This is a genomic window from Mesobacterium hydrothermale (genome assembly GCF_035818635.1).
GTDB lineage: Bacteria > Pseudomonadota > Alphaproteobacteria > Rhodobacterales > Rhodobacteraceae > Mesobacterium_A > Mesobacterium_A hydrothermale.
Genome location: NZ_JAYLLH010000020.1, coordinates 1 through 54,491, shown reverse-complemented (window position 1 = coordinate 54,491; position 54,491 = coordinate 1). Strand labels below are relative to the sequence as shown.

Below are 54,491 nucleotides of genomic sequence, written 5' to 3'. Positions count from 1 at the left end.
TCATGGCTTGAAGTCAAGTTGTCCGGGCGGCAGAGGTCAGAAATGCCGTATTCGTTTTGATCCCTTATTCGAGTGAAAGTGCCGTCGTCGTTTCTGATCCAACGGTATTGCTCAGACCCCGGATCGCCAACGTTTTTGGAAAGATGAACAGGGCGATACTTAAGCTTTTTCCTATCCTTACAAAACCAAAGAATGTGATCTGCAACACTTGGTATCGCCAAGTCTGTTTGCACCGACGTCTTCTTCACGGTGATCGATGAGACAAAGTTATCTGGAGAAAAAACTTCATCGAGTATTTCGCGAACCCGATGCACATTTTCATCGCCAATCTGCACAAACACCGACCCGCTCTCGGTCAGCAATTCCCGTGCCAGCATCAGCCGGTCGCGCAGATAGGTGAGGTAGGAATGGATGCCCAACTCCCAGGTGTCCCGGAACGCCTTGATCATCTCGGGCTCTTGCGTCAGGTCAGCGTCCGAGCGGTCCTTCACGTCGCGCTTGTTGGTGAAGGGCTGAAAGTTCGACCCGTATTTGATGCCATAGGGCGGGTCGATATAGATCATCTGAACCTTGCCGCTCATGCTCTCTTTGGTCAGGAGCGAGTTCATCACCAGCAGGCTGTCGCCTGCCACCAGCCGGTTCGACCAGCCCTTTTCGTGGTGATAGAAATCCAGCGCCTGGCGCAGCGGCAGGTTCTCGAACGGGGCGGCGAACAGGTCCGGCTGCCGCCACTGCGTCGCCGCATCCTGCCCCTTCAGCCGCTTGGCCGCATTGGCAAGGATTGTCGCCGGGTCCACCCGCTCATGGACATGGAGCGAGACGGTATCGACCTCAAAGCTCGTCTTCTCCGCCTTGCCGGTCCAGTTCAGGTAGGGGGCCTGCAGGCGTTTGAGTTCGCTCAGCGCATCCTTCATCCGCTCCGGATCATCACTGGCCAGCGCATCATCGATCAGCGTCTCAATCGCCCCGCGCGCGCTGTCAAAGTTCAGCGCCGGGTCCAGATGCGGATCATAGGCCCAGGTGGATTTCTCCCCATCCGGGTCGGTGTCCGCATGCACCATCCCCACTTCGGGGTTGTTCACCCGCGTCTCGCCATGACGATACGACAGCACCTCGGTCGGCTCAGCCGACTTGCGGCCCGAGCTTCTGGCCGTCTTCTTGCGCGTGCCGGTGGCGGCTTTGGGTTCCTTCGCCACAGGAGCCGTCAGTTCCAGATCGACCACATCCGCCCGATAGATCGACCCGCCACGCCCCTTGCCACGGCCCAACGTGCCATCGTCAATCAGCGCATCCCGCGCGGCCTCATAGGCCTCGTCCGTCAGCGTCGGGATATGGTCCCGCAGCCGCGCCAACATCGCGCCATTGCCGATGGAGGAGCCATCTTCGGGTGCCAGGGAAAGGATAAGATCGGAAATATCGGACATTGCGGCTCGGAAACTCACGAAAAGGTCTTGTTTTCGCAAACCTATCGCGCTGGCTTTCCTTTTGCACGCGGGAATCAGATCTCATCATGCCAGAGTCTGTGCTGTTCCTTCCAATCCACTGGAAACGGGTCCATCAAGTTGGCCAGCGTCATTTTCGGGGGCTGGCATCCGTCCATTGCAGCATCGACAAGTTCCGGAGACAGGAGCGACAACCGCATCAGACGTGCCATATAGGTGAAGGCGATGTTCTCCTTCTCAGCCAATTCGGAGATTGACGCGAACTCGCCCGACTCAAGCATACGCTTCCACCGGAACGCACGAGCGAGTGCCTTGACCAGCGTGCTGTCGGTACGGCGCGTCTGGCTCGCACCTTCTGGTAGCTGCATCTCCTTGCGGCCGCCGCGCTTCACGACGCGGAATGGCACTTGCAGCGTCACGGTGTCCGGGATCGGCGTCCTGCTGGTCATGCCGCCGCCTCGATGCTGCCTGCAAGCACCTCACGCGCAAGGCCGCTCAGGCCGTCGATGCGCAGCCGCACATTCAGCCCGCCCGTGCCAATGTCTACGCGCTCTACCAAAAGCCCCAAGATGCGCGCCTGCTCAGCGGGGAAGAGTTCGTCCCAAAGCGGATCGAGTTGCTGCAGGGCCGAGCGGGCAGCGGCTTCGGTGACGTCATCGGCGTGGGTGCGCGCGGCCTTCCATGTCCCGGCCACGATCTCGGGCTGGCGGAAAACGGCGCGAAGCTGATCGACTACAGCGCTTTCGATTTCGCCCGCAGGCACGCGGCCCACCGGACAGGTTCCTGCCCCGTGCTTTAAAACTGTCTGGCTGACATAGTAGCGGTAGAGCTTGCCGCCCTTCCGCGTGTGGGTTGGCGAAAAAGCCGCGCCGTCAGGGCCGTAGAGCAAGCCTTTCAGCGGAGCCGGGGTTTTGGCGCGGGTCCGGGCGGCGCGTTTGCGTGGGCTCTCCTGCAGGATGGCATGGACGCGGTCCCACCTATCTCGGTCGACGATGGCGTCGTGCTCGCCGGGATAGCTATCGCCCTTGTGCACCGCCTCTCCGATATAGGCACGGTTGTTGAGCATGCGGTAGATGAACTTCTTGTCCATCGGGTTGCCTTTTGGGGTCAGGAGGCCTTTGGCAGCGGTTTCACGGGCCAGCTCCGTGCCGGAGCCAATTTTGATGAACCGCTCGAATGCCCAGCGGACATGGGCCGCGCGTTCATCGTCCACCACCAGCTTCCGGTTCTCAACCCGGTAGCCGTAGGGTGGGACGCCGCCCATCCACATGCCCTTCCTCCGGCTGGCGGCGACCTTGTCGCGGATGCGTTCGGCGGTCACCTCGCGCTCGAACTGGGCGAAACTGAGCAGGATGTTCAGTGTCAGCCGCCCCATGGAGGTCGTCGTGTTGAACGACTGCGTCACCGAAACGAAGGTCACGTCATTGCGGTCGAAGACGTCGACCAGTTTGGCGAAGTCGGCCAGCGAGCGGCTCAGGCGATCGATCTTGTAGACCACGACCACGTCGACGAGCCCGTCCTCGATGTCGGTCATCAACTGCTGCAGCCCGGGGCGTTCGAGCGTGCCGCCGGAAACACCACCGTCGTCATATTGATCGCGCACGAGTACCCAACCCTCAGACCGCTGGCTGGCGATGTACGCTTCGCAGGCCTCGCGTTGCGCATGAAGGCTGTTGAACTCCTGCTCGAGCCCTTCTTCGGAGGATTTGCGCGTGTAGATCGCGCAGCGTAGTTTTCGGATGATTGGCTTGGTCATGCGCGCCTCCGGTGGTTCTTGAGCCCGAAGAACACCCAGCCGTTCCAGCGCGTGCCGGTGATGGCGCGGGCAATGGCCGACAGCGATTTGTAGGGGCGGCCTTGCCAGTCGAAGCCGTCGGCAGTGACGGTGACAACGTGCTCAACGCCCTGCCATTCACGGATCAGCCGCGTGCCGACGATGGGCATCATGTCAGCGCGGACGCGGCTTTTCTTTCGATCGCCGCCGTCGAGCTGTTCTCCAAGAGCTTCCAGCCTTTTCACAGTCTCTGGCTTCAGGCCGCCATAGGCCAGTTCCTGGATGCGGTATGCGAGGCGGCTCTCGAGGTAGCGGCGATTGAACGGCGGCGGTTCACTGTCGAACAGGTCGCGCCACTGAGCCTTCAGGTCAGGCGTCGATGTGGTCTTGAGCGCGGCCAGACGCGCGGGGATCGGATCATGGGTCGTCATGCATCTCTCCGTTGAGTTGGAGTTGCATGACGCCATTCGTTGGCGGGATAGTGTAGTCCACTTTCTACAGTATCGTCAGATACTTCCGCTCGATCACGCATCCGCAACCGAACCAAGCCGGTGGCCAGCAGATCACATAGCTCGGCCCGGCGTTCTGCGGGCGTCATCTGGTCAGGTGGCAGAGGGTTGGGTCTTTTCATGTTCGAGGCGGCCATGCTTGCTGGTGTCGTTACCAGCCAAAAGCCACCCTGAAACGCTTTGTGGGACAGACGCTCTTCAACACCGGTGAAGGTGTGAACATGTGGTGAACATGCGCTCTTGTGGAGCTGCCTTTTGTCCACGATTATCGGAGGTTGAATCGAGTTGAGAGACAAAATGCATTGAGAGGTGAGTACATGGCGCGCAAAGCAATTCCGATCGGCCCCAATATTCTTGCGTTGGTCGAAGATGCACGCATTGACCTTGCTTGTGCAGCGCTTGCCCTTCAGGAGGGCGAAAACGAACCCGAATTCAATTTATCAGAGGAGATTCCGACTTCGTCCGATGAAGAGTTGGTCAATGAGTTTCGACAAGAAATTGTTGATACGTTATCTCAATTCGATTTGGACGAACTGCGGCCAGCCGAACAACGCTGCCGGCGGATCCGCGCGCTTGCAGATGGCAAGGGAATTTCATCCCTCACAACGATTGTCGAACGGCAGTTCAGCGAAGAGCAGGTTTTGCAAATTGAGGCCCAACCAGATCCTCTGTGTCGGAGCATCTGGGCATTTCTGAACGCTCGCCAGACGTTCGAGGATGCGGAGAGTTTTCATTTTGCGCGCCAATTCCGCGACCACGGCAAAATGTACGATGCGTTCGAAGTGGAATTGGAAAAAACAATTACCCTTGACGCAAACGCAATAAATGAAACCGCGTTGGCGTCGAAGATCACGGAGGTCCTTGAACTCAAGACAGCTTGCACCGTCAAAGCGCTCGATCTTCCGGCAACCGAAGCGCATCCCACTTCGATTATGCTCATAGTCCGTCACGGTGGCCCGTTGTCGAGCGTGCATGACCACCGCGACGACGGGCGGCGAGGAACGATCTATTTCCGTCCGCCCAACGAAGCGACATTGATTTACACGCCGTCGAAAAGGCAGATCGAAATATGCGGCGATAGTCCAGTCGTTCGACAAAAGGTAAGCGATGCCTTTGCCGAGGTGACGCTTGAACACGATATTTCTCAAAAACCGCTAACCTGGAAGCGCTACAACCTCAGCCGGTTCCGCGCGTCGCTGGCACTTCCGACCCCGACGATTGAAGGCGTAGAAATCCAGGTGGCGCGGGTTTTGGAAGTTGAAATCCGTCTGGGTCACTGGAGCCGAAAACTGGCTCTGAAAGTTGCTATCGATGATGACATCCAGGACGTCGCGACGAGGTACCTCGGTCGCGGTAACATCTTCCGGCGGGCGGCCAGTTTCAGCCGCATAGGTATTGCAGTGAAATACAATCGAGCGGGCGACATGAAGGAACGATCGCTCAATATTACCGTGTCTGGCGCCAAGAGCTGCAATTTGCAGAGTAACAAGGACCCCGAGGAAAGAAGCCTCGGGTTTGCTTTACTGCATGAATGGGGGATCCTGAGCGCCTTCCGTCAAATCGACAACGGCGATCTTCGCTCCATGCTGCCGCAGTTGGTCGACCTGTACGATCTAGAAGACGATGAGGTCAGCGGCGGATATCTGCGTGAAATCGGGCTTGATCCTGATCGGCTGATTGAAGGCGGGCTGCTCGAGCGGCGCGATCGCCAGGATGTGGTACTGATTGACGAGGACGACATTAATGGTGAGGTCGAGATCAAGCCCTCATCGACACCGGGAATGGTCTCGGCAACGGGCCCATTCGGCGAAGACGCAGGCGAGCGCCCTGCGGCCGATCTTGAACGGTACCAAATCAATCGGGAATGGCTTCAGGAAACTGTGCTGAAGCTCATCAGGCCATTGCTAACAAACAAGGCAGCGCAGGTGCTCGATCAGGATCTCGTCCTGATGGGTGACATGGGGATGGATGGCGTTAGCACCCCGGTCTATTTCGCGCGGCGCTTGGGTGATCCTCAGATCATAAACAAACTGGATCAGCTTTTGCGGGCGCGGAATGCGTCCGGGATCGGGATCGTCCTGACATCCAGCACCGATACGCTCACCTGCCTCGGGCCGAATGTCGTCATTCCAGTGCTCACGCATCTGTCTGATGAGGGCGAAGATCTGGTGCTGTCACGCGATGCGCTTGCGCAAACCTTCAGCTCCGGGCGGAATATCGCTACAGGGGGCAGTTCGGTCGCAGTGCTGAAGTCCGGCACCCAATCCGCTTCATTGTGCATTCCAGGAAAAGCACCGCTCGCCATTCTTGGTGCAAATCAGATCCGCATCTTCGAAAAGCTGGTCACGGCGCATCTTGCCGGCAGTCCAGATGTCAAAACCGCTGATCTCATCGAGGGTACGGGCGTCAAAAGCCCGCAGCAGGCGTTCAAGAAGCCGATGTGGGAGAGCATCCTTGCCGTCTATATCGCGAAGGGCTCGACCCGTGGATATTGGCGTCTTGTCGTCTGATTTAGCCCATCTCGACAGGCCGGTCTAACGACGGTCTAAAATATTGCGGGCGACGGTCTAAAAAACCGCTGTCTATTGGAAAGGCTCACTCTTCAGAGGAGCATTCCAATGCCGACTCCCTTCCCCTCGAACCAGGCAGCACAAACGAGCTGGCCCGGTAGCGCAAAGTCAAACCCCAACCGTTTGAGCCCGGAATGGCGCTGCACGCGTTGTGACAAGCTGCTCGGCGTCTGCCGGGACGGCAGCATGCACCTGCGCTTTGCGCGGGGCCACGAGTATTTGGTTGGCTTCCCAGTTCAGGCCACGTGTCGCGGCTGCGGCACGCTGAACCAGGCGCAATCACCCGTGCGCTGAGGCGCGCATCTCTCCAATTCCCTGAAATCGCAGAGACGCACGACGTCCTGACCTGGCCACGAGAAGGCGCTGGACGCCTGGCTGCAAGGCAGGCGTCCAATGTCCATCGCGTGGCACGAGATCCGTGATCACCTCATGTTGTTATCTTCCACTCTCAGTTTCCAAAGGAACTTCGAAGCCCTTCGGTGCATCAACGAACCGCTCGCGCATTTCGCTGATCCGGCTGCATTGCTGGACACGCTGCAAGTCGGCAGCCGCGGGCCAGATGAGAAGAACCGAATATTGGTTGCTCTGGTCCGGGCTGCACAGTCTGGCGACGAGGCGGCCGATTGTGCCCTGACGCTCATGCTGCTGGCGCTCTGGCCGGGGCTGGATGCGGTTCGGCGCAGATCAACGTGGCGCAAAATCGGCACTGGCGATGAGGTTGCATCCGAAATCCCGGCACGGGCCTCCGAGGCCATTCGCTGTCTGGATCTGCAGCGCGTCAACTGGATCGCGGCAACCATCCTTCGAAACATCGAGCGGGACCTGATCAGAACGCGTCAACGCGAGGACAGGCACCAGAACCAGCTTACCGACGCTGATCCCGATGAAATCCCGTCTGACGGCGAAGCGCCGGCCAACGCCAGCCCCGCACTGCTCCACCGCGATCTCGTCCGCATCGTCGGCAAGGATTCCGATCTGGTGATCCGTGTGGCCGTCGACGGATTCTCCCAGGCCGAAGTCGCGACCGAACTGGGGCTGTCTGAGGCGGCGACCCGGAAACGCTATCAGCGGGCGACCCAGCGGCTGCGCGACGCGCTGCAAGAATTTCGCTGAGCCGATGTCCCGATCCCTGCAATGCGGTGGCTTTTCCCATTCAGACGCCACCGCGCACCCACACCAACCGAAAGTCGACCCGTATGATCCGAAAAGCCGACCTCATGTCCGCGGACCTCAAGCGCATCCCCGGCCTCTATCGCCGCTGGGAACTGCCGGAAATCTTGAAGGACCAGCGCGCCTATCGCATCGAAAAAGCCGGTGCCCACGAGGATGGGACGCCTCTCGTGGCGGTCTACGCCGACGATGGCACAGGTCGGCCTGGCAAGCAGCACAACGCCTCAACCACGGACACCGAAGCAGCTTCTCGCCCTGCCGGGGCAATGTCGCGGCGGCCTGAGTAGAGGCCAGAGGAGGAGACCATGTTGATGCAACACCCGCCATTCACAACCGTTCGCTCAATCCGTCCGCTGACGGAGATCGAGTTTGCCGCTTGGGTCGCACAGGCCGTGCCCGGTGACCGGCTCGAATACCATCGCGGATTTTTGGTTCTCGATACGTTTGCGCTTTTCACCCAGCTCGACGACCGGGGCCGAACCGAACTTGCAAAGCTCGGATCACGCGCCTTTTGGGCCGCGGAACAAGGCCTCGTGCATCTGGTGCAACAGCGGATCGCTCCGGACCAGTTCGCCTACATCGCCGTCGCCCGACCCAAGCCGAAGGCCGCTGCCGTCTCGCTCTCCGAGCTGCTGCTCGCTGAGCCGGAGGCCGCGTGATGCCTGCTTTCCAATCCTTTTTCACCGAGTACGGAGATCCATTCATGCCGTTCCCCGAGAACACCCCCACGCCGGATGATCTGCCTCAGTTGAGCGCGGCCGACATCGCCGAATTGCCGGTCGAGTTACTGGCCATCCTGCAGCGCGAGATCGATGAGCGCCTGAAGTTGGTCAAGTCGGCCAAGGCCCGGCTCGATGGTGCGCTGACCGTGCGCTACGCCAGCCGCGCTGCCGAGGAACGGCAGATAGCTGGCAAGGATACCGGCACAATCCGGTTTGATGATGGTGATTTCACCGTGGTCGCCGATCTGCCGAAGCGGGTGGCTTGGGATCAGGACCGGCTGGCCGCCATGGTCGCGCGGATCCGCGATGCCGGTGACGATCCCGCCGAATATGTCGATCTGGCCTACAAGGTGCCCGAGCGAAAATACGCGGCCTGGCCCGAGGCGATCCGCCAGGGCTTTGAGCCAGCGCGCACCGTGCGCCCCGGAACGCTGAAAATCGAGCTTCAGGCGCAGGGAGGGGAGCAATGAGCCTCCCGATAATCAGCGCCGACGAACGTCTGGCTGAGCCCCGCGGTATCAAGGGCTGCATCTTCGGGAAATCCGGCATTGGGAAAACCTCGCTGCTCTGGACCCTCGATCCCGACCGCACCTTGTTCATGGATCTCGAAGCGGGCGATCTCGCCATCGAGGGCTGGGCCGGCGACAGCATCCGGCCGCGCACCTGGACGGAATGTCGGGATTTCGCGGTGTTCATCGGTGGGCCCAACCCAGCACTGCGCGCTGAGCAGCCATACAGCCCCGCGCACTATGCCGCCGTCTGCGACCGCTTCGGCGATCCGGCCGCACTCGATCGCTACGACACCATCTTCGTGGACTCGATCACCGTGGCTGGGCGGCTGTGTTTCGGGTGGTGCAAAGGCCAACCCGAGGCGCTGTCGGAGAAGACCGGCAAGCCGGATGTGCGCGGGGCCTACGGGCTGTACGGCCGCGAGATGATCGGCTGGCTGACCCATCTCCAGCACACGCGGGCCAAGAATGTCTGGTTCGTCGGGATCCTCGACGAGAAGCTCGACGACTTCAATCGCAAGGTGTTTCAGCCCCAGATTGATGGCTCCAAAACTGGGCTCGAGTTGCCGGGGATCGTCGATGAGGTGATCACCATGGCGGAGCTGAAGGCCGACGGCGGCGATCCTTACCGCGCTTTCGTCTGCCAGACGATCAACCCCTGGAGCTTTCCGGCCAAGGACCGCTCCGGCCGCCTGGCACAAGTCGAAGAACCCCATCTTGGTCGCCTGATGGCGAAGATCCGGACGCCTACCACCCCGGCGAAGGATCGCATGACATACGCCCCGCCACCCGCCGATCCGGCCGGTGCCGACCAATCCCAACCGCAATCCTGATCAGAAAAGGAGGTTCCCCATGGGTTCCTGGAACGATTTCAACGACGCGCAGAGCAACACCAACCTCATTCCGAAAGGCACGCTGGCCAAGGTGCGCCTGACCATCCGTCCCGGCGGTTTCGACGATGCCTCACAAGGCTGGACCGGCGGGTATGCCACGCGCGGCTCGACCGGCGCGGTCTATCTCAATGGCGAGTTCACCGTGACCGAAGGACAATATGCCCGGCGCAAGATCTTCACCCTGATCGGGCTCTACAGCCCCAAGGGGCCGGACTGGACCAACATGGGCCGCAGCCTGGTGCGCGGCATGTTGAACTCTGCGCGCGGGATTTCCGACAAGGACATGTCCCCCGAAGCGCAGGCGGCGCGGCGGATCAGCGGCTTTGCAGATCTGGACGGCATCGAGTTCATCGCGCGCATCGACATCGGCACCGATGCCAGTGGCGACGACAAGAACGAGATCCGCAGCGCCGTCACGTCCGACCATCGCGACTATGCGCAGGTCATGGGCGCGGCACAGCCACCGCTTTCGCTGGGGCAACAATCCCAAACTCCGCAAGGTTCGCAGCCCTCGCAGGGTTCGCAACCCCTGCAGGGTTCGCAACCCTCTCAGGCACCGTCGGCTGCTGGCCGTCCGTCCTGGGCACAATAGGAGGGTCTTGCCGTGTTGCTCCGCCCCCGCCAGAAACTCTTTGTCGAGCGTAGCGTCAGCGCGCTCGATGAACATGGCAACGCGCTTGGCGTGGCTCCGACCGGGGCTGGCAAGACGATCATGCTGTCGGCGGTGGCAGGCAATATGGTCGGTGACACCGACGCCAAAGCCTGTGTGCTGGCACACCGCGATGAGTTGACGGGCCAGAACAGATCCAAGTTCTCCCGCGTCAATCCCGGGCTGTCCACTTCCGTTGTCGATGCGCAGCAGAAATCCTGGGCCGGTCAGGTGACCTTCGCCATGGTGCCGACGCTGACCCGTGCCGCCAAACTCGACAATCTGCCGGTGCTTGATCTCCTGGTGATCGATGAAGCCCATCACGCGGCCGCCGACAGCTACCGGCGCATCATCGACAAGGCGCTGGATCTCAATCCGGATTGCAGGGTGTTCGGGGTCACGGCCACGCCAACCCGCGGTGACAAGAAAGGGCTGCGACCGGTCTTTTCGAATGTTTCGGACCAGATACGCATTGGCGAGTTGATCTCTGCCGGCCATCTGGTGCCGCCGCGCACTTTCGTTGTCGATGTCGGTGTGCAGGGCGATCTGGGCAGGGTGCGCAAGACAGTGGCGGATTTCGACATGGGCGAAGTCGATGCCATCATGAACCGCGCGCCCGTCACCGACGCGGTGATCAGCCGTTGGCGCGAAAAGGCCGGGGATCGGCAAACCGTGGTCTTCTGCTCGACCGTCGATCACGCCCGCAACGTGGCCACCGCGTTCAACGCGGCCGGGGTGCCGACAGGCTTGATCTACGGCGACATGGGCGAGGCCGCACGCAAAACCGTGCTGGCGGATTACGACGCGGGCAAACTGCAGGTGGTGGTCAATGTCGCCGTCCTCACCGAGGGCTGGGACCATCCGCCCACGTCCTGTGTCGTGCTACTGCGGCCCTCATCCTTCAAGTCCACCATGATGCAGATGGTCGGTCGGGGCCTGCGGACGGTTGATCCCGAAGAATACCCGGGGGTGCTGAAAACAGACTGCATCGTGCTGGATTTTGGCACATCCACATTGCTGCACGGCTCGCTCGAGCATGATGTCGATCTCGACGGCCGCGAGGGCACTGGCGAGGCCCCGACCAAGGAATGTCCGGATTGTGAAGCGACCGTGCCGCTGGCGGTGATGGAATGCCCGCTCTGTGGCCATCTCTGGGAGCGCGACGACGCCGAGGGCGCATCAGACCTGTCTGATTTCGTTATGTCGGAGATCGACCTGCTGAAACGCTCCAGTTTCCGCTGGTGCGATTTGTTCGGCGATGATGCGGCCCTGATGGCGGGCGGTTTTGTCGCCTGGGGCGGTGTGTTTTTTCTGAATGGCCGCTGGTACGGCATCGGCGGGCGGCAGAAGGAGCAGCCCAGATTGCTGGCTGTGGGCGAGCGCACGGTTTGCCTTGCGGCCGCCGATGACTGGCTGAACACCCATGAATCCGACGAGAGCGCCCACAAGACCCGGCGCTGGCTGAACCAGCCTCCCTCCCAGAAACAGCTTCAGTATCTGCCCGCTGAATACCGGCAGGATTTCGGGCTGACCCGCTATCAGGCCTCGGCACTGCTGTCCTTTCGTTTCAATCGCAACGCCATCCGTTCGCTGGTGTTCGGGGCGGACAACGGTGGTCGCACCGTTCGCAACGCAGATGCGATCAGGAGGGCGGCATGACCGATGGTGAAATTCCCGACAACAACGGACCGACAACGCCTGTGGCATCCGCGTGGAACGCTCTGTGCTGTCTGCCAGCAACCCACACATGGCTTTGGCTGGCGCGATCCGGTCCGGTCGAAACAGCCCCGGCAATCGGTCTGGTTTTGCTCGATGCCCTGCCAGGGCTTCTGGACGCGATTGGCGCGGGGGCGTTTTGCCATGGTTGATCTCACCGAAGAAGAACGCGCCGCTGTCACCGCCACCTTGAAACGCGTCGCGCTGCTGATGGACGAGATCGGATGGCAGACCGCATTCGCCGATCTGACCGAGGCGCAGGTTCGCGCTCTGATCGAGGAGGCAGTCGAGGGTTTCCGTGAGGCCATGGCTGATATCGCGAAAGCCCAGACACCGGAGGTGCCGTTCTGATGCTGGATTTCAATCATCGCCCCTCCATGGCCGAGCGGATCAACGAACTGATCGACGCCGCTCTCATTGCCGAGCGCGAGGCCACGCCGCCCCGGACCTATCTCGGCGCGTCCCGTCTGGGGCATGCGTGCGAACGTGCGCTGCAGTTCGAGTTCGCCGGTGCGCCGAAAGATGAGGGGGCCGATTTCAACGGCCAGACGCTTCGGATCTTCGCAATTGGTCACCAGCTCGAGGATCTGGCAATCCGCTGGCTACGCGCCGCCGGGATCGACCTGGTCACCCAAGAACGCGATGGCGGCCAGTTTGGCTTCTCGGTCGCGGGCGGTCGCATCCGGGGTCATGTCGACGGGATCATCGCCGATGTTCCGGCGGCGCTTGGCATACGTGTTCCCGCGCTCTGGGAATGCAAAACGATGAACGCGAAGAACTGGCGGGTCTGCGTCAAGGACGGCGTGACGGTCTCCAAGCCCGTCTACGCCGCCCAGATCGCGATCTATCAGGCCTACATGGAACCTTCGGCGCCGGGGATTTCTGCAACACCGGCGCTCTTCACCGCGATCAACAAGGACACCGCCCAGCTGCATCATGAGCTCGTGCCGTTCGATGCCGATCTCGCGCAGCGCATGTCCGACCGAGCGGTGCGGATCCTGCAAGCCACTGACGCAGGTGAACTGCTGCCGCGTATCGCGCAGGCCCGAGATTTCTTCGAATGCCGGTTCTGCTCTTATGCGGACCGTTGCTGGGAGCAGCTTGCATGAGCGACGACAGCATCATTCATTTCAACCCGTGGACGGATTTCAACGACGCGGCCCTCGCACGGCAAGATGCCTCGCTCGACGATCCGTTCGGGGTGGAGCCGGACGCCGCACAAATCAAAACGTTCCTCGATGTGGTGTTCGGCTACTGCGAAGGCCTGATCCCTGTGCGCGGCTTTGTCGACAAGGGCCAGGGCAAGGACGGAAAGCCGCACAATATCTGGATTGATGCGGACAATACCGCACCGGAAAAACTCGCAACCTTCGCCAATTGGGCCACGCGTGAGGGCGCGGCGGTCTATGTGATCCCCGGCACCGTTGCCGAACCAGGTCAGGCCAAATCGGCCGATGTGCTGCAAATGCAGGCGATCATCGTCGATCTGGACGCGGGCGACATTCCGGCCAAGCTGGACCATCTGATCACGCATCTCGGACAGCCCACCATGATCGTTGAAAGCGGCGGGCGCACGAGGGTTGGCGCAACCAAACTCCATATCTGGTGGAAACTGACCGAACCGGCCGAGGGTGATGATCTGGCCCGGCTCTGTATCCTGCGCGGTGAGATTGCCCTCAAGGTTGGCGGCGACACGCATTTTCGCTCTGCACACCAACCCATACGGGTGGCAGGCAGCGTTTATCACAAGGGCGGTCTCCAGCGCCTGGTTCAAATCCGGGAGCAAAACACTGTCGAGGTCGATCTTGATGATTTTGCCGAACTGGTCTCGGACATGCCGGCCATTCCTGGTGTCGGCGTGGAAACCACACCAGAAACAATTGCAAAACCCGACCTCGGATCGGTTTTGACCAACCCGGTGCGCGAAGGCGGCACCGATGCATGGTCCCGCTTTGAGGGAGCCTCGGCTGCGATCGGCCATTTCATCCGCATGGTGCATGAAGGGCGCATGAGTGCGAACGAGGGTTGGCAAGGCATCTGCGGCTACAACGCCGCGATGCTGCGCCCGAGCTGGTCCGAGGAACGGCTGAAAACAGAATCTGACCGGCTTTGGGCCCGGCATGTCGAGAAGAACGGACCGCCCTTGTTGCGATTGGAAACCGGCGTGTCAGGGCCGATTGAGATGCCCGCGTTCACGCTGGGCACATTGCTGGACGACCAGAGCCCGATGCCGGAGGACATCATCGCACCGCGCGTGCTGACGCCGGGCGGGCTGCTGGTGTTGGGCGGTGCCCCCAAGGTCGGCAAGAGCGATCTGCTGATCTCCTGGCTCGTGCACATGGCCGCTGGCGTGCCGTTCCTTGGCTTCACCCCTCCGCGGCCGCTGCGGATCTTCTACCTGCAGGCCGAGATCCAGTATCACTATCTCCGGGAACGGCTGAGGCAGATTGCGCTTCCGCCAGAGGTGCTGGACGCTGCACGGGACACTTTCGTTGCCACGCCCAAGCTGAAGATGCTGCTCGACAACGAGGGCAGCTTGCGCGTGGCGCGTGCCGTTCAAACGGCCTTCCCGGATGCGCCCGTGGACATCCTCTGCGTCGACCCGATCCGCAACCTGTTCGACGGCGGACCAGATGGCGGCGGCGAGAATGACAACACCGCCATGATGTTCTTCTTGAAGGAACGGGTGGAGGTACTGCGCGACCATATCGACCCTGATTGCGGTGTCATCCTGGTCCACCACACCAAGAAGCTCAGCAAGCAGCAGATAAAGGACGATCCCTTCTTGGCGCTTTCCGGCGCCAGCGCGCTGCGCGGGTTCTATACCTCGGGCCTGATCCTGCACCGTCCCGACGAGGAGGCCTCGGAACGCAAGCTGGAAATCGAGCTTCGGAACGGCCCCGCGCTGCGGGCAAAGCTCGTCGACAAGGTCAAGGGGGCGTGGGTCGAGGTGAACCCGATGAACGAGCGGCTCGTGCGCGCCGAACAGGGCGCGAAGTTTGATGCGGAGCGCGACCGAAAAGGCGAGGTCATCGTCGACATTCTTCACCGCGAGGCGCGCTCGGGGCGCATGTACACCATGACCCTCTTCGCCGAGGCCTTCGAGAACAAGAGCGGCCTCAGCGGGCAGACCAGCATTCGCGAGAGGCTGAACGTCCTGACCACCAAGGGGATCGTCAAGTTCGTCAAGGGCGATGCCGCAAGCGATCTCGGCCTCGCCTCGGACCGCAGCAAGTACGGCTATCTCTGCGTCGAACACATGGAACTGGCGACCGGCGAGGAGGCCACGGATCCGGAGACCGGCGAGGTCACCCCGGTGCATGTCCGGGTGTTCCCGAGCCACTACAAATGCCCCCAGACCGGGGCCGTTCTGCCGGTCGAAAACCCCGCTGTCTGGGTCTATCCGGAGGGGGGTGAGGCATGAGTATAGCCGCCCCGAATGCATCCGAAATCTGGACGCGGAAATCCGAAATCTGGCCAGATTTCGCGAAATCTGAAATCTGCGCGCAATCTGGAATCTGGGTTTTCTGCCGGTTTTTCAATGGGTTGACGGGCCTGCGTCAGATTTCGGACGGGTTGATCCGCAATCTGACCCGCAATCTGGATTTCCTCAATGAAATCATGCGGTTCTGCCAGATTCCAGATTTCGGAAAAGGCACCCCTAAAGGGGTGGGTGGACTCCCCCCGTCAGGTGGGGAGGTCCACCACCCACCCCTGGGCGATTTCGTCCACCGCGATCCTGTCCATCCCTTCATCGAGCAGCCGGAAAAAAGGAGCCCCCAAATGGCCGCGACACCAACCTTTCCATCCTCCACCATCCTCGCCCTCGATCTGGGCACCACGACCGGCTGGGCATTGCGCGGCCAAGACGGGCTGATCACCAGCGGCACGGTCAGCCTCCGTCCCGGCCGCTATGACGGCGGCGGCATGCGGTATCTGCGCTTCACCAACTGGCTGACGGAGATCGACCGGCTCTCCGGCCCAGTGGAAGCGATCTGGTTCGAGGAGGTTCGCCGCCACGCCGGGACCGACGCGGCCCATGTCTACGGCGGGCTCATGGCCACCCTGACTGCGTGGGCCGAGCTGCGCGGCGTGCCCTACGAGGGTGTCCCGGTCGGCACCATCAAACGCCACGCCACCGGCAAGGGGAACGCGCCCAAGCAGGCGATGATCGACGCCGCCCGTGCCCGGGGCTTCAGCCCGGCCGACGACAACGAGGCCGATGCCATCGCGATCCTGCTTTGGGCGATCGAAACCAAGGGAGGGCTGGCATGAAGACGATGCGCTTCACACCGCCGGGCTATGGCGGGCGGCGACGCGACCCCGATGAGGTCAAGCGTGACGGCTGGCGGGAGCAAGGCCTGCTGGCGGTCTCAGTGGAAGACGACCGGTTGACCTGGCCCGAGCGGGAACTGGTGCGGCAACTCGGCGAGCGTCTTTACGGCAAGCGGGAGGAACGACATGGCTGACTGGACGATGGCCCGGGTGCAGGACCGGCTGGAATTGGCGGCCGACGTGTTCGCGCAGATGCCGGCCGTGAGGCCGCAGGGGTATTTCAACTCCTGGCCCGAGTATTTCCACAGCTTCGCCGATCAGGTCGGCCAGGAGCCTCGAATGCGGCGACCGCTGCCGAGCCCGCGCATGATCACGGAGGCCGAGGAGGCGATGCTCTGGCTGCGCTGGCTCGAGAAGGACGACGCCCGGATCGTCTGGCTGCGCGCCAATCGGACGCCATGGAAGAAGATCGGCTGGGAGATCGGGTTAAGCCGCCCGGCCGCCAGCCGCCACTGGGAATACGGCCTTGCGGTGATCGTGTGGCGGCTCAACGGGCGGGTGCCGTCCTCCAAACGCTCGAAGCGCTTCGTGATCGAAAACGCCGACAGGCTGTCAAGGAAAATCGTCCTGTGAGAAAATTTTCGGTGAGACATCGCGGGGGATTCACCAGGGCCGCTCCGGGGGCTACAAACGGACCAAGATCGCAAGAGGCGCGAGCGAGGGACGGAACGGATGAGCGAGGTGGTTGAAATGGGCAAGCGCGGACCGGCTGACCGGAACAACCTTCTCCGCCGACTTGCAAGTCTTTGATTTTACGGGTCCTTCCTGTTCACCAACGTATTCGGGGGGGCTTGGCGCGAGGCTTTCCCAGTGACGCCGCCGAAAATACCCGTTTCGTTTCGCTTTGCCACAAAACCCAATGAAACAAGGGGCTGACGGCCCCGAACACCCCGCCTGAAACGAAACGGGGGTCGGACCCCATTTCGCTTTGGCCCGCGCCCGGCTTCGCTTTCGAACCCCAACACCAGGAACCACCCATGGACGTGATCGAGCTGCCTCTCGGGCAGATCATTCCCTATGCTCGCAACCCGCGCCGCAACGACAAGGCGGTGGCCGCAGTTGCCGCGTCGATTGCCGAGTTTGGCTGGCGCCAGCCGATCGTGGTTGACGAGGACATGGTGGTGCTGGCCGGGCATACCCGGCTGGAAGCCGCACGCCAGCTGGGGCTCGCGGCCGCGCCGGTGCATGTCGCCAAGGGCCTGACCGAGGCCCAGGCGCGCGCCTTCCGGATCATGGACAACCGCTCGGCCCAGAACGCCGAGTGGGACGAGGACCTGCTGGGGCTGGAACTGGGCGACCTCCTTGAGGCCGAGTTCGACCTCGGCCTCACCGGCTTCACCGAGGACGAGTTGAACGCGCTTCTTTCCGGCGTCGAAGAGGCGGCGGCCGAGGATGCCGATGAGGTTCCAGACGCACCGGATGACCCGGTCAGCCGCCCCGGCGATCTATGGCAACTCGGCCCGCATCGCCTGCTCTGCGGTGACGCTACGGTGGCAACCGACGTGGAACGACTGCTGGGGAACGACAAGGCCAACATCTGCTTCTGCGATCCGCCCTACAACGTCGACTATGCCGGCGGGGTTGGCGCCGAGAAAGCCGGCAAGGATCGCCGGATCAGGAACGATGCCCTGGGCGATGCCTTCGGCCAGTTCCTGTATGTTGCCTGCGTGCTGATCAACGCGCGCACTGCGGGCGCGGTCTATATCTGCATGTCCTCGAGCGAGCTGCACACCTTGCAGAAGGCCTTCACCGAGGCCGGCGGCCACTGGTCCACCTTCGTGATCTGGGCCAAGGATCGGTTCACGCTTGGGCGCTCGGACTACCAACGGCAATACGAGCCGATCCTCTATGGCTGGCCCGAGGGCGCCAAGCGCCGCTGGTGCGGGGCGCGCGACCAGGGCGATGTGTGGCTGATCGACCGGCCGGCGAAGAATGACCTGCACCCGACGATGAAGCCGGTTGCGCTGGTCGAGCGGGCTCTCAGGAACTCGAGCCGCGTGGGTGATCTGGTGTTCGATCCTTTCGGCGGCAGCGGCACCACGCTGATCGCGGCCGAGACCACCGGTCGCAAGGCGGCGTTGCTGGAGCTTGATCCGAAATTCGTCGACGTGATCGTGGAGCGCTGGCAGCGCTTCACCGGGCGGCAGGCGGTGCTGGATGGTGACGGGCGCAGCTTCGCAGAGGTTCAGGACGGACGGGAAGCTGCATGAAGCAATCTCGCTTCATGTCGCTGATCGAGGCCATCGCCAATGTGACGGTTGGCTATGGCGTCGCCGTTGTGACGCAAATCCTGATCTTCCCAGCCTTCGGGCTGCACACGACGCTGGTGCAGAACCTGAAGATGGGCGGGATATTCACCATCGTAAGCCTGGCCCGCTCCTTCGCCCTGCGGCGGCTGTTCGAGGTGCTGCAGATCCGGGGCGCAGAATGAAAAACCGCCGCCCGACGTTGGGCGGCGGCAGCAAGATTGCGGTGAGGCCGGGTGTCAGTCTCTGGCGATGCGGTAGACCCGTCCGCGCCCCTCGATCTTCTCGGAGGTGATCATCAGGCCCAGCTTTTTCTTGAGCGCGCCGGACATGGCGCCGCGGACGGTGTGAGACTGCCATCCCGTTTCGGCGACGATCTCGTCGATGGTGGCGCCACCTTTTGCGCGAAGCATCTCGATCAGCTTCGCCTGCTTGGTACCGGTGCGCGGCGTGCGTGTCTTCGGCGCGGGGTCGGACACGGCGGGAGCATCCTGCGCGGGTTCGTCGCTCTGCGCCTCGTCGGCGCCCATGGGCGCGCTGTTCCCGTCCTCCGGCTCGATGCCGACGGCGGCAAGGCCCGCGTTCGTGATGCGCAGGAGGATGGCGCGGCCGTCCTCGTCGTTGCGCCAGATGCAGTTCAAGGCGGGATCGGCCTTCGCGCGTTGGTCTGTCACGGTTTCGGTGATCAGTCCGCGCTTCATGAGCGCGCCGACCACTTTCTGCGCGGCGGCGCTAAGGATGATCGCTTGCGTGTCGGATAGCTTGGTCATCTGGGGTCTCCGTGTTCGGGACCGCGTCATGCGGCGCCTTCTACAACCCCATGCCCGCCAGCGGGCGGGCCGGAGTTCGGCAAGGCCGAAGATCACTCGTCGTATTCTCCCTCGCCGAAAGCGCTGTCGGTGATGCGCCGGAGCAGGCCGGCGTAGTGCTCGAGGCTGCCGACCACCGCCCAGCCGATCTCGTCGGGGGGGCAGTTGAAATGATCGTCGCTCAGCGCCTGCAGCCGGGCAAGCATCTCATCGATCTCGGCCTTCTTGGCCGTAAAGGCGGCGAGGGCGGCTTCGTGATTGCGACGGGTCTTCTCGGCACGAAGCTGATGGCGGGGTGTGGTCCGGGGGTTCAGACGGGTCATTGGTATTCCTCAATTTTTCCGCTCGATCATGGCGAGGATGGCGCAGGCCATGCCGCCGAGAAACTCGCCGCGGCGGAAGACGATCTCGTCGATCTCGCTGACGCGGTCGATGGCGGGGTCCACCGCAAGGTCATCGGCCATGTGCGGCAGCAGGCGGAGGGCTTCGGCGTTGTAGCGTTCGGCGAGGGTCATGGCGGGCTCCTTCAGGCGTGTCGTTTCGTTTGATTTAGCTTCGCTCCGAAGCGCCGCTATATCCAGTATAATCGCAGCAATATCATGGCTTTATAAGCGGACTGGGAGCCATCGCGTGTCATCGACCAGCCAGCCTATTGCGGTGATCGCGAAGCTTCTGGATCTCTCCGAGCGGCGGGTGCAGCAGTTGAGCCGCGAGGGCGTGATCCCGAAGGCGACGCGCGGGCAGTACGACCTGATCGGTTCGGTGCGCGGCTATGTGCGCTATCTGCGCGACCAGGCGGCGAAGGCGCAGGCCGGCGCGCCGGACTATGCCGCCGAGCGGGCCCGGTTCATCCGGGCGCGCGCCGATCTCGCCGAGATGGAGGCGGAGGAGAAGCGCGGCGCGGTGATCGCGGCGGGCGACGTGGAGGCCGCCTGGATCGCGGTACTGGCGCTGTTGCGCACGCGGCTTCTGGCGCTGCCCGACCGGCTGGCGCCGCAGGTGCATGGCGCGGCAAGCCCCGGCGCGGTTCGGGACATGCTGCGCGGGGCCCTTCGCGAGGCGCTGGAGGAACTGGTGGAGACGGATGTGCGCCTTGAGCGAGACCAAGACGACGATCCTGACCCTGCCGGGGACGCAAGTGATGCACCGGACGGTGGCTCGGGTGCTGAAGGCGCTGACCCCGCCGCCGGAGCTGACGATCAGTGACTGGGCGGATCAGAACCGCAGGCTGAGTTCGGAGGCGAGCGCCGAGCCCGGGCGCTGGCGCACCTCCCGCGCCGAATACCAGCGCGGGATCATGGACGCGATCTCGGATGCGTCGGTGGAGACGGTTGTGGTCATGTCATCTGCCCAGACCGGCAAGACCGAAACCCAACTCTGTGCCGTCGGCTATCACATCGACCAGGACCCGGCACCGATCATGGTGGTGATGCCGACTGAGCGCGATGCCGAGACCTGGTCGAAGGACCGCTTCACGCCGATGGCGCGCGATACGCCGTGCCTGAGGGAAAAGATCGCCGATCCAAAGTCGCGTGACGGCAACAACAAGATCCTGCACAAGCGCTTTGCCGGCGGGCATTTGACGATTGTCGGGGCTAATGCGCCCTCGGGGCTCGCGAGCCGGCCGATCCGGCTGCTCTTGTGCGACGAGGTGGATCGCTACCCGTTCAGCGCCGGGGCCGAGGGCGATCCGGTGAACCTGGCGAAGAAGCGCACGGTCACCTTCTGGAACCGCAAGATCGTGCTGGTTTCGACGCCGACCAACCGGGGTGCGAGCCGGATCGAGACGGCCTATGAGGAAAGCGACCAGCGGCAGTTCTGGGTGCCGTGCCCGGACTGTGGCGAATCCCAGGTGCTGGTCTGGGGACAGGTCAAATGGGTGAAGAGCGACCGCGGTGAACACCGCCCCGAGACCGCGCGCTATGAATGTATCCACTGCGCGGCGAAGTGGGACGACCAGACAAGATGGGCCACTGTCGGCAAGGGCGAATGGCGGGCGCGGAGGCCCTTTGCCGAGATCGCCGGCTTCCACCTCAACGAGATATATTCGCCCTGGGTCCGGCTCGAAGCGATGGTGAAAAATTTCCTTTCTGCCCGCGCGGGTGGCGACCAGGCAATGAAGACCTTCGTGAACACCTCGCTCGGCGAAACCTGGGTGGAGACGGGCGATGCGCCCGACTGGCAGAGGCTGAGTGGGCAGCGGGAGGACTTGCCGGCGGGATTGGTGCCCGAGAAGGGGCTGTTCCTCACCGCCGGCGCAGATGTGCAGAAGGACCGGATCGAGGTCGATGTCTGGGCCTGGGGGCGCGGGCTGGAGAGTTGGCTGATCGACCATCTGGTGATCGAGGGCGGGCCCGCCGATCCGGCTTGCTGGGCAAGGCTGTCGGAGCTTCTGGGGCGGACATGGCAACACGCAAGCGGCGTGCCGATGAGCATCGCGCGGCTGGCCATCGACACCGGCTACGAGACCAGCGCCGTCTATGGCTGGGCACGTCAGGTGGGCTTTGCGCAGGTCGCCCCGGTCAAGGGGGTGGAAGGGTTCAATCGCGCGAGCCCCGTCTCGGGCCCGACCTTCGTTGACGCCACCATCGCGGGGAAACGTCTGCGCCGGGGCGCGCGGCTCTGGACAGTGGCGGTCTCGACCTTCAAGGCCGAGACCTACCGGTTTCTCAGGCAGGAGCGGCCGACGCTCGAAGAGGTTACGGCCGGCGCCGCATTCCCGCCCGGCACCGTGCACCTGCCGGGCTGGGTAGACAGTGAGTGGCTCAAGCAACTCGTCGCCGAGCAGCTGGTGACGGTGAAGAACAAGCGCGGCTTTGCCAAGCTCGAATGGCAGAAGCTGCGCGAGAGGAACGAGGCGCTCGACGCCCGCGTTTATGCCCGTGCGGCCGCGTGGATCCTCGGGGCAGATCGCTGGTCGGACAAACAATGGGATGATCTGGAGCGGCAGGTCTCTCCGACCGAACTGGGGACACCGGCGCCGGCGGTGTCGCGCCCAGCGAGACCCGCGCGCCAGCGCCGGTCCGTGCGTTCGAATTACATGGGATAGCGCTTTACTCGTTGAGGGTACGTTGCACAATTCCCGGATCCTTGGCGATCATCGCCAGCAGAACCCGCGCAGGGCCATCGGGGCGTCGGCGGCGGTGCTCCCAGTTCAAGAGCGTGCCCTTGGCAACCCCGATACTGCGCGCGAACTCCGCTTGCGAAAGGCCGGTTCTGGCGCGGATGGTTTGCACGTCTGGCTCGGGAATGTCGATCTCGTGGATCACCGCAGGACCTTTGCCGCGCGCGTGGGCAAGAGCCTCTTTCAGGCCTTGTTCGATGCTGTTGAATGCGTCGCTCATCGCTTGCTCCTGTAGGTTTCTGTCAGGGCCTTGCCGAGGGTTTTGACCGCCTCGGTTTCGGCCTTGGTCAGGTTGGCCTTCTCGTTCTTGGCGAAGACCGTGATCAATATGACCGGTGTGCCGTCTTCGGGGCTGAATACATGGATCACCCGGTATCCGCCGCTTTTTCCGCTGCCTGCCCTCGCAAAGCGAAACTTGCGCACACCGCCGCCAATGGAAACGCCACTTAAAGGGTTGTGGGCGACAAAATCGATCAACTCCATGCGCTCGTCGTCGCTCATGATCGCGCGGGCGCGGCGCTGGAACTCCGGCATTTCGACAACGGTTACAATGGTCATGACACGAGATATACGTCACTGACCTATATGTCAATGACTAAGTTGGGATCGTAATGGCCACACTGGCAGAACTGCAAACCCGCCGCGACGCCCTGGCGGCCGCGCGCGCGAGTGGTGTGGCCCGAGTCAGCTATGACGGCAAAACGGTGGAATACCGCAGCCTGGCGGAAATCGACCGGGCCATCGATGTGCTCAACCACGAGATTGCCACGCTCGAGGGCCGCAGCGTGATCCGTCAGGTGCGCGTGACCACGACCAAGGGGTTGTGATGGGCCTGCTTGATGCCTTCCGCCGCCAGAAAACCGGCGGCCCTTCTGCTATGCGCGCGCGCCTCGAAGGCGCGATGTCGCGGCGTCGCCTGCGGGGCTGGAACCCGCCCTTGGAGAACATCAACGCGCTGGTGGCCTCGGGCGGTCCGCGCCTGCTGGCCCGCTCGCGCGAACTGGTGGTGACCAATGGATACGCCGCCAATGCCTGCGAGGCTTATGCGGCCAATCTGGTTGGCGACGGGATCAAGCCGTCGTCGCTCATTGAAGACGGGGAATTGCGCGACCGGGTTCAGCGCCTGTGGCTGGCCTGGACCAATCAGGCCGACGCCGATGGTCTCACCGACTTCTACGGGCTGCAGGCGATGATCGCGCGCGAGATGTTCGTCGCCGGGGAATGCTTCGTGCGTATCCGGCCACGCCGGGCAGAGGACGGGTTGCTGGTGCCGATGCAGTTGCAGCTTCTGCAATCGGAAATGCTGCCCTTCGACAAGACCGAAACCGCGCCAAACGGCAACCAGATCCGCTGCGGCATCGAGTTCGACCGGATCGGGCGACGCGTCGCCTATCACTTCCGCCGTCGCCACCCCGGAGACAGCACGGACCGAAGGGATGTCATTCCGGACACCACAAGGGTGCCCGCCGAGGACGTTCTCCACATCTACCGCCCGATCGATGCGGGTCAAATCCGGGGCCTGCCACATGTGGCGCCAGCCATGGTGCGGCTGTTTCTGCTCGATCAGTACGATGACGCCGAGCTCGATCGCAAAAAGACGGCGGCGATGTTCGCGGGCTTCGTCACGAAAAACGCCCCCGAAGAAACCCTGATGGGGGAGATCGAGGACGAGGGCACCGGCATTGGCATTGCCAGCTTAGAGCCGGGCACCCTGCAGGTGCTGCTGCCGGGCGAGGATATCAAGTTCTCCAGCCCTGCCGATGTGGGGGGCGGTTACGAGGCGTTCCAGTATCGCACCCTGCTGGCGATCTCGGCCTCGCTGGGTCTGCCCTATCATCTGGTCACCGGCGATGTGCGCCAGGCCAATTATTCGAGCCTGCGCGCCGAACTGGTCGAGTTCCGCCGCCGAATCGGCCAGTTGCAGCATGGGGTCATGGCGCACCAATTCTGCCGCCCTGTCTGGCAGCGCTGGCTGGAAATGTCGGCCCTGTCGGGTGTGCTCGATCTGCCCGACATGGCCAAGGCCAAACCGGTTCACTGGATCCCGCCACGGTGGGACTGGGTCGATCCGCTGAAGGACATTCAGGCGCAGCTTCTGGGCATCAATGCCGGGCTGATGTCGCGCAGGAAAGCGGTCGAGGCCACCGGCTACGACATCGAGGAAATCGACCGCGAGAATGCGGCGGATGCGGCGCGGGCTGCAGAGCTTGGCCTCAACTATTCCACCAGCCCCGGCGAGGCGCAGGGCGCGCGGGCGACGCCGCAAAAGCCGGCTGATCCAGACAAGGGAAAGTGATCCATGAAAACCTGGTACTCGATCTGCGCCCTCGATGAGGGCGCGGAAATCTCGATCTATGATGAAATCGGCGCCTATGGCGTCAGCGCGAAGGCGTTTCTGGCCGATCTCGGCAAGCTGCCGGACAAGTCCCCGCTGACATTGCGGCTCAACAGCCCCGGCGGCTCGGTGTTCGACGCGGTGGCGATCTACAATGCTCTGCAACGTCACGCCGGCAATGTCACCGTGAGCATCGACGGCATTGCCGCCTCGGCTGCCTCCTACATCGCCATGGCCGGCGACGAGATCGTCATGCCGGAAAACGCCTTTCTGATGATCCATGATCCGTCGGGGCTCGTGATGGGAACGGCGGCTGACATGCGGGCCATGGCCGAGGCGCTCGACAAGATCGGTGCCTCGCTCATCAAGGGCTATGCCGCCAAATCCGGCAAGGCGGAGGATGAGATCGCCAGCCTGATGGCGGCCGAGACCTGGTTTGATGCGTCTGAAGCCATCGATATGGGGCTCGCCGATACCCTGGCCGCGCCGGTGAAAATGGCCGCCCGCTTCGATGTGAGCGGGTTCAGGAACACGCCGGAAGCGATCATCGCGGCGATGACGGCGAAGGCCGACCCCACTGCGGTCAACCCGGATCCGGAACCTGCCAACGGGTCCAATGCCGATCCGGAACCTGATCGCGCCGCCATCCGCACGGAGGCGATGGCCTACGCCAAAACCGTGGTCGATCTCTGCCGGCTGGCGGGTCAGCCGCAGATGGCCGCCGGCTTTCTCGAGGCGGAAACCGACCTCGAGGATATTCGTAAATCCCTCATCGACGCCCGCGCGGCTGTTGATCCCGACATCTCCTCCACACACCCGCAACCGGGGCCCGCGCCTCAGGCCAAACCCTGGGGTGATGTGATCGCCCGAACCTTCAAGCGCAAAGGATAACCAACCATGACCACGCTCACCGAAACCACCCACGCTGGCGGCTTTCTCGTCTGGGAGGCCTTCCGCGATTACACCCGCGAGGTCGTCACCATCGCCAACAGCGCCGCCAACCCGGTCCTGCAGCCCGGCACCGTGCTGGGCAAGATCACCGCGACCGGCAAATACACCGCCCACGATCCGGCGGCCGTCGATGGCACCGAAACGGCGGTCGCCGTGCTCTGGGGCAAGGCAGATGCCACGGCGGCCGATGTGGATGCGGTTGTGTTGCTGCGCGGTCCCGCCATCGTCAACGCCAACGATCTGGTGTTCACCGGTACGCCGACCCAGCCCGAGATTGATGCGGCGCATGCAGCATTGGCCGCCGCCGGCATCCTGGTGCGCTGACACCTGACAAGCTGAAAGGACATTCCCATGCCCACACTGGACATCTTCGACACCGATGCCTTCTCGGTGATCGAGCTTACCCGCGCGCTCGAAAACATCCCCTTCAAGCCCGCCACCCTCTCGGGCTCCGGCCTCTTTGCCGATCGCGGCGTGCGCAGCCGCACCGTCGTCATCGAGAGCCGCGACGGCACGCTGTCGCTGATCCCGTTCTCCGAGCGCGGTTCGGCCTATGAACAGCAGGTACCGGAACGGCGCGACGTGCGGGCCTTCGTCTGCCGCCAGTTCAAGAAGCAGGACGTGCTCTGGGCCTCCGAGATCCAGGGCATCCGCGCCTTTGGCTCCGAGAGCGAGACCCAGCAGATCCAGGCCGAGGTGGCACGTCGCCTGCGCCGCCTGCGCACCGATGCCGAGGCGACCTTCGAGTATCACCTCCTGAACGGCATCCAGGGCAAGGTGCTCGATCCCAAGGACGGGGCGGTGGTCATCGACTATTTCACCGAGTTTGCCATCACCCCGGCGGCGGAGGTGAACTTCGATCTCGCCGCCACCAACCCGGCCTCGGGGGCGCTCCGCAAGAAATGCCAGGCGCTGATCGAAAGCGTCGAGGACAGCCTCGGCGGGCTCTCCACCGGCGCGGTGCAGCTGCGCGCGGAATGCGGCTCGGCCTTCTTCGCCGATCTCGTGGCCCACAAGGAGGTGCGCGAGACCTACCTCAACACCGCCGCCGCGGCCGACCTGCGTTCGCGCGTCGCCGATGAAGTCAGCTTCGGCGGCATCAATTTCCGCCGCTACCGGGGCAATGCCGCCTTCGGGGTGCCGCCCGATAAAGCGGTCTTCTATCCCGAAGGCGTGGAAGGGCTCTTCGAGATCTACTACGCCCCGGCCGACACCTTCGAGACCGTCAACACCCTCGGCCTGCCACTCTACGCCCGCTCCATTCCCGACCGGGACCGCGACGAATGGGTGCGGCTCGAGATCGAGAGCAACCCGCTGCCGATCTGCACCCGCCCACAGGTGTTGCGCTCGGCGCGGAGGACCTGATGAGCGCCTTCGCCGCGGCTCTCGATGTGTTCTTCACTGACCCGCATCTCGCCCGCGACGTGGTCTATACCGCCGAGGGCGGCGCGCCGGTGCTGGTGCACGCCATTCTGCGTCGGCCGGACGACGTCACCGGCTTCGGCGAGGCGCGCCTCTGGTCGGAAACGACCCGGCTGGATCTGCGCGTCGCCGAGGTCGCGAACCCGCGCCCCGGCGATCGGATCGAGATCGACGGCGAGGCCTTCCTCATCCAGGGAGAGCCCGTCCGCGACCGCGAGCGGCTGGTCTGGACCGTGGACCTGAGACCCGCGTGAAGCTGAAGCTCGACATCACGCCCGACCTCGTCGCCGCCATGGCCGCCGAGGTGAAGGCCGGAGAGAAGGCCGTCACCGCCGCGATGCGCGAGGCCGGGACCGGGCTCAAGACCGCCTGGCGCGGCCAGATCACCGGCGCCGGGCTCGGCCGTCGGCTGGCCAACTCGATCCGGAGCCAGACCTACCCAAAGGCGGGCGAGAGCCTGAACGCCGCCGCGCTGGTCTGGTCGAAGGCCCCGGTCATCGTCGGCGCGCATGACACCGGCCCGCTGATCCGCTCGCGCGATGGCTTCTGGTTGGCGATCCCGCTGCCCGCCGCTGGCAAGGGGCGGCACGGGGCGAAACTGACTCCGGACGAATGGGAGCGGCGGAGGGGAATGCGCCTGCGCTTCGTCTATCGTAGTCGCGGGCCGAGCCTGCTGGTGGCCGACGGGCGGCTGAACACCAAAGGCCTTGGCATGGCCTCGCGCTCGAAAACCGGCCGCGGCCGTGCCACCGTGCCGATCTTCCTACTGGTCCCGCAGGTCAGGCTGCCGAAGCGGCTGAACCTCGACCGCGACTCGGAGCGGGCGCTCGACAGTGTGCCGGGGCTGATCGTGGCGAATTGGGTGGAGGGGAGGTTCTGAAGATCACGCACGAGCTTCGTGTTGGAGCGCGTTGCGTGCGGTACGTTGGCGGGGTTCTTCAGTGTCGCCAAGCCCCTCGAGGGAGACAGGCGCCTTGCCGGGGAATTCTACCATCAGCTTGAGGTCACCGCCCATGGCTGCGACGTATCTGCGAAGTGTTGACAGCAGGAGATCACTCTGGCGCTCGTATTTCGCAACGGTCGCCTGCTGTATACCGAGGGTCTCGGCAAGCTGCACCTGGGTCATTTCCTTCGCCTTGCGCAGTTCCTGCAGCGTCAGATACTCGGTGTGCAGACGATCGGCCTCGGCCTCGATGCGTGCGCGGCGCGCCGGGTCGAGGGTTGCAAGCTTGTCTTTCAGGCTTTTTGCCATGGTCCTTATCCTTTCCGCTCTGCCAGATGGCGGTCGAATCGCTCATCGGCCCGGGCGATCAGCTGCTTGTAGAAGCGCTTTTCGCTGCCACCCGATTTGTCCCCGCCGACGAGCAGGATCGCCTGCCGGTCAGGATCGAAAGCGAAGGCAATGCGCCAGACGCCTCCACCGGCGGTGCAGCGCAATTCCTTCATGTTTGCATGCTTTGAACCGGTCAGGGTGTCGGCATGCGGTCGGCCGAGCGACGGCCCCTCGCGCTCGAGAAGCAGAACCCGGGCGAAGATCGCGTCCTGAACTTCCTCGTCGAGTTCGTCAAATTCCGGCTCAAACTCGTCGGCGAAAGAAACTCTCCAGGGCATTCGATCCTCATGTCTTGGAAGCTATATAGCCTCAAGGCACTAATTTTGCAATAACGGCTCGAGAAACGGTCGAAAATGCCCACCCCTCGCGAAACCATCCTCGCTGCGCTTCATGCGCGACTCTCGGCGCTGCCTGCCACCGTCCTTCGGGGCGAGGTGCTGCCCGAGCGGGTGCCGGCCGGGGGCCTGCTGATCCTACGCGATGGCGAGCCCGGGGAGCCGGAGGTGACACTGTCGCCGCTGCGGTATCACTGGCAACACCGCGCCGAGATCGAGGCTGTGGTGCAGGGCTCCGACCGTGATGGTGCCTTCGACACGCTGACCGCCAGCATCGGCGCGACGCTCGCAACTGACCGAACGCTGGGCGGTCTCTGCGACTGGGTCGAGGCGGAAGCGCCGCGGCCGGTCGATCTGCCAGTCGAGGGCGCGGCCAGCCTGAAGGCCGCCGTCATCCCGGTGGTGCTGCACTATTCCACGGCCGACCCGCTGGTCTGACCGCAACAACCTTAGGAGAACACCATGGCACGCGCCCAAGGGGCGCGGTCGCAGCTCGCGGCCGCGTTCGAGACGACCTATGGCACCGCGCCGGCCTCGGGCTTCATGCAGATGCCCTTCGCCAGCGCTTCGCTCGGGGCCGAGCAGCCGCTGCTGGCCTCCGAGCTTCTCGGCTATGGCCGCGATCCGCTGGCCCCGATCAAGGACGCGGTGACGGCCGACGGCGACATCACCGTGCCGCTCGACGCCGAAGCCTTTGGCTTCTGGCTGAAGGCGGCGTTTGGCGCACCGACGACCACTGGCACCACCAACAAGACCCACACCTTCAAGTCCGGCTCGTGGAGCCTCCCCAGCATGGCGATCGAGGTGGCGATGCCCGAGATCCCGCGCTTTGCCATTTACACGGGCTGCGTGCTCGATCAGTTGAGCATTGCCATGCAGCGATCCGGCCTGCTGACGGCAGATGTGAAGCTGGTGGCGCAGGGTGAAAGCGTCGCAACCGCCACGGCAGCGGGCACGCCCACGGCCTACGCCCTGCAGCGCTTCGGCCACTTCAACGGGGCGATCAAGCGGAACGGCGCGGCGCTCGGCAACATCGTCTCGGCGGACCTGACCTACGCCAACAACGTCGAGCGCATCGAGACCATCCGCAACGACGGGCGCATCGATGGGGCCGATCCCTCGATAGCCGCGCTCACCGGCAAGATCGACGTGCGCTTTGCCGACACCACGCTGATGGACCAGGCGCTGAACGGCACGGCGGCCAGCCTCGAGTTCTCCTGGGTGATCTCGGCCAATGTCAGCCTGACCATCACCGCACACGCGGTCTACCTCCCGCGCCCACGGGTGGAAATCCAGGGACCGCAGGGCATCCAGGCCAGCTTCGACTGGCAGGCGGCCTATGATTCCGTGGCCGGGCAGATGTGCACGGTCGTCCTCAAGAACCAGGTGAGCAGTTATTGAATGGATCGCTCCACACGAACGTGGAAGCAATTGTTCGAAGCGGACCGAATATGAACGAAGTCGATTTCCGGACGCCTGAGCAGAGCTTTGCAGTAGGAGGTGATTTCCACGGTCGGGGTGACACGACCTGTGCCATAGACGATCCGTTCATCCGTATCGTAGCCGCGCAGAATGTAGCTATCGGAAACCAGAAAATCGGGCAGCTTGGCTTCGACTGACCCCGAAACACATTCCTTTGCGCAGAGAAAGATCGGGCCCACTTCAGCGTAGGGATGGATCATCGCGAAAGGCCTGTAGGCGAGAACGAGATAGAACTCGCCTTTCGGCACTAGTTTCAAACAATGTCTGCACGGGACCCCGACGCCGTCCGAAATCCGCCGCTCTGGCACCTGACCATTCGCGTCGAGGCCGCCGCTCTGCAAGGCGCGAACCTGTTCCGTCGGGATCGCATCGAAACGTATAGCCATAACTTGTTCTCCTTCCGGCACCAATCTTCAGCCTACGAAGCCCATCCTGACCGGGCGACCCGTTTCTTGCTGAAAACGAATAGAAGGAATTGCCAATGCTGACCCTCGATCTTTCCAATGAACCGCGCTGGCACGAACTGGCACCCGGTGTCCGTGTGCAACTGCGCCCGCTGACCACCGCGCTGATGGTGGCAACGCGTGGCGATCCGGCCGTGGAGGCCGTCCCTGAAGGGGCTTCCGACGAGGAACGCGCGGTGGCCTTCGCCAAGGCGCTGGCGCGGCGCGCGGTGCTCGAATGGGACGGGATCGGCGATGCCTACGGCAACCCCATCGAGCCGAGCCCCGAGGCCATCGACGCTCTTCTCGACATCTGGCCGATCTTCGAGAAGTTCCAGCTCGCCTACGTCTCGAAAGGTCTGCTGCTGGAGCAGGAAAAAAACGCCTCCGCGCTCTCGCCGAATGGTCCTTCGGCGGGGGCGAGCGATACTGCGAGGGATGCAAAGGGCCGTGCCCGGACTGCCCGGCGCGCCTGAACCGGCCGCTGACGCATGAAGGCTGGCATGTCTGGGACCTGGTCGGCCGTCTTGGCGGCCAGCTGCGCGTGCTGCCCGGCGCCGTCGTCGGCTGGGACATGGCGGCCGCGCTGGCGCTTGGCGACGCTCTCGGATTGCCGTCCGCCGCCACGGCCGAACTGTTGCCGATCATCGAAGCGGTGATGGTCGCCAAGCTCAACGAACAGATGGAACAATCCGATGGCGGAAAAACGGGTTAGCGTCCGCCTTGCTGCGGTCGGTGGCAGGCAGGTGCGCGCCGAGCTGGAAGGTGTCGGCGAGGCCGGCGCACGCGGTTTCGGACGTCTGAGCCGCGAGATGGAGGCAGCCAACGCGCGCCTCGCGGGCTTCGCACGTCGGGTGCGGGTGGCCGCTGCGGCTGCCGTTGCCGCGGCCACCGCTGCTGGCGTCGCCATGGTGCGGTCCGGCCTGCAGACGGTCGATGCGCAGGCCAAACTCGCGCAGTCCCTCGGCACCACCGTTGCCTCGATCCAGGCGCTGGAACGTGCGGGGGAACTGGCGGGCGTGTCCATGTCCGGCATCGAACAGGCGACCAAGGATCTGACGCGACGGCTGAGCCAGGCTGCCGCAGGAACCGGCCCGGCCGAGCAAGCTTTGGAACGTCTGGGGCTGTCTGCGTCCGACCTGCTGGCGCTGCCGCTTGACGAACGCGTGGGCGCGATCAATGCGGCCATCGAGGACTTCGTGCCTGCCGCCGAGCGTGCCGCCGTCGCGGGCCAGCTCTTCGGCGAGGAAGGCTCCATCGCCATGTCGCGGATCGACACCGCGACCTTGCGCCAGGCGACCGAGGATGTGCGCGCCTTCGGCGTGGTCATTTCGGAAGCCGACGCCGACCAGATCGAACGCACCAACGATGCGATTTCACGGCTCGGGCTGATCTGGCGCGGACTGTCGAATCAGCTCGCCGTTGCCGCCGCGCCTACGCTGGAAGCGGTCGCGGATGCCATGGCCACGCTCGCGAGCCGGACTGGCCCGCTTGGGCAGGCCATCGCTGGCTTGTTCGACAACATCGGTCGCCTGACCACTTATGCCGCCACGTTCGCGGCTTTCCTCGCCGGCCGCTGGGTTGCCGGGCTGGCCGCCGCCGCGCTCTCCGTGCGTGGCCTCGCCACTGCGCTGGTCGTCCTGCGCGGCGCACTCATCCGCACTGGCATCGGTGCGCTGATCGTCGGCGCGGGCGAACTCATCTACCAGTTCACCAGGCTGGTGCGCGGCGCCGGCGGCTTTGGCGAAGCGCTGGAACTCTTGGGCAATGTCGCGAAGGCGGTCTGGGCCGGGATCAAGGTCACCATCACGTCCTTCGTCGACGATTTCCGAGCGATGCGGGCGGACATCGAGGCCATCTGGCTGCGGCTCATGGCCTTCTTGTCGCAGAAGTGGGCCGACTTCCTTGCCCAGATCGGGCCGACCTTCAACGCGGTCTCCGAGCGGCTCGGGGCGGATGCCCGCATCGACGTCTTCGGGGCGCAGAGCTATGCCTCCGATCTCGACCACGCCGCGAGCAATGCCGGCCACCAGGCCGATGCGCTGCGTTCCCGCGCCGCCGATACCCGCGCCCACGCCTTCGATGGGGTCCGAGATGCGGTGGACGCGCTCCGGGCCGCGATGCGCGCAAGCGGCGAGGACGGTGCGGATGCGCTCGACCAGGCGACAGAAGCTGGCGACCGCGTGACGGAGGCGCTGGATGCCGCGGGTCAGGCAGGACGCGCGGCCGGGGCAGCCAACGCCGACGGCGCGGAGCAGGCTGCAACGGGCTGGGCGGCGGTGACCGCGACGCTCGCGGACTATGCCGCCAAGGCCCGCGACATCGGCGCGGATATCGGCAATGCGCTGGTCGGGGCCTTCACCTCGGCCGAGAACGCCATCGCCGACTTCGTGAAGACGGGCAAGCTCGACTTCCGCGATCTCGTTTCCTCACTCATCGCCGATCTGGCGCGGCTCGCCGCCCGGCGGTTCATCCTTGGCCCGCTCGCAGGCGCTCTCGGCGGTATTCTCGGCGGCGCGGGCGGGCTCTTTGCCGGAGTGTTCCACGCGGGCGGTGTGGTTGGCGGGTCGGCGCCGTCGCGCATGGTCCCGGCCATGGACTTCGCTGGGGCGCCCAGGATGCACGGTGGAGGTTGGGCCGGTCTTCGGCCCGACGAGGTGCCTGCGATCCTGCAGCGCGGCGAACGCGTGCTCTCGCGCCAGGAGGCACAGGCTTACGGCGCCGGTGGCGGCGTCACCATCAACATCAACACCCGCGACGCCGAGAGTTTCCGGCGGTCCCGCACGCAAGTCGCGGCGGACATTGCCCGGGCCGTGTCGCTCGGACGCAGGGGGCTCTAATGGCATTTCACGAGGTGCGGTTTCCCGACAATATCAGCAGCGGCGCGCGGGGCGGGCCGGAACGGCGCACGCAGATCGTCGAGCTTGCCTCGGGCGACGAGGAGCGCAACGCCAGCTGGGCGAACAGCCGCCGGCGCTACGATGTGGCTTATGGCATTCGCCGTGCGGACGACCTGGCGGCGGTGGTGGCGTTCTTCGAGGCCCGTAATGGCAGGCTTTACGGCTTCCGCTTCAAGGACTGGGCCGACTGGAAGTCCTGCTTGCCGTCGCAGACGCCCGCGTCGACCGATCAGGTCATCGGCACCGGGGATGGCACCACCACCGACTTCCAGCTGGTGAAGGCCTACGCCTCGGGCACGCAGACCTGGAACCGGGCCATCACCAAGCCGGTGGCCGAAAGTGTGACGGTTGCGATCGACGGAGTTGAACAGGCAAGCGGCTGGTCGGTGGATACGACGACGGGCGTGGTGACCTTCGATGCCGCTCCGGCTTCCGGCACCACCATCACTGCCGGCTTCGAATTCGACGTGCCGGTCCGCTTCGACACCGACACGCTCGACGTGACGCTCGATCTCGAGCGGCTCGGCTCCATCACCTCCATCCCGCTCCTGGAGATCCGGCGATGAACGACAATACCGGCTTCGTCGCGACCGTGCTGCGCGACCTCGCGGCCTCCACCGCCGTGATCCTCGCCGCCTGGGGCGCGCTCGGGGGCGCGACCAACGCGCTGACGACGAAGATGCGCCTGCGCGACGCCCTGCGCCACATCCTGCTCGGCGGGCTGATCGCGGCCGGCATGGGCAGCCTGTCGATGGCCGTCATCACCAGCTGGCTGGGTCTGCCGCCGCAGGCGATCCCGGCCGGGGGCGCCGCCGGTTCCGCCGCCTATCTCGTGGGCGTGTTCGGTCCGGCGGTGATCGAGCTGGTGCTGGCCCGCCTTCGCCAGGCGCGGGAGCGCGGCGATGACTGAGCTCGTCCGTGTCCTGCGCCGCCTGCGGCGCCTGACCGATGACCCGCGCGATGCCTTCGCGCATCGTCTGCGCATCGGCTTCGCGGTCGCTGCGCTGATCCTGATCCTCTCGCTCCTGAGGTAACCCCATGCACATGACAGACCGGGGCCTCCTGGCCCTTGCCCGGCACGAGGGAATCGTGCCCGGGCCCTATCGCGATTCCACCGGCACCTGGACCTTCGGCGTCGGCCATACCGCGGCTGCCGGGCTGCCCGATCCGTCCTCCATGCCGCGCGGCATGCCGAAGGATCTGGATGCGACCATTCGCAAGGCATTCCACCTCTTCCGCACCGATCTGGCCCGCTACGAAGCCGACGTCCTTCGCGCCGTCACGGTTCCGCTCAAGCCCCACGAACTCGATGCGCTGGTCAGCTTCCACTACAATACCGGCGGGATTGCGCGGGCTGCGCTGACCCGACACCTCAATGCCGGCAATCGCGCTGCAGCCGCCGACGCGTTTCTCAACTGGCGCAAGCCCGCTTCGATCATCCCCCGACGCGAGGCCGAACGCGACCTGTTTCGTCATGGCCGCTATCCCACCGGAACGATCCCGGTATGGGGTGTGGATCGCATGGGCCGGGTGGACTTCTCGCGACCGGTCCGTCGGCTGACCGAGGATGAGGCTCTGGCCTTGGCTCGCGGGTCGTCGCCGACGCCTCCGGTCCTCAAGCCTGCACCCAACGTGCGCAAAGGCTGGCTCGCCCGGCTGGCCGCCTTCTTCTCCACCCTGATCCGGAGGGCCTGATCCCCATGCGCTACGTCCGACCCAACTCGCTCACCTGGTGGGCGGGTCTGCTCGCCATGCTCACCGGCATCGCCTCCCTCGCGTTGCCCGCCACCGGGCCGCTCGGGGAACTTTCCCGCCTCGTCGCGCAACTCGCCGGCTCGGGCGATGCCTCACCGGCGGGGCTGATGTTCCTCGGGCTCGGCCTCATCGGCCTGCGCGACCGGATCGAGCGCGGGTTCCGCAGCGATGCTTGAGTTCCTTGCAGGGCTGGTTGCGGGCGGCTGCCTTGGCGTCTTCGTCGTGGCTCTCTGCGTCGCCGCCGCACGTGGGGAGCGGGACGATGGCTGAGTTTCTTATCTGGCTGGTCGCGGCTCTGGGCGCGGTCGGGGGCGTCGTCCTCGGACGGGTTTGGGGGCGCGCGGAAGGGAAGCGCACGGGCAAACGGGAGGCAGAACGTGATGCCATGGAAGACAAGAACAAGCGCGTCGAGCGCGGGCGGGATGCGGTTCGTGATGGCCGCAGCGCTGGCGATCCTGCTGACCGGATGCGCCGCAACGATGGGCGCTGGTGATGCGGGCTGCGCCTCCTATACCGAGGCCAGGCTCGCTCGGCCCGCTGCCGAGACCGTTGTGGAGGTTCCGCCGGACTGGGCCGACTGGATCGCCGATCTCGACGACCGAATGACGGGAACCTGCCGATGAAATCCCTTGATCCCGCCCTGCAGGCCCATCTCGACGAGAGCACGACGACGCTCACCTGGTGCTGGCGGATCACTAGGGCAGACGGCGTCACTTTCGGCTTCACCGACCATGACCGAACGCTGACCTTCGATGGCACCGACTTCGAGCCGGAGAGCGGCCTGTCGGCATCCGAGGTCCGCTCGGGCTCGGACCTGTCCGTCGATGCGCAGGACGCCGAGGGCGTGCTGACCTCGGACCGGAGCAGCGAGACCGACATCCTCGACGGCCGCTGGGACAACGCCGAGGTCGAGGTCTGGCGGGTGAACTGGGCCGATACGAGCCAGCGGGTGCTGATGCGTCGCGGGGCCATCGGCCAGATCCGGCGCGGGCGTCTGGCCTTCGTCGCCGAGGTGCGCTCGCTTGCCCATGTGCTGGGCCAGACGGTCGGGCGGACATTCCAGGCGACCTGCGACGCGGCGCTCGGCGATGCGCGCTGCGGCGTCGATCTCGAGGATCCGGCCTTCAAGGGCGCGGGCGCCGTAATCGATCTCCTGCGCGACCGGGCCTTCACCGCCTCCGGTCTCGGCGGCTTCGAGGCCGGGTGGTTCACCTTCGGCACGCTGGACTGGACGAGCGGCGCGAATGCGGGGCGGCGCACCGAGGTGCTGAGCCATGAAGTTGCGGATGGCGTCGCGATCCTGACGCTGCTCGAGGCGCCGGTGCGCGCGATCGCCGAGGGCGACGCTTTCACCATCCGCGCGGGCTGCGACAAGCGGATCGAGAGCTGCGGCGCGAAGTTCGCGAACACCGCCAATTTCCGTGGCTTCCCGCACATTCCGGGCCAGGACACGATCCTGCGCTACGCGACTAAGGACGGCGGGCATGACGGGGGCGTGCTGTGACTCCGGCCGATCCCGATGAGGTGATCGCGGCGGCGCGGTCGTGGCTGGGCACACCTTACCACGACCAGGCGAGTCTCCGCGGCGTCGGCTGCGATTGCCTTGGGCTGGCACGCGGCGTCTGGCGCGAGGTCGTCGGTCCTGAGCCGTTCCCGATCCCGCCCTACAGCCGCGACTGGGGGGAGACGGGCCCGCGCGAGGTTCTGGCGGAAGGCGCGCGCTCCATGATGATCGAGGTGCCGTCCGCAGAGGCCGGCCCCGGCGCGCTGGTCCTCTTCCGAATGAGGCCGCTCGCCATCGCCAAGCATGTCGGCATCCTGACCGGTCCCGATACTTTCCTCCACGCCTACGAGCGGCTGGGCGTGATCGAAGAACCGCTCACGCAATCCTGGCGGCGGCGCATCGCCTTCGCTTTCCTGTTCCCGCAACGCTGAGACCCGACATGGCTACCCTTGTTCTCGGTGCCGCAGGTGCCGCCATCGGCGGGTCGATCGGCGGCGCCATCCTCGGCGTGAGCGCTGCGACCATCGGCGGCTTCGTCGGCTCGACTATAGGCTCGGTCGTCGACAGCTGGATCGTGTCGTCGCTCGCGCCGACGCAGCGGATCGAGGGGCCGCGGATGGACAATCTGCGCATCACCTCCGCCACGGAAGGAGCCGTGATCCCGCGTCTCTACGGTCGCATGCGGATCGGTGGCAACATCATCTGGGCGACGGATTTCCGGGAGGAGACCAAGACCACCACGCAGGGCGGCGGCAAGGGCGGAGGGGGTGGCGGAAAGGTCAAGACCACCGAGTATCTCTACTACGCGAGCTTCGCCGTCGCCTTGTGCGAGGGGCCGATCACCGGGATCGGCCGCATCTGGGCCGACGGCAAGCTGCTCGATACCGCCGGGATCACCTGGCGCTGGTATCCGGGCGAGGAGAGCCAGACGGCCGATCCGTTCATCGCGGCGAAGATGGGTGCGGCGAACACCCCGGCCTATCGCGGCACGGCCTATGTCGTCTTCGAGGACCTGCCGCTTGGGAACTATGGCAACCGGATCCCGCAGCTTAGTTTCGAGGTGTTTCGTCCTCTGGCCGACCCGGATACCGCAGAGGGCCTGACGCAGGCCGTCACCATGATCCCGGCATCCGGCGAGTTCACCTACGCGACGACGGGCATCAGGAAGGGAGGAGACGGATCGTCCGAGCCCGAGAACCTCAATGCCCTGACCGACACCGCCGACATGGTGGTGGCACTGGACCGTCTGCAGGCCATGGCTCCGAAGGTCGAAAGCGTGTCGCTTGTCGTGGCCTGATTCGGAGACGATCTGCGCGCTGGGAACTGCAAGGTACGGCCCGGCGTCGAAGTCACCGCCAAGACCACTTCGCCGTCGACTTGGTCCGTGAACGGCGTCAGCCGGGCAAACGCCTTTCTGGTGAGCCGCGACGATCAGGATCGTCCGGTCTATGGCGGCACGCCCGCCGACTTCGCTGTCGTGCAGGCGATCCAGGAGATGAAGGCCCGAGGTCTGCGCGTCACTTTCTATCCGTTCATCCTGATGGACGTGCCGCCGGACAACGCGTTGCCGAACCCCTATTCCGACAACTCCGCCGAGACCGGCCAGCCCGCTTTCCCATGGCGCGGCCGGATCACCTGCTCACCGGCTGCAGGCTACGCGGGGACGGTGGACAAGACCGCTACGGCAATAAGCCAGGTCGAGGCGCTGTTCGGCGCGGCGACGCCCGCAAGCTTCAATGTCTCGGGCGAAAGCGTCAGCTGGACCGGGCCATCAGGCGACTGGGGCCTGCGCCGAATGGTGCTGCACTACGCCTATCTCTGCGCAGCGGCAGGTGGGGTCGATGCCTTCCTGATCGGCACCGAGATGCCAGGGTTAACGACCATCCGCTCGGGCGCCAGCACCTATCCGGCGGTTCAGGCCTATCGGGACCTCCTCGCCGATGTCCGCTCGATCCTCGGGTCGGGGACCAAGATCGGCTATGCGGCCGACTGGTCAGAATACTTCGGGCACCAGCCGGGCGACGGCTCGGGCGACGTGTACTTCCATCTCGATCCGCTTTGGGCCGATCCGGAGATCGATTTCGTCGGCATCGACAACTACATGCCGCTCTCCGACTGGCGCGACGGGTTCGAGCACGCCGACGCGACCGAGGGTTGGCCCGCCATCTATGACCGAACCTACTTGCAGGCGAACATCGCGGGTGGGGAAGGCTTCGACTGGTTCTACGCCAGCGCAGCCGACCGCTCCGCGCAGGTCCGTACGCCGATCACGGATGGCGCCGCCAGCAAGCCGTGGGTCTTTCGCTACAAGGATCTGCGCGCCTGGTGGACCAACGCGCATTATGACCGCCCCGGCGGGGTGGAGGGCGGGACGCCGACGGCATGGGTGCCGCAATCCAAGCCAATCTGGTTCACCGAACTCGGCTGCCCCGCAATCGACCGGGGCACCAACCAGCCCAACGTCTTCTTCGACCCAAAATCGTCCGAGAGCTTCGTGCCGCATTTCTCGCGGGGCTGGCGGGACGACGCCATCCAGCGCGCCTATCTCGAGGCGACCTATCTCTGGTGGGGCGAGGCTGCGAACAATCCGGTGTCCTCGGTCTACGGCAGCCGTATGGTGCACGTCCCCGAATGCGCCGCCTGGACATGGGACGCGCGGCCCTATCCGTTCTTCCCGGCGCTGACCGACGTCTGGACGGATGGCGCGAACTGGCGGCTCGGCCACTGGCTGACCGGTCGCCTGGGTGCGGTGTCGCTGGCCGCGCTCGTCCGTCACCTGTGCCTGCGGGCCGGCCTGCCCGAATCCCGGATCGACGTCACCGGACTCTGGGGCGCGGTCGAGGGCTATGCGATCGGCGCGCTGGAGAGCCCGCGCGCCTCGATCACCACGCTGTCGCGGCACTTCGGCTTCGACGCGGTGGAGACGGAGGGCATGATCCGTTTTGTCATGCGTGGGCGGGCCGCGGTGGCGAGCATCAGCCCTGACGACCTCGTATCGGCGCGCGAGGGCGATGTCCTCGAACTCACCCGCGGCCAGGAGACCGAACTGCCCCAGGCCCTGAAATGGCAGGTGGCTCGCGCCGACGAGGACTACGAGGCTGCGCAGGTCGAGGCCCGGCGCATCACGGTCGACACTACGCGGATTGCCTCGGAGGGCTTCCCCATGGCGGTGCCGCCCGAGGAAGCGGAGCGCCGCTGCCGCCGGGCGCTGATGGAGGCCTGGACCGGCCGCGAGAGTGCGGTCTTCCGCCTGCCGCCGTCGCGCCTCGCGCTCGACCCGGCAGATGTCGTGTCGTTTGCCCATGACGGCCGCGCCGTCCCGCTGCGGCTCGTCTCCATCGCCGATGCCGACGCTCGAGGTGTCGAAGCCGTCCGCCAGGATCGCGAGGCCTACGATCTGCCACCCGGCGCGCCGCGACCCTCGGCGCTGTCGCAAGCCGTCGTGTTCGGCGCGCCCGAGGCGGTGCTGCTGGACCTGCCGCAGCTGACCGAAGACCAGCCCGCGCATCGGCCTTTCGCGGCGGCGCATACCGTACCATGGCCGGGCGAGATCGCAGTGTTCCGCAGCCCCACGACTGACGGGTTCGAGCTGCTCACCAGCTTCGGCACGCGCGCCCGGATCGGGACGCTGGTCTCCGACTTCTACGCGGGCCGGACCTCGCGTTTCGACCTCGGCAACGTGCTTGAGGTCGAACTGCTCACCGGCACGCTGGAGAGCGTAACCGACCTGACGCTGTTCGGCGGGGCTAACGCGCTGGCCATCGAGAGCGCGTCTGGCGTCTGGGAGATCGTGCAGGCGGGCGAGGCGGAGTTGCTGGCGCCCGGCCGGTATCGGCTGACCCGGCTCCTGCGTGGCCAGCGGGGTACCGAAGGTGCCATGGGCAACCCGGCTCCGGCAGGCGCACGGGTCGTGGTGCTGGACGCCGCGCTGGCGTCACTGCCCATCGCCGAGGCCGATCTCGGCATTCCGTGGAACTGGCGCATCGGTCCCGCAAGCCGCCCGGTCAGCGACGAGACCTATGTGGCGCAGTCCTTCACGCCAGAGGGCGCCGGGCTGCGGCCGTTCTCGGTCGCGCATGTCGAGCAGCCATGGCGCAGGCCGCGCACGCCCGGCGATCTCACGATCAGCTGGACGCGCCGATCTCGCATGCTCGCGGCCGACAGCTGGGGCGGGCTCGAGGTGCCGCTCGGCGAGGAACTGGAAGCTTACGAGGTCGAGATCCTCAATGGCGCGACGGTCAAGCGGATGCTGAGCACGACAACCACCAGCGCTGTCTACACCGCCGCCCAGCAGACCGCCGACTGGGGTGGGCCGCTCGGCCCCGGCGACACGCTCGACATCCGCATCTACCAGCTCTCCGCCCTCGTGGGGCGGGGCGCGCCCAAGACCGTCACGCTGATGATTTGAAGGCCATCCCATGTCCGACGCCACGACCCATCTGCTGCTGCCGTACATCCTGGCGGCGCAGGCCCAGAAGCATGTGACCCACAACGAGTCACTGCGGCTGCTCGACGGGCTCGTGCAGCTATCCGTCCTCGACCGGGATCTGACAGCGTCACCTGGTTCGCCTGCCGATGGTGATCGTTACATCGTCGCCTCGGGCGCGACGGGCGATTGGGCCGGCTGGGATCTGAACGTCGCGCTCTGGTCCGATGGCGCCTGGCTGCGTCTGCCGCCTCGGACGGGCTGGCGCGCTTGGGTCGAGGACGAGGGGCTTCTGCTGGTCTACGATGGGTCGGGCTGGATCGGGACAACCCCGGCTGCGCTGCAGAACCTCGCGCTGCTGGGGCTGGGCACGACGGCGGACGCCTCGAACCCGTTCTCGGCCAAGCTGAACGCCGCACTCTGGACCGCGAAGACCTTGGCCGAGGGCGGCACGGGCGATCTGTTCTACACCATGAACAAGGAGGCTGCGGGCGACGATCTCGGGCTGACGCTCCAGACCGGCTTCGTGACCAAGGCGCTGATGGGCCTCTTCGGCTCGGACAGGTTCCGCCTCGCGGTCTCCGCCGACGGCAGCACCTTCTTCGACGGGCTCACCGTCGACAACGCGAGCGGCATCGTCGACCAGCCCCGGCTGCCGCGCTTCAAAGCGTACACGAACTATGACAACTACGTCGGCGTCGGGACCTGGACGAAGATCGGCCTCAACAACACCGACTACAACGATCAGGGCGCCTTCGACGCCGCGAACAACCTTTTCGTGGCGCCCGTGGACGGCACCTACCTCTTCGGCGCGACGCTCATGTACAAGATCAACGCCAGCACCACCGCACGCATGCGCGGGCGGCTCGTGCTGAACGGCACGACCGAAATCCGCGGCTCCCTCGGTGAAATCTCCGCCACCCACGTCTCGCTCGCCACCGCGATCTGGCTGCAGACGATGGTCCCGCTTACCGCCGGTGACACCGTCGAGCTGCAGGGGTATTTCCGGGTCGCGGACGGCTACTTCGCCGCCGACCATACGTCCTTCTGGGGCTGCAAGATCGGCTGAGCGGCTGCCCGTGTTGCCTGTTCGCCCTATAGCTGAATGGGGCGAATAACCGATCACAGACACCGCAGTCGCGAGTAACGCCACTTTAATCGAAGATCCGCATAAAAAAGTCCATGTTAACATGCTGTTACCCCCCCCCCCCCCTCAAGTTGAATTTTTGCCGTCAAGGAAAAAAGGAAGATTGACCTGAATCGCTTCCTGATTGTAGGGATCAGCTGTGAGTTGCAGAAAAGTATTCAGGGTGGGGCGGATGAGGGATCTGTTTTCTGGCTATTTGAATTTACATAATTTGGATCGGACTCTTGTCCTCGATATCTTGGCCGCTTGGCGGGCCGGTTCGGTGGGAGGTATCCCAGAGCGAATGATCGCTTGCGCGCCTGACCAGGTCAGGATTTCGCCAGATATCTGGACACAAAATGAGTGTTTGACAAATCTTGTTCTTCCAGCTTTCGAGGCAGCTATCAAACTGCCCGACCTGTGGAACACAATCGGCACTGAAACTGAGTTCTCGACCCTCGCTACGGAATGCGACGGCCTGCCGCACACGGTGGATCGTGGGCCTGATCAGCCGGTATTAATCGCGCTAAATTGGGAGGGCTCCCCTGACGATGTGATCTGCCTCGCGCATGAAGTCGCTCATGCCGTGCAAATCATCCTCTCCGATCACAAGCAAATGCCGCCCTTGGCGCGGGAGGTTTGTGCATTTCTTGGTGAATTGCTCGTCATCGCGCATGCTCGAACGGCAGCACCAGACCTGTATCCAACCCTCTGCGATGTCTGGCGTCGCGAAAATGATGACTATCTTGGGTCGGACATTGACCTGCTCGCGGTAGCATTGGCGGACCCGCAGGCGCAGTATCACTATCGCCAGAACTATCCGGTTGCACGGCTGGCCGCAATTGAACTGTTCAATCGTGGCTCCGGAGAGTGGCTTCGCCAGTTCTTTGCCTCGGGCCGGGATGGCATGCGCCACATCCCAATTGAAAAATTGGCCAACCGTGCAGGTGATATCGCGAATTATCTTCCCGCCATGCCGCGTTCAGAGCCCGAAACGCCCGCGATAGACGCGTATCGAAGCCTCGGTGCCATGGCGCTCATCGATATCGACTACTGGGAAGGCCAGTCCGAAACGCGTATTGAGGATTATTATGCCGATCTCCTGCGCCATTTGCAGGATCAGACCGCGTTCGTTGCCTTGAACGAGCAACGCAAGCCGATCGGCTATGCGACTTGGTCGAAATCTGCTCTGGGAGGTGGATGCACGTTGACGCGGCAGGCTGCGCCATTCGGAGATCATCTCGCATTGCAGCGCGCGCTGGAGCGGCATCTGGGCGACATGGCGGGCATGACTGCTCGGCACAATCGCAGCGCAAGGCAGGAGCAGGTGGCATGGTGAATATCGATTATTACGCGAGTGTAGGCTACGCGCTCGAATTGCTCGCGCAGTCGGAGTATCACCGGCAGTTCAAACTGGGGGATTATTTCCGCGTTGAAATCTTGCCTGCTCTATGGTGCGGCCAGACCCGTTTCTATTTGACGGAAGAGGGAATTCCCACGGCATTGGTGACTTGGGCTTGGCTGTCGGAAGAGGTGCAGCACGATGTGCATAAAACCGGCCGAGCCCTGACCGAGGACGAGTGGAATTGCGGCGACCGGCTCTTTTTCAATGATTGGATCACCCCGTACGACAACATTCGGGAAGTCCTGCACGACATGACGCACAACATCTTTCCCGATGAGGTGGCCACCAGCCTCCGGCGCAACCCTGATGGAACGGTACGACGGGTCAATCGATGGACAGGTGTGAACCTGCGCAAGACGCGTGAGGAGGCTTTGGCATGAACGTCGCATACCCCTCTTCGGAATTCGAAAGCGATCTCGCGGCCATTGAGGGCTTCGCCGATTTGCTTCGCACAGGGTTTGAAAATCCCGAGAGCATTCGCGGGACGGTGCGCATCACCATCCCCGAGCATCCCGATCAGAGTTTCATCGCGCGTTACGGGGAGGAGTTGTTCATCGAGCGCCACGACATGGATCGTGAGACGGACACGCAGGTTGTTATCCCCATTGCGACGATCCACCGGATTTTCAACGAGTTCGAGTTTCTAGATTGGCGCGATCCGGCGATCATCGGCACGATCACCTTCACTGGCAACCTTGCCTACGCCAATCACCTCGCAAAATCCTGCATTCGGCTCAGCAACTGGACGATGGCGCGGTTTCGCAAGGCCGGGCGTTTGCATGCGGCAAAAGGCTACCGAAACCTGACAGAGGTCGAGTACCTGAATCAGCCGACGCAGCGCCAGATCCTTGAGGTAATGGAGGAAAGTCGGCCCGTGGTTATCACCGGGTTGGAGCCGACGCCGCCTTGCCGGGACTGGACGATTGACAAGCTGTCAGAGCGCTATAGCGATGCTGTTGTGCGCGTGCGCTCGGCCACGCACCGTCAGACGATGGCCGAATTCGTTAAAGAGTTGAAAGACTTCGAGGCGAACCCCTATGACGACATGATCGAGGGCTTTGTCAAACCTTACACAGAGGGTGCAAACCTGCCCGAGGAGATGTGGGCGGATTTCGGGCCACTGTTCTTTGACCGTGAGGATTTCATCCCGCCGCAACTCTGGCTGGGCTCGGTGCCGACCCATATCCCGACCTCCAGCCTGCACCGCGATCCGCTGACGGGCTTCCTGTTGCAGGTCATCGGACGCAAGCGGCTGGATCTATATTCGGCGGATCAGGAAAATCTGATCTATCCTATGAAAAGCTACAACAACTACCAGCCTTGCTGGTTCAAGCCTGAGGCACCGGATTTCAACATCTATCCGAAGGCGCGTGAGGCCAAGGGCCTGTCCGTGACGCTGAATCCAGGCGAGTTGTTGGTGCAACCGGCAGGCTGGTTCCACCAGGTCTATGCGCTGGACAGTCCGAATATGTCGGTGAGTTATTTCTGGCGCTATTAGCGTCGATACCTGTTTCGCTCAGGTCCCGATGCGGGCGGGGCGGAAGTGGGTGAGGAAAGGGTCAAGCTTCCCTCGCCCGATTGAGCCGCCGGGCAGGAAAACCCGGCAAACAGCAATGGCGGGGAGTATAGCAAATCCGACCCGCAACAGGAAGGAAGACGTGAAAATGTCTCGTATCTACAAAATCTCGATGACCGATCTGAACGGCAATGCCAGCTTCGGCGGCGGCGGCGGCGGCGGCGGCGGCGGTGGTGGTAGCCGTAAAGATAGCCGCAGCCCTCGTCCTTCGACCCCGTCAAATGGCGGTTTAACAAACAGCGGTAAAGCAGTTGTGTGCGCCGCGGGAATTGTAGCATCTGGCGCCATTAGTGGCACCGGCGTGGGTGCCGTCGCTGGACGTGTTGCTGGGGGTGCAGTTGCAACCGGTGTTTGTAGCCAGGTTGACTGGTCCAGGGTACGTTAAGGACTGCTTGTAATGAAACACTATGCCGTGAACTTCATAGGTGTCATTATAGGTGTCTGTGCAGGTGTCGGATCGCTGCAGATTTGGCCGCACCTCGGCACGTGGCAGGCGGTCGGAATTGGAGCAGCTACAATTGCGGCCATTGAAGGTGTCAGATTTCTTCGGAGGAAGATACTGAAGGCATAGTTGATGCACTCGCCACCGGCGTTTTGGCGGGAGTGACCGCGATCGCTTGCAAAATGGCGCAGTAGACCAGCTTAGCTTGGTGCCGACGGAGCTCGGCACCAAGCGCATACATGTAGTTGAAGGAACTGCCATGAAACTGAATCAAGACTGGTGGAAAGTTGTGGTCGTCCTTCTCGCGGCCTTGGTGCTGGGCCCCTTGCTAGGAAGGGTCTTTCCGACTTGGGCCGTCGCCTTGATTGTTTTTGATCTTGTGGCAGCCGCTCTCACGGCGATAAATCGATACGGCTCCTGAATTGGCTAAAGAAGTGCAGTCTTTCAGAGCCTTTTACTTTTTGGTGGTTGCGACGATTGGAATGGCCGCGATGGCAAGCGGGCACCAATTTCTGCATTCGCGACCCATGGCGCTGGTCTTGAAGCATCCAGGCGAAAGCGTCTTGGCACATATTGCGTTCAAGAACGGTCCTGTGTCGCCAGTGTTGTTACACTACACCGAGCACCTCGCATGGCTGAATGCCGTTGGCGGCGAGCGGGCTGCGGATCGGCATTCCAATGCCTGGACGAGCGACACGGCGGTTGGCTATTGGCTGTCCGGCGCGCCGGAGGATTTGCCGGAATTGCTCGAAACCCTCAAGGGTGTGTTCGCCCCCATCGACTTGCCGCCTGATTTCGCTGAGCAGGAGCGTGATATCGTCCTGCGGGAATACGAATACCGCATGACGAACAACCCCGATGCACAGGCCGCCGAGGCGATGGAGGTGTTCCTCTACGAGGGTAACGCCATTGCCGCCTCGCCCGTCGGCACGCTGGAGGAGATCATGGCATTGGACTACGACGACGCGCGCGCCGTCCATGCCGCGACCCATGTGCCCGAGAATGCCCGGTTGGTCGTGATCGGGGATGTCTCGAAACGGCAGTTGCGCCGGGCCATGCGGGAGGCCGATTGGCCGGAGGCAGAGCCTGCTGACGTTTCGCCGCCGCCATTTGATCTTGCTGCGTCGGAGGCGACAATCCTGCGGAACCCCGAGCCCGGAGCGGCCCCGCGCCTGATCTGGCGGCGGGTTGTCTCGCTGCCCGAACCTGTCCCGTTCGACCTGCTAGAGGCGCAGACGGCGCTGTTGCGCGATATCCTCGACACCAACCTTCCCGGCGGGCTGGCCGCGCCGCTGCGCTTCGATACCGCCATCGCCCGAACTTTCGACGTGCAGATCTGGCCCATCGACGAGGACAATATCGAAATCAGCTTTACCGCCGCGCCCGACACCGGCGTATCACTGAAGGAACTTCAGACCGCCTTCGAGACAACCCTTTCCGAGGTGGCGAATGGCGGGATCCCCGAGGCCACCTATTCCCGCGTGCTGAATCGCTTTGACGGCTTCTGGCCCGACTGGGACGACGAGGATGAGACCGCACGCTGGATGGTGGATTACGTTCTGGATCGCGTGTCCAACCTGCGCGAGCCGCTCTCCGAACGCAAACTGAAGCGCCTGCATCGCGGGCTCTCGCTTGATTTAACCCACGCGCTCCTGCGCCAGCTTGCCGGGGGAGGCCGCACCGTGATCGCCTTTATCGGCCCAGAGGAAAGTTTCGAATGACCCGTATCCTGTTCCTGTTTGCCATGCTTCTCGCGCTCGCTGCCTGCAAGGATGACGGTCCTACCGCCAGTGTCGAGACCTCACCCGGCGGCATCGCCTACACACTGCTGCACATGCCCGAGCATGAGGATGTCACCATCCACATCGCCTGGCCGACCGATTGGGCCTACCGGCCCGAGACGAACAAGGCCACGCCGGTGGTTGGCACGCAGCTGATCCTTGCCGGGGGCGCCGACGGGTATCCCGCGGGGGACGTGGGCGAGCGCTTTGCCGATCTGAATTCCGAAGGGATTATCTATGTGGCGGTCAACGACCATGTAATCGGTGAGCTGACTTTCGAGCGCGACCAGATGGACGAGACCATCGCAATTGCCAACGCGCATCTGCGCGCGCCGACGCTCGACCCGATGTGGTTCGACCGCATCCGCGAGGGAACCGCTGCGAACATGGCCGAGGCGCAGGCGCAGCCCGCGCATGCCGGGTTTGACGCTGCCCGTTGGGCGGTGTTTGGCAAAGAGCCCTTGCGCAATGCGCTGTCTTTGGATGAGCCGGGCACGTTCGATGAGCTGACGCGGGAAGATGTGTTGGTCTGGCATTCCGAGACGTTCACGCGCACGCCTCAAGTCATCGTGGTTGCGGGCGGGTTAGACGCTGCGGATGCAGGGGCTGCGATTGATGAGTTGCTGCGCGGATTGCCGGATGCATCCCGAAGCGTCACGCAGGAGGCAGCACCGGACTATACCGCACGACGGATCCTGCTGCATAGACCAGAGGCGCAAACCACCACGCTGTCCTTCATCGCCACGCTGCCGGCCACGCGGCTGGGCGGCGAAACGGAAGACCTGATCCTGATCCACGCGCTCGGGGGCGATGACCAGTCTGTCCTGTTTGAGGCAGTTCGGACGGAGCTGCGTGCAAGCTATGGTTTTGGCGCGGGTATGGCCAATTACACACGGGACCATCGGATCCTGTTCCTGTCTGGCGAGGTTGAGACCGCGAAACTCGCGGATGTTGAACGCGTTGTCCGCGATGCCTACGCCGATTTCCGGCAATCGGGACCGTCCGGAGAACTGGAACGGCGCAAGGCACCGCTGGCGGAAAATTTTGCCGAGTTGCCTGACTTCGTGGTCGATCAGGCACGATCCGAGCTGCAAAGCGCACTGGACGGGTTCGATGCAGGCAGATCGTTTCGCCTGACGGATGAATTGCAGTCCGTCACTGAAAGCACCCTGATGGACCGCTTGTCGAGCGCCTTTCCGGATGCCCAGGACTTCATCGTGATCGCCGTCTCCCCGGATGCAGACGCTCTTCCCGGCGCCTGCGTCATTCGCGTACCCTCTGAGGCCGCCGATTGCCCATGACGGATCGGCAGGATGAAAACGCCGGTGAAATCCCGCTTTCCTGGTTCGGCAAAACGCTCTGGAAGTTCACTCCGCTCTATATCGAGCTGGTCTTCCTCGCGATCTGCCTGCGCCTGATCGGGCTGGTCGAGCCGTTCATCTTTCAAGTCATCATCGACCGCATCCTGCCGTTTCAACGGGAGGCGTCGCTTCTTGTCGTTGTGGCGATCTTTGTCGCCGTAAGCCTGTTTCAGCTTGGCTTTGAGGTATTATCCGAATTGCTCGGCATGCTGACAGCCAACCGTGTTACCCGCGAATTCGGCGCGCGCATCTTCGATCATCTGTTCAAACTCCCAGTCAGCCACTTTCGGAAATGGTCCGTTGGCGAGACGATTGCGCGGATCAGCGAAACGGATACAATTCGTGCGTTTCTGGTCGGAACGACCACGGGAGTATTCCTCGATCTGATATTTGTCTTTATTTACATCGCCGTTCTATTCACGCTTTCTGCCGAATTGACACTGATCATCCTTGCGGCATTGCCTGTTCAGATCCTGATCTATCTCGGCTTTGGTCCGTTTTTGCGTCGGCGTCTGCGGGTGCAGTTCGATGCCGGTGCCGCGCATCAGACCCAGATGGTTGAAAATATTTCCGGCATTGCATCGGTGAAGGCGCTTAGCGCCGAAGGTAAGATGCTCGAACGCCTCGATGAAACTCTTCACGCCAACCTCAATGCCGGTTATCGCGTTGGCCTTCTGAATATCTGGAATGACAAACTCCTGTTTATTGTCGACAAGGCCATTACAATCGGCATCATCTATTTCGGCGCGCAGTTCGTATTCGCAGGCCAAATGACCTTGGGAGAGTTGATCGCTTTCCACCTGCTTGCCGAAAAAGTGACGGGTCCGATAGAGAATTTCTCGAGCCTTTGGGAGAGTTGGCAGAACATTCGAGTGTCGCGCCAGCGACTTGGCGATGTGGTCAATACGCCGATGGAGCCTTTCGACGCTCTGGCCAAACTGCCGCGCAACATCGAAGCCCGACTTGACTTCGCCAACGTGGATTTTGCTTATCATCCGTCGGCGCCAATCCTGCGTGGGTTTAGTTTCAGCGCCGAACCCAACACGCTGACCCTTGTCGTCGGGCCGTCCGGCATTGGCAAATCGACGTTCGGAAGACTGGCATCTGGAATCGACAGCCCAGACAAAGGCGAGGTCCTGTTGGGCGGCGAGAATATCGCGCGCTACGAGCCACACGATGTCAGAACCCGTATCGCCTATGTACCGCAGGAACCTTACCTGTTCTCGGGGACACTGCGCGAAAACCTGACCCTTGGTGGCACAGAGGCCAGCGATGAAACGATCGCCCGAGCTCTCAGGATTTCTGCCGCTGAAACGCTGGTTGAGCAACTTCCCCTTGGGCTTGAGACGCATGTAGGAGAACGTGGTTCGGCGCTTTCTGGCGGCCAAAGGCAGCGCATCGCGATTGCTCGGTCTCTGATCCGCAGCCGGAAGGTGATCATTCTTGATGAGCCGACGAGTGCGCTGGACAGCGCCTCGCAACGGTGCATGGCGGCAGAACTGCAAAAACTGAAGCGTGAGGCTACGCTGATCATCATCACGCACAGCCCCGACATTTTTGAGAGCCCGGACCAGGTGGTCGATTTTGAGGCGCTGCGATGACCGCTTTCTCAGAACCAATGAAGATCACCTCTCCGACCTTGCACGCGACGATCGTTTTCACGATTTCCGTCTTTGTTGCCATCCTTGCAATGTCGTTTCTGTTCAAAGTCGAGGTCGTCGCCCGTGGTGAAGGGCGCGTCGTTCCGATCAGCCGAGTCCAGGTTGTACAGCCGGAATTTGCAGGACGGATCGTTGCCATCCATGCACGCAACGGCATGACGGTAACCGAAGGCGATGTCCTCATCGAATTGGATCCGACCGAAGCAACGTCGGAACTCGGCGCAATCAGGGCCGAGCGAGACAGGCTCCTGATCGAACTGGCCCGGCTCGAGGCAATGGTGCAAACCTTGGCTCTCGATCCGAGTGGTGTTGATCTCGGACAGAGATCCATTGAACTATTCGATGTGCCGGACGTGTTGAGCGCTCATCCATTCTCGGTCGAACAACGCGAGCTGCTGCTCGCAGAAATTGCGGACTATCTTGCTTCTCTCGCGCAGATCACGGCTCGCGAGGAGGCGAATCGGCGATCTGAGGCTGTGACCAATGCCAATATCGCCCGCGTTAATGCTGCTTTGGACATCCAGGCGGAACGCTTGCGTACCTCCGAGCAGCTTTTGCAACAGGGCACAACCAGCCGTTCGGCATTTCTGGACGTGCAACAGGCCTTCACAGATCTAGAGCGCGAACGAGACATATACTTGCGTGAGCTTGAGCATAAAGTCGCAGAACGTGCGGCCCTTGATAGCGAAAGGCGGCGATTGACGGCCGATTTACGCCGTTCTGCACTCGACCGTCGAGCACAGATCGATGGACGTCTGGCCACGCTTGCCGAAGAGCAGCGCGCTTCAGAACGCAGGGTTTCTGCCGTTCGATTGCTCGCTCCCGCCTCGGGCGTGGTCGATCAACTCGCCGTATTCACTGTAGGTGGCATTGCCGAAGCCGGGGCGGAACTGCTTCGGATCGTACCGACAGAGGCCGAGATTGAAATCGAAGGGACATTTTCCAACCAGGATATCGGGTTCATGCAGATCGGCCAACCAGCGAATATCCGACTCGACGCCTATCCATCCGAAAGGTTCGGTTTCGTCCGCGGAACAGTGTCGGATATCGCGGCCGATTCCACAGAGGTAAGTGAAGGGAAGTGGGGTTATGTTGTCCGCATTCAGCCAGACGAAGCCATCCTCCGCGCCGGTTCAGACACCTATTCGCTGCGCCCAGGCATGACCGCGACAATCGACGTGACCACCGATACCAGGCGGATCATCAGCTACTTCTTTGCACCGATCGTCAGAACGATTCAGGATGCCATGGGCGAAAGATAAGCTCATTTCTGAGAAGCCAAGGAATGCTTGGCGACGCGCAGGTCCCCCCAGATGTTCCGAGAAACTACTGGAGATGGGGTGGATGCCGCTCTCCCCCTGACGGCATCGCGATGTGCCATACTCGTGGTGTCGAAGCACAAGTTGAAGGAGAGGGCATCCATGGGAGAAGTTACCATCATCGGCGTTGATCTGGCAAAGAACGTGTTCCAGGTTCACGGCGCTGCAGCGGACGGGTCTGTCGTGTTCCGCAAGAAGCTGTCGCGGCCGCAGTTCGCACGGTTCATGGCGGAGCAGCCGCCGTGCCACGTGGCGATGGAGGCCTGCGCCAGCGCGCATCACTGGGCGCGTGAAATGGCGCGGCACGGGCATGAGGTCCGGCTGATCGCGCCACATTACGTCAAGCCGTTCATCAAGCGGCAGAAGAACGATGCCGCCGATGCCGAGGCGATCGTCGAGGCGGCGCTGCGCCCGACCATGCGCTTCGTCGAACCGAAATCCGCAGACCAGCAGGCGCGGGCGGTTGCATTTCGAACACGCGAACAGCTGGTGAAACAGCGCACTGAAACGGTAAACGCGCTCAGGTCGCATCTGTATGAATTCGGCCATGTTGCACCCGAGGGCATCGGTTTTCTGCCGCGCCTCGCAAAGGTCGTCGATGATCCCGGCGCCGACGTGCCGGAACTGGCCCGGGATATCTGCCGCATGCTGCTTGAGCAGATCGACCACATGACTGCCCGGATCGATGCGCTGAAGGCGCGGATCGCGGCCATGTCGAACAAAGCTGAAATGCCTCGCCAGCTGCAGTCGATGCCGGGTGTCGGACCGATCACCGCGCTCGCGGTCGAGACCTTCGCGCCGCCGATGGAGCAGTTCCGGCGCGGTCGCGATTTCGCCGCCTGGCTCGGCCTAGTCCCGCGGCAGCATTCCACCGGCGGCAAGCAGAAGCTCGGGAAGACCTCGAAGATGGGGCAGCGCGACATCCGGCGATTGCTGGTGATCGGGGCAACCGCCGTGATCCGCTGGGCCTCGCGTCGAGGGGCGCCGAAAGGGTCGTGGCTGGCCCGGATGCTGGAGCGCAAACCGATCCCGGTCGTCGCCGTCGCGCTGGCGAACAAGATGGCGCGCGGCATCTGGGCGATGCTGACGCGCGGCGAAAGCTATCGCGGCCCGGTGCTGATCGGCGCCTGAACCGGCGGCGAACAGATATCCGGACCACCGAGTTGTGAGGAAGGCATGATCTGCATGGGCAAATGATCGACATGATCCGGGTCGGGCAAACCAGAAACCTTCTCCGAGCCTCGAGCTCGCTGTTGGAGATTTGGACCTGCTCCGCGCATCACCATCCCGGCCAGCGGCGCCATGTCAGCCGCACCAACAGGCCTGACAAAAGTACGCACTCGATCACATGTCCAAAAGATCAGAAATTCCTTGCAAACCGAGCGGCATCCACAAAAGAAGGTTCGATTTCAGACCCACCCTCTCCGCCACTTGCACATTGCAAACCCGAAAACTGGTCCCTCGCGGGGCCTTTTTCTTTATGTGCCAAAGGGGTTTGCAGGGACCATCCGCCCTTCGGAGATTGGCCAACCGCGCGAGATCGGTCTCCGAACGCCCACCGTCTCTTTCCACCCGCCCTTCGCTCTCGGCGAGACGGGTTCAAAACCACCATACATTTCAATGAACTGATCGGGTCGCTTTGCGCCCGTGTTTCGCCGGTTCCGGCTTGTCTCAAAGCAGGCGGAGACGAGACACGAGCGGCGTGATAGGACGTGCCTCTGCGCCCAAAGCAGGGCGCTTGGCGATTCAAGCGAAAAATGCAGACGAGCCCGGCAGACGCCCGGCCCACCCACTTAGGGTGCGCCGGACGAAATGGTTACTTCTTGCGATGCTTGCCGGAACTGTGTCCGCCGAAGAAGTGGAACGAGCTCTTGCCACTGACGTCCGTCTTCTGGACAGAGTGACTATGCCTGCCACCCCCAGTTGGCTTGCTGATCTTCTCATAGCGCATGCTTCCGTCCTGGCCGCGGGTTACCTTAGCCTTCCCGCCGTCACTGGTCTTGAACCAACCCATGTTCTATCTCCTTGGCTGAGTTGCTTTTGGTTGGAGAAGCACGAAGTGCTTCTCCAATTGGCTCAGTCGACCTTCGGGCCGGTTCCGAGCGGCTTCACCCACTCGACGCCGAGCTCCTGGGCTTGCTCGAGACGAGCCTGCGCTTCCTGCGGCGTGTTTCCCTCGCCGCGGTGCCCCTTGCCGTCGGACGCCTCGTAGCCGTCCCGGAACAGCCCGAAGAATGTGGTTTCTTTCATCGTGGTCATGGCATCCTCCTTCCGCTTGTTGCCATGCTTCACACTTTACCAGTGCGCGGAATGGCATCATCCTGCACGAGCAAGAAAGTTGTTGAATCCATGTCCAGAAAAAGACCCCTGTTTTTAGACAAGTCGATCGTCCTAGTGGATTGATCGCGACAAACGAGTCCGAATTGGGATTCCCATTTGGTGCTGGCCGTGCGAGTCATGCTGATG

64 protein-coding genes and 1 pseudogene (1 of these 65 running past the window's edge) are annotated in these 54,491 nt (G+C 63.4%); 51 read left to right on the top strand and 14 right to left on the bottom strand.

Annotated elements, in window-relative coordinates:
• From VK792_RS13895 to VK792_RS13880, 4 genes are all read right to left on the bottom strand, one after another.
• A protein-coding gene (locus tag VK792_RS13895; RefSeq protein WP_326298149.1) for a site-specific DNA-methyltransferase crosses the window boundary here: on the bottom strand, positions 1-1,424 show its 5' portion. The gene continues 1,762 nt to the left of window position 1, outside the view; 1,424 of the gene's 3,186 nt are visible here — the first part of the coding sequence; it begins with the start codon at positions 1,422-1,424; its stop codon lies off the left edge, out of view.
• Positions 1,425-1,498: 74 nt separating this feature from the next.
• Positions 1,499-1,891, bottom strand: coding sequence for a hypothetical protein (locus VK792_RS13890; protein ID WP_326298148.1), 393 nt, complete (start codon positions 1,889-1,891; stop codon positions 1,499-1,501).
• Positions 1,888-3,198, bottom strand: a complete 1,311-nt coding sequence (locus VK792_RS13885) for a recombinase family protein (RefSeq protein WP_326298147.1) — start codon at positions 3,196-3,198, stop codon at positions 1,888-1,890. Before VK792_RS13885 ends, VK792_RS13890 begins: the two co-directional genes overlap by 4 nt.
• On the bottom strand, positions 3,195-3,647 hold the full coding sequence (locus tag VK792_RS13880) for a DUF2924 domain-containing protein (RefSeq protein WP_326298146.1): 453 nt from the start codon (positions 3,645-3,647) through the stop codon (positions 3,195-3,197). Before VK792_RS13880 ends, VK792_RS13885 begins: the two co-directional genes overlap by 4 nt.
• 395 nt (positions 3,648-4,042) lie before the next feature.
• Between VK792_RS13880 and VK792_RS13875 the strand changes: the two genes are divergently transcribed.
• The 17 genes from VK792_RS13875 (at position 4,043) to VK792_RS13795 (ending at position 18,720) form a co-directional block, all read left to right on the top strand.
• Entirely contained in the window at positions 4,043-6,235 is a 2,193-nt protein-coding gene (locus VK792_RS13875) for a hypothetical protein (protein ID WP_326298145.1), read from the top strand.
• 453 nt (positions 6,236-6,688) lie between these two features.
• On the top strand, positions 6,689-7,408 hold the full coding sequence (locus tag VK792_RS13870) for an RNA polymerase sigma factor (protein ID WP_326298144.1): 720 nt from the start codon (positions 6,689-6,691) through the stop codon (positions 7,406-7,408).
• Positions 7,409-7,491: 83 nt separating this feature from the next.
• A complete protein-coding gene (locus VK792_RS13865; RefSeq protein ID WP_326298143.1) occupies positions 7,492-7,752 on the top strand; it encodes a hypothetical protein in 261 nt (86 codons plus the stop codon).
• An 18-nt stretch (positions 7,753-7,770) separates the two neighbouring features.
• On the top strand, positions 7,771-8,124 hold the full coding sequence (locus VK792_RS13860; RefSeq protein ID WP_326298141.1) for a hypothetical protein: 354 nt from the start codon (positions 7,771-7,773) through the stop codon (positions 8,122-8,124).
• 44 nt (positions 8,125-8,168) lie between these two features.
• On the top strand, positions 8,169-8,657 hold the full coding sequence (locus tag VK792_RS13855; RefSeq protein ID WP_326298140.1) for a hypothetical protein: 489 nt from the start codon (positions 8,169-8,171) through the stop codon (positions 8,655-8,657).
• Positions 8,654-9,529 carry an ATP-binding protein gene (locus tag VK792_RS13850; protein ID WP_326298138.1) on the top strand — a complete coding sequence of 292 codons (876 nt, stop codon included), beginning with the start codon at positions 8,654-8,656 and terminating at the stop codon, positions 9,527-9,529. The genes VK792_RS13855 and VK792_RS13850 overlap by 4 nt, the downstream gene beginning before the upstream one ends.
• A gap of 19 nt (positions 9,530-9,548) precedes the next feature.
• The gene (locus tag VK792_RS13845) at positions 9,549-10,181 is read left to right on the top strand and encodes a hypothetical protein (protein WP_326298136.1); all 633 of its coding nucleotides are present in this window, start codon (positions 9,549-9,551) and stop codon (positions 10,179-10,181) included.
• Positions 10,182-10,193: 12 nt separating this feature from the next.
• Positions 10,194-11,897 (top strand): DEAD/DEAH box helicase, encoded by a 1,704-nt coding sequence (locus VK792_RS13840; protein WP_326298134.1) that lies wholly within the window; start codon positions 10,194-10,196, stop codon positions 11,895-11,897.
• Positions 11,894-12,106 carry a hypothetical protein gene (locus VK792_RS13835; protein ID WP_326298133.1) on the top strand — a complete coding sequence of 71 codons (213 nt, stop codon included), beginning with the start codon at positions 11,894-11,896 and terminating at the stop codon, positions 12,104-12,106. Before VK792_RS13840 ends, VK792_RS13835 begins: the two co-directional genes overlap by 4 nt.
• On the top strand, positions 12,099-12,305 hold the full coding sequence (locus tag VK792_RS13830) for a DUF6511 domain-containing protein (protein WP_326298131.1): 207 nt from the start codon (positions 12,099-12,101) through the stop codon (positions 12,303-12,305). Before VK792_RS13835 ends, VK792_RS13830 begins: the two co-directional genes overlap by 8 nt.
• The gene (locus VK792_RS13825) at positions 12,305-13,063 is read left to right on the top strand and encodes a hypothetical protein (RefSeq protein WP_326298129.1); all 759 of its coding nucleotides are present in this window, start codon (positions 12,305-12,307) and stop codon (positions 13,061-13,063) included. Before VK792_RS13830 ends, VK792_RS13825 begins: the two co-directional genes overlap by 1 nt.
• Positions 13,060-15,378, top strand: coding sequence for an AAA family ATPase (locus VK792_RS13820; RefSeq protein ID WP_326298128.1), 2,319 nt, complete (start codon positions 13,060-13,062; stop codon positions 15,376-15,378). Before VK792_RS13825 ends, VK792_RS13820 begins: the two co-directional genes overlap by 4 nt.
• Complete coding sequence (locus VK792_RS19550; RefSeq protein WP_435404861.1) at positions 15,375-16,229, top strand: crossover junction endodeoxyribonuclease RuvC; 855 nt, start codon at positions 15,375-15,377, stop codon at positions 16,227-16,229. The genes VK792_RS13820 and VK792_RS19550 overlap by 4 nt, the downstream gene beginning before the upstream one ends.
• A complete protein-coding gene (locus VK792_RS13810; protein WP_435404860.1) occupies positions 16,226-16,423 on the top strand; it encodes a hypothetical protein in 198 nt (65 codons plus the stop codon). The genes VK792_RS19550 and VK792_RS13810 overlap by 4 nt, the downstream gene beginning before the upstream one ends.
• Complete coding sequence (locus tag VK792_RS13805) at positions 16,416-16,862, top strand: DUF6362 family protein (RefSeq protein ID WP_326298127.1); 447 nt, start codon at positions 16,416-16,418, stop codon at positions 16,860-16,862. The genes VK792_RS13810 and VK792_RS13805 overlap by 8 nt, the downstream gene beginning before the upstream one ends.
• Before the next feature lie 404 nt (positions 16,863-17,266).
• Complete coding sequence (locus VK792_RS13800) at positions 17,267-18,499, top strand: DNA modification methylase (RefSeq protein ID WP_326298126.1); 1,233 nt, start codon at positions 17,267-17,269, stop codon at positions 18,497-18,499.
• Entirely contained in the window at positions 18,496-18,720 is a 225-nt protein-coding gene (locus VK792_RS13795) for a DUF7220 family protein (protein ID WP_326298125.1), read from the top strand. The genes VK792_RS13800 and VK792_RS13795 overlap by 4 nt, the downstream gene beginning before the upstream one ends.
• A 54-nt stretch (positions 18,721-18,774) precedes the next feature.
• Here the strand turns inward: VK792_RS13795 and VK792_RS13790 are convergent, their stop codons facing one another.
• From VK792_RS13790 to VK792_RS13780, 3 genes are all read right to left on the bottom strand, one after another.
• Positions 18,775-19,305 carry a DUF3489 domain-containing protein gene (locus VK792_RS13790; protein WP_326298124.1) on the bottom strand — a complete coding sequence of 177 codons (531 nt, stop codon included), beginning with the start codon at positions 19,303-19,305 and terminating at the stop codon, positions 18,775-18,777.
• A 92-nt stretch (positions 19,306-19,397) separates the two neighbouring features.
• Complete coding sequence (locus VK792_RS13785; protein ID WP_326298122.1) at positions 19,398-19,667, bottom strand: hypothetical protein; 270 nt, start codon at positions 19,665-19,667, stop codon at positions 19,398-19,400.
• 9 nt (positions 19,668-19,676) lie between these two features.
• Positions 19,677-19,859: a hypothetical protein gene (locus VK792_RS13780; protein WP_326298120.1), complete on the bottom strand. Its 183-nt coding sequence runs from the start codon at positions 19,857-19,859 to the stop codon at positions 19,677-19,679.
• A 115-nt stretch (positions 19,860-19,974) separates the two neighbouring features.
• Here VK792_RS13780 and VK792_RS13775 point away from each other — a divergent pair, with 115 nt between their 5' ends.
• Positions 19,975-20,550, top strand: coding sequence for a terminase small subunit, Nu1 (locus VK792_RS13775; protein ID WP_326298119.1), 576 nt, complete (start codon positions 19,975-19,977; stop codon positions 20,548-20,550).
• Entirely contained in the window at positions 20,438-22,393 is a 1,956-nt protein-coding gene (locus VK792_RS13770; RefSeq protein ID WP_326298117.1) for a phage terminase large subunit family protein, read from the top strand. Before VK792_RS13775 ends, VK792_RS13770 begins: the two co-directional genes overlap by 113 nt.
• Before the next feature lie 4 nt (positions 22,394-22,397).
• On the opposite strand, the gene VK792_RS13765 is transcribed toward VK792_RS13770, so the two are convergent.
• Together VK792_RS13765 and VK792_RS13760 are read right to left on the bottom strand one after the other, a co-directional pair.
• Positions 22,398-22,688 (bottom strand): helix-turn-helix domain-containing protein, encoded by a 291-nt coding sequence (locus tag VK792_RS13765; protein ID WP_326298116.1) that lies wholly within the window; start codon positions 22,686-22,688, stop codon positions 22,398-22,400.
• Positions 22,685-23,002 (bottom strand): type II toxin-antitoxin system RelE/ParE family toxin, encoded by a 318-nt coding sequence (locus VK792_RS13760; protein ID WP_326298115.1) that lies wholly within the window; start codon positions 23,000-23,002, stop codon positions 22,685-22,687. Before VK792_RS13760 ends, VK792_RS13765 begins: the two co-directional genes overlap by 4 nt.
• A 77-nt stretch (positions 23,003-23,079) precedes the next feature.
• Between VK792_RS13760 and VK792_RS13755 the strand changes: the two genes are divergently transcribed.
• The 7 genes from VK792_RS13755 to VK792_RS13725 are packed head-to-tail and all read left to right on the top strand — an operon-like array spanning position 23,080 to position 28,056.
• Positions 23,080-23,295: a phage head-tail joining protein gene (locus VK792_RS13755; RefSeq protein ID WP_326298114.1), complete on the top strand. Its 216-nt coding sequence runs from the start codon at positions 23,080-23,082 to the stop codon at positions 23,293-23,295.
• Complete coding sequence (locus VK792_RS13750; RefSeq protein WP_326298113.1) at positions 23,295-24,764, top strand: phage portal protein; 1,470 nt, start codon at positions 23,295-23,297, stop codon at positions 24,762-24,764. The genes VK792_RS13755 and VK792_RS13750 overlap by 1 nt, the downstream gene beginning before the upstream one ends.
• 3 nt (positions 24,765-24,767) lie before the next feature.
• Positions 24,768-25,694: a head maturation protease, ClpP-related gene (locus VK792_RS13745; protein ID WP_326298111.1), complete on the top strand. Its 927-nt coding sequence runs from the start codon at positions 24,768-24,770 to the stop codon at positions 25,692-25,694.
• A 6-nt stretch (positions 25,695-25,700) separates the two neighbouring features.
• Positions 25,701-26,078 (top strand): head decoration protein, encoded by a 378-nt coding sequence (locus VK792_RS13740; protein WP_326298110.1) that lies wholly within the window; start codon positions 25,701-25,703, stop codon positions 26,076-26,078.
• Between the two features lie 27 nt (positions 26,079-26,105).
• Positions 26,106-27,119, top strand: coding sequence for a major capsid protein (locus tag VK792_RS13735; protein ID WP_326298109.1), 1,014 nt, complete (start codon positions 26,106-26,108; stop codon positions 27,117-27,119).
• Positions 27,119-27,430, top strand: coding sequence for a head-tail joining protein (locus VK792_RS13730; protein WP_326298108.1), 312 nt, complete (start codon positions 27,119-27,121; stop codon positions 27,428-27,430). Before VK792_RS13735 ends, VK792_RS13730 begins: the two co-directional genes overlap by 1 nt.
• A complete protein-coding gene (locus VK792_RS13725; protein WP_326298107.1) occupies positions 27,427-28,056 on the top strand; it encodes a DUF6441 family protein in 630 nt (209 codons plus the stop codon). Before VK792_RS13730 ends, VK792_RS13725 begins: the two co-directional genes overlap by 4 nt.
• A gap of 3 nt (positions 28,057-28,059) precedes the next feature.
• Here VK792_RS13725 and VK792_RS13720 read toward each other — a convergent pair whose 3' ends face one another.
• Positions 28,060-28,428: a helix-turn-helix domain-containing protein gene (locus tag VK792_RS13720; protein ID WP_326298106.1), complete on the bottom strand. Its 369-nt coding sequence runs from the start codon at positions 28,426-28,428 to the stop codon at positions 28,060-28,062.
• A 5-nt stretch (positions 28,429-28,433) separates the two neighbouring features.
• Positions 28,434-28,787 (bottom strand): type II toxin-antitoxin system RelE/ParE family toxin, encoded by a 354-nt coding sequence (locus VK792_RS13715; RefSeq protein WP_326298104.1) that lies wholly within the window; start codon positions 28,785-28,787, stop codon positions 28,434-28,436.
• A gap of 75 nt (positions 28,788-28,862) precedes the next feature.
• Here VK792_RS13715 and VK792_RS13710 point away from each other — a divergent pair, with 75 nt between their 5' ends.
• Both VK792_RS13710 and VK792_RS13705 read left to right on the top strand, forming a co-directional pair.
• A complete protein-coding gene (locus VK792_RS13710) occupies positions 28,863-29,282 on the top strand; it encodes an acyl-CoA transferase (RefSeq protein ID WP_326298103.1) in 420 nt (139 codons plus the stop codon).
• A gap of 24 nt (positions 29,283-29,306) precedes the next feature.
• Complete coding sequence (locus tag VK792_RS13705; protein WP_326298102.1) at positions 29,307-30,245, top strand: phage tail tube protein; 939 nt, start codon at positions 29,307-29,309, stop codon at positions 30,243-30,245.
• On the opposite strand, the gene VK792_RS13700 is transcribed toward VK792_RS13705, so the two are convergent.
• Positions 30,239-30,712 carry a DUF1203 domain-containing protein gene (locus VK792_RS13700; protein WP_326298101.1) on the bottom strand — a complete coding sequence of 158 codons (474 nt, stop codon included), beginning with the start codon at positions 30,710-30,712 and terminating at the stop codon, positions 30,239-30,241. The genes VK792_RS13705 and VK792_RS13700 overlap by 7 nt on opposite strands.
• A 95-nt stretch (positions 30,713-30,807) precedes the next feature.
• On the opposite strand from VK792_RS13700, the gene VK792_RS13695 reads away from it, so the two are divergent.
• From VK792_RS13695 to VK792_RS13585, 23 genes and pseudogenes are all read left to right on the top strand, one after another.
• Entirely contained in the window at positions 30,808-31,245 is a 438-nt protein-coding gene (locus VK792_RS13695; RefSeq protein WP_326298100.1) for a phage-derived protein YdaY family protein, read from the top strand.
• A gap of 68 nt (positions 31,246-31,313) precedes the next feature.
• Positions 31,314-31,484 carry a DUF7697 family protein gene (locus tag VK792_RS13690; protein ID WP_326298099.1) on the top strand — a complete coding sequence of 57 codons (171 nt, stop codon included), beginning with the start codon at positions 31,314-31,316 and terminating at the stop codon, positions 31,482-31,484.
• The gene (locus tag VK792_RS13685) at positions 31,465-33,609 is read left to right on the top strand and encodes a phage tail tape measure C-terminal domain-containing protein (RefSeq protein WP_326298098.1); all 2,145 of its coding nucleotides are present in this window, start codon (positions 31,465-31,467) and stop codon (positions 33,607-33,609) included. Before VK792_RS13690 ends, VK792_RS13685 begins: the two co-directional genes overlap by 20 nt.
• Positions 33,609-34,235, top strand: a complete 627-nt coding sequence (locus VK792_RS13680; RefSeq protein WP_326298097.1) for a DUF2460 domain-containing protein — start codon at positions 33,609-33,611, stop codon at positions 34,233-34,235. Before VK792_RS13685 ends, VK792_RS13680 begins: the two co-directional genes overlap by 1 nt.
• Positions 34,232-34,579 (top strand): Clp protease/crotonase-like domain-containing protein, encoded by a 348-nt coding sequence (locus VK792_RS13675; RefSeq protein WP_326298096.1) that lies wholly within the window; start codon positions 34,232-34,234, stop codon positions 34,577-34,579. Before VK792_RS13680 ends, VK792_RS13675 begins: the two co-directional genes overlap by 4 nt.
• A complete protein-coding gene (locus VK792_RS13670) occupies positions 34,572-34,703 on the top strand; it encodes a hypothetical protein (protein WP_326298094.1) in 132 nt (43 codons plus the stop codon). Before VK792_RS13675 ends, VK792_RS13670 begins: the two co-directional genes overlap by 8 nt.
• Before the next feature lie 4 nt (positions 34,704-34,707).
• The gene (locus tag VK792_RS13665; protein ID WP_326298093.1) at positions 34,708-35,364 is read left to right on the top strand and encodes a lysozyme; all 657 of its coding nucleotides are present in this window, start codon (positions 34,708-34,710) and stop codon (positions 35,362-35,364) included.
• A 5-nt stretch (positions 35,365-35,369) separates the two neighbouring features.
• Entirely contained in the window at positions 35,370-35,600 is a 231-nt protein-coding gene (locus VK792_RS13660; RefSeq protein WP_326298091.1) for a hypothetical protein, read from the top strand.
• 204 nt (positions 35,601-35,804) lie between these two features.
• Positions 35,805-36,047 (top strand): hypothetical protein, encoded by a 243-nt coding sequence (locus VK792_RS13655; RefSeq protein WP_326298090.1) that lies wholly within the window; start codon positions 35,805-35,807, stop codon positions 36,045-36,047.
• On the top strand, positions 36,044-36,928 hold the full coding sequence (locus VK792_RS13650; protein ID WP_326298088.1) for a phage/gene transfer agent baseplate hub protein: 885 nt from the start codon (positions 36,044-36,046) through the stop codon (positions 36,926-36,928). The genes VK792_RS13655 and VK792_RS13650 overlap by 4 nt, the downstream gene beginning before the upstream one ends.
• The gene (locus tag VK792_RS13645) at positions 36,925-37,359 is read left to right on the top strand and encodes an NlpC/P60 family protein (RefSeq protein ID WP_326298087.1); all 435 of its coding nucleotides are present in this window, start codon (positions 36,925-36,927) and stop codon (positions 37,357-37,359) included. The genes VK792_RS13650 and VK792_RS13645 overlap by 4 nt, the downstream gene beginning before the upstream one ends.
• Before the next feature lie 8 nt (positions 37,360-37,367).
• Positions 37,368-41,336, top strand: a pseudogene (locus tag VK792_RS13640) (baseplate multidomain protein megatron).
• A 10-nt stretch (positions 41,337-41,346) separates the two neighbouring features.
• Positions 41,347-42,423 carry a DUF2793 domain-containing protein gene (locus tag VK792_RS13635; RefSeq protein ID WP_326298086.1) on the top strand — a complete coding sequence of 359 codons (1,077 nt, stop codon included), beginning with the start codon at positions 41,347-41,349 and terminating at the stop codon, positions 42,421-42,423.
• A gap of 250 nt (positions 42,424-42,673) precedes the next feature.
• Entirely contained in the window at positions 42,674-43,819 is a 1,146-nt protein-coding gene (locus tag VK792_RS13630; protein WP_326298085.1) for a hypothetical protein, read from the top strand.
• Positions 43,813-44,265, top strand: coding sequence for a toxin-activating lysine-acyltransferase (locus VK792_RS13625; RefSeq protein WP_326298084.1), 453 nt, complete (start codon positions 43,813-43,815; stop codon positions 44,263-44,265). Before VK792_RS13630 ends, VK792_RS13625 begins: the two co-directional genes overlap by 7 nt.
• Complete coding sequence (locus VK792_RS13620) at positions 44,262-45,383, top strand: cupin-like domain-containing protein (RefSeq protein ID WP_326298083.1); 1,122 nt, start codon at positions 44,262-44,264, stop codon at positions 45,381-45,383. Before VK792_RS13625 ends, VK792_RS13620 begins: the two co-directional genes overlap by 4 nt.
• Before the next feature lie 166 nt (positions 45,384-45,549).
• The gene (locus VK792_RS13615; RefSeq protein ID WP_326298081.1) at positions 45,550-45,846 is read left to right on the top strand and encodes a hypothetical protein; all 297 of its coding nucleotides are present in this window, start codon (positions 45,550-45,552) and stop codon (positions 45,844-45,846) included.
• 316 nt (positions 45,847-46,162) lie between these two features.
• Positions 46,163-46,324, top strand: a complete 162-nt coding sequence (locus tag VK792_RS13610) for a hypothetical protein (protein WP_326298080.1) — start codon at positions 46,163-46,165, stop codon at positions 46,322-46,324.
• Between the two features lie 142 nt (positions 46,325-46,466).
• Entirely contained in the window at positions 46,467-47,624 is a 1,158-nt protein-coding gene (locus VK792_RS13605; protein WP_326298078.1) for a M16 family metallopeptidase, read from the top strand.
• Positions 47,621-48,985 (top strand): M16 family metallopeptidase, encoded by a 1,365-nt coding sequence (locus tag VK792_RS13600; protein ID WP_326298077.1) that lies wholly within the window; start codon positions 47,621-47,623, stop codon positions 48,983-48,985. The genes VK792_RS13605 and VK792_RS13600 overlap by 4 nt, the downstream gene beginning before the upstream one ends.
• Positions 48,982-50,646 (top strand): peptidase domain-containing ABC transporter, encoded by a 1,665-nt coding sequence (locus VK792_RS13595; RefSeq protein WP_326298075.1) that lies wholly within the window; start codon positions 48,982-48,984, stop codon positions 50,644-50,646. The genes VK792_RS13600 and VK792_RS13595 overlap by 4 nt, the downstream gene beginning before the upstream one ends.
• A 17-nt stretch (positions 50,647-50,663) precedes the next feature.
• Positions 50,664-51,968: an HlyD family type I secretion periplasmic adaptor subunit gene (locus VK792_RS13590; RefSeq protein WP_326298074.1), complete on the top strand. Its 1,305-nt coding sequence runs from the start codon at positions 50,664-50,666 to the stop codon at positions 51,966-51,968.
• 159 nt (positions 51,969-52,127) lie between these two features.
• Positions 52,128-53,156 (top strand): IS110 family RNA-guided transposase, encoded by a 1,029-nt coding sequence (locus VK792_RS13585; RefSeq protein ID WP_326298072.1) that lies wholly within the window; start codon positions 52,128-52,130, stop codon positions 53,154-53,156.
• A gap of 685 nt (positions 53,157-53,841) precedes the next feature.
• On the opposite strand, the gene VK792_RS13580 is transcribed toward VK792_RS13585, so the two are convergent.
• Positions 53,842-54,039: a hypothetical protein gene (locus VK792_RS13580; RefSeq protein ID WP_326298071.1), complete on the bottom strand. Its 198-nt coding sequence runs from the start codon at positions 54,037-54,039 to the stop codon at positions 53,842-53,844.
• Between the two features lie 62 nt (positions 54,040-54,101).
• Positions 54,102-54,284: a hypothetical protein gene (locus tag VK792_RS13575; protein WP_326298069.1), complete on the bottom strand. Its 183-nt coding sequence runs from the start codon at positions 54,282-54,284 to the stop codon at positions 54,102-54,104.
• Positions 54,285-54,491 lie beyond the last annotated feature (207 nt).

Bases quoted from the DNA above. Each gene is read 5' to 3' on its own strand.
- VK792_RS13890 (WP_326298148.1), bottom strand. From the start codon at position 1,891: ATGACCAGCAGGACGCCGATCCCGGACACCGTGACGCTGCAAGTGCCA.
- VK792_RS13885 (WP_326298147.1), bottom strand. From the start codon at position 3,198: ATGACCAAGCCAATCATCCGAAAACTACGCTGCGCGATCTACACGCGC.
- VK792_RS13880 (WP_326298146.1), bottom strand. From the start codon at position 3,647: ATGACGACCCATGATCCGATCCCCGCGCGTCTGGCCGCGCTCAAGACC.
- VK792_RS13875 (WP_326298145.1), top strand. From the start codon at position 4,043: ATGGCGCGCAAAGCAATTCCGATCGGCCCCAATATTCTTGCGTTGGTC.
- VK792_RS13870 (WP_326298144.1), top strand. From the start codon at position 6,689: ATGTCCATCGCGTGGCACGAGATCCGTGATCACCTCATGTTGTTATCT.
- VK792_RS13865 (WP_326298143.1), top strand. From the start codon at position 7,492: ATGATCCGAAAAGCCGACCTCATGTCCGCGGACCTCAAGCGCATCCCC.
- VK792_RS13860 (WP_326298141.1), top strand. From the start codon at position 7,771: ATGTTGATGCAACACCCGCCATTCACAACCGTTCGCTCAATCCGTCCG.
- VK792_RS13855 (WP_326298140.1), top strand. From the start codon at position 8,169: ATGCCGTTCCCCGAGAACACCCCCACGCCGGATGATCTGCCTCAGTTG.
- VK792_RS13850 (WP_326298138.1), top strand. From the start codon at position 8,654: ATGAGCCTCCCGATAATCAGCGCCGACGAACGTCTGGCTGAGCCCCGC.
- VK792_RS13845 (WP_326298136.1), top strand. From the start codon at position 9,549: ATGGGTTCCTGGAACGATTTCAACGACGCGCAGAGCAACACCAACCTC.
- VK792_RS13835 (WP_326298133.1), top strand. From the start codon at position 11,894: ATGACCGATGGTGAAATTCCCGACAACAACGGACCGACAACGCCTGTG.
- VK792_RS13830 (WP_326298131.1), top strand. From the start codon at position 12,099: ATGGTTGATCTCACCGAAGAAGAACGCGCCGCTGTCACCGCCACCTTG.
- VK792_RS13825 (WP_326298129.1), top strand. From the start codon at position 12,305: ATGCTGGATTTCAATCATCGCCCCTCCATGGCCGAGCGGATCAACGAA.
- VK792_RS13820 (WP_326298128.1), top strand. From the start codon at position 13,060: ATGAGCGACGACAGCATCATTCATTTCAACCCGTGGACGGATTTCAAC.
- VK792_RS19550 (WP_435404861.1), top strand. From the start codon at position 15,375: ATGAGTATAGCCGCCCCGAATGCATCCGAAATCTGGACGCGGAAATCC.
- VK792_RS13810 (WP_435404860.1), top strand. From the start codon at position 16,226: ATGAAGACGATGCGCTTCACACCGCCGGGCTATGGCGGGCGGCGACGC.
- VK792_RS13805 (WP_326298127.1), top strand. From the start codon at position 16,416: ATGGCTGACTGGACGATGGCCCGGGTGCAGGACCGGCTGGAATTGGCG.
- VK792_RS13800 (WP_326298126.1), top strand. From the start codon at position 17,267: ATGGACGTGATCGAGCTGCCTCTCGGGCAGATCATTCCCTATGCTCGC.
- VK792_RS13795 (WP_326298125.1), top strand. From the start codon at position 18,496: ATGAAGCAATCTCGCTTCATGTCGCTGATCGAGGCCATCGCCAATGTG.
- VK792_RS13790 (WP_326298124.1), bottom strand. From the start codon at position 19,305: ATGACCAAGCTATCCGACACGCAAGCGATCATCCTTAGCGCCGCCGCG.
- VK792_RS13785 (WP_326298122.1), bottom strand. From the start codon at position 19,667: ATGACCCGTCTGAACCCCCGGACCACACCCCGCCATCAGCTTCGTGCC.
- VK792_RS13780 (WP_326298120.1), bottom strand. From the start codon at position 19,859: ATGACCCTCGCCGAACGCTACAACGCCGAAGCCCTCCGCCTGCTGCCG.
- VK792_RS13765 (WP_326298116.1), bottom strand. From the start codon at position 22,688: ATGAGCGACGCATTCAACAGCATCGAACAAGGCCTGAAAGAGGCTCTT.
- VK792_RS13760 (WP_326298115.1), bottom strand. From the start codon at position 23,002: ATGCCGGAGTTCCAGCGCCGCGCCCGCGCGATCATGAGCGACGACGAG.
- VK792_RS13755 (WP_326298114.1), top strand. From the start codon at position 23,080: ATGGCCACACTGGCAGAACTGCAAACCCGCCGCGACGCCCTGGCGGCC.
- VK792_RS13750 (WP_326298113.1), top strand. From the start codon at position 23,295: ATGGGCCTGCTTGATGCCTTCCGCCGCCAGAAAACCGGCGGCCCTTCT.
- VK792_RS13745 (WP_326298111.1), top strand. From the start codon at position 24,768: ATGAAAACCTGGTACTCGATCTGCGCCCTCGATGAGGGCGCGGAAATC.
- VK792_RS13740 (WP_326298110.1), top strand. From the start codon at position 25,701: ATGACCACGCTCACCGAAACCACCCACGCTGGCGGCTTTCTCGTCTGG.
- VK792_RS13735 (WP_326298109.1), top strand. From the start codon at position 26,106: ATGCCCACACTGGACATCTTCGACACCGATGCCTTCTCGGTGATCGAG.
- VK792_RS13730 (WP_326298108.1), top strand. From the start codon at position 27,119: ATGAGCGCCTTCGCCGCGGCTCTCGATGTGTTCTTCACTGACCCGCAT.
- VK792_RS13720 (WP_326298106.1), bottom strand. From the start codon at position 28,428: ATGGCAAAAAGCCTGAAAGACAAGCTTGCAACCCTCGACCCGGCGCGC.
- VK792_RS13715 (WP_326298104.1), bottom strand. From the start codon at position 28,787: ATGCCCTGGAGAGTTTCTTTCGCCGACGAGTTTGAGCCGGAATTTGAC.
- VK792_RS13710 (WP_326298103.1), top strand. From the start codon at position 28,863: ATGCCCACCCCTCGCGAAACCATCCTCGCTGCGCTTCATGCGCGACTC.
- VK792_RS13705 (WP_326298102.1), top strand. From the start codon at position 29,307: ATGGCACGCGCCCAAGGGGCGCGGTCGCAGCTCGCGGCCGCGTTCGAG.
- VK792_RS13700 (WP_326298101.1), bottom strand. From the start codon at position 30,712: ATGGCTATACGTTTCGATGCGATCCCGACGGAACAGGTTCGCGCCTTG.
- VK792_RS13695 (WP_326298100.1), top strand. From the start codon at position 30,808: ATGCTGACCCTCGATCTTTCCAATGAACCGCGCTGGCACGAACTGGCA.
- VK792_RS13685 (WP_326298098.1), top strand. From the start codon at position 31,465: ATGGCGGAAAAACGGGTTAGCGTCCGCCTTGCTGCGGTCGGTGGCAGG.
- VK792_RS13680 (WP_326298097.1), top strand. From the start codon at position 33,609: ATGGCATTTCACGAGGTGCGGTTTCCCGACAATATCAGCAGCGGCGCG.
- VK792_RS13675 (WP_326298096.1), top strand. From the start codon at position 34,232: ATGAACGACAATACCGGCTTCGTCGCGACCGTGCTGCGCGACCTCGCG.
- VK792_RS13670 (WP_326298094.1), top strand. From the start codon at position 34,572: ATGACTGAGCTCGTCCGTGTCCTGCGCCGCCTGCGGCGCCTGACCGAT.
- VK792_RS13665 (WP_326298093.1), top strand. From the start codon at position 34,708: ATGCACATGACAGACCGGGGCCTCCTGGCCCTTGCCCGGCACGAGGGA.
- VK792_RS13660 (WP_326298091.1), top strand. From the start codon at position 35,370: ATGCGCTACGTCCGACCCAACTCGCTCACCTGGTGGGCGGGTCTGCTC.
- VK792_RS13655 (WP_326298090.1), top strand. From the start codon at position 35,805: ATGCCATGGAAGACAAGAACAAGCGCGTCGAGCGCGGGCGGGATGCGG.
- VK792_RS13650 (WP_326298088.1), top strand. From the start codon at position 36,044: ATGAAATCCCTTGATCCCGCCCTGCAGGCCCATCTCGACGAGAGCACG.
- VK792_RS13635 (WP_326298086.1), top strand. From the start codon at position 41,347: ATGTCCGACGCCACGACCCATCTGCTGCTGCCGTACATCCTGGCGGCG.
- VK792_RS13630 (WP_326298085.1), top strand. From the start codon at position 42,674: ATGAGGGATCTGTTTTCTGGCTATTTGAATTTACATAATTTGGATCGG.
- VK792_RS13625 (WP_326298084.1), top strand. From the start codon at position 43,813: ATGGTGAATATCGATTATTACGCGAGTGTAGGCTACGCGCTCGAATTG.
- VK792_RS13620 (WP_326298083.1), top strand. From the start codon at position 44,262: ATGAACGTCGCATACCCCTCTTCGGAATTCGAAAGCGATCTCGCGGCC.
- VK792_RS13615 (WP_326298081.1), top strand. From the start codon at position 45,550: ATGTCTCGTATCTACAAAATCTCGATGACCGATCTGAACGGCAATGCC.
- VK792_RS13610 (WP_326298080.1), top strand. From the start codon at position 46,163: ATGAAACTGAATCAAGACTGGTGGAAAGTTGTGGTCGTCCTTCTCGCG.
- VK792_RS13600 (WP_326298077.1), top strand. From the start codon at position 47,621: ATGACCCGTATCCTGTTCCTGTTTGCCATGCTTCTCGCGCTCGCTGCC.
- VK792_RS13595 (WP_326298075.1), top strand. From the start codon at position 48,982: ATGACGGATCGGCAGGATGAAAACGCCGGTGAAATCCCGCTTTCCTGG.
- VK792_RS13590 (WP_326298074.1), top strand. From the start codon at position 50,664: ATGAAGATCACCTCTCCGACCTTGCACGCGACGATCGTTTTCACGATT.
- VK792_RS13585 (WP_326298072.1), top strand. From the start codon at position 52,128: ATGGGAGAAGTTACCATCATCGGCGTTGATCTGGCAAAGAACGTGTTC.
- VK792_RS13580 (WP_326298071.1), bottom strand. From the start codon at position 54,039: ATGGGTTGGTTCAAGACCAGTGACGGCGGGAAGGCTAAGGTAACCCGC.
- VK792_RS13575 (WP_326298069.1), bottom strand. From the start codon at position 54,284: ATGACCACGATGAAAGAAACCACATTCTTCGGGCTGTTCCGGGACGGC.